Origin of the sequence: Paenibacillus sp. NEAU-GSW1 (genome assembly GCF_009737085.1) — a bacterium.
Taxonomy (GTDB): domain Bacteria; phylum Bacillota; class Bacilli; order Paenibacillales; family Paenibacillaceae; genus Pristimantibacillus.
In genome coordinates, this window is record NZ_WOVL01000031.1 from 1 (window position 1) to 57,671 (window position 57,671).

Consider the following 57,671-nt stretch of genomic DNA (forward strand, 5'->3'; position numbering starts at 1 on the left):
TAAGCAATTAATTGACAGGTTAATGGCAAACGGAACATTTAAATGATTCTGGAGAAGCGTCAGCGTTCGTTTTTGTGAAGGGATTCCCACTTTACTTCGTTGATTCAAAGGAATCCCTGAGCAATGGCGATCGGAAGAACATTTAAATGTGCAGTTTGCTGTTTTACCCAAATAAAACAGGGGGGTATCCCATCGTCATTTTAATGACTTATGGGACACTCCCTTTTCAAACCTGAATCATTACAAGCTGAACAGCAATACGATAACAAGCAGAACGAACAATACGAGCGCCAGCAGCGCAGGCGAAGTTCTGCGAACCGGACGATAATAACTTAAGCTCATGCGTGTTCCCTCCCATGCGGCCTACTGCAATCAGCATATGCGGATAAGACCGGTGCGGAGTTTGTCCCGCCCATAAATAAACAACTAATATCGAATAAGCAGATTCCTTATATTTCCAAAATCGCGACGCCTTAACCGCCAATTCAATGAGCCGAACAGCCGGACGCATTAGCCATTTGCGGACGGACATATAGCTGTCTTAAAGCCATATGACCAGAGCAAACACAGCGGCTAAAGCAAAGCGGTAAAAAGCAAACCATTCCAGGCGCAGTCTCTTAATCAAGCGCATAAAAGTCGAGACTGCAACTAGCCCCGTAACAAATGCCGTAATCAGCCCGACGAGCATTAACAGCAGATCGTCCTTAGACAGCAGCTCCCAGCTGTCATATAGATCCAGAAGAGAAGCGCCAAGCATGACAGGCACCGATATAATAAACGTAAAATCCGCCGCCGCTTTTTGGCTTACGCCAGACAGCATCCCGCCGGATATTGTCGAGCCGGATCTCGAAAATCCCGGCCACAACGCCAAGCACTGGAACAAACCGATAAATAGCGCTTGTCTGTACGAAATCCCGTCCGTTTCTGCAGCTGTAATGACGCGCTTCGCTCCCACCCTGGCGGCTATTATCATCAATAACCCTCCCGCGACAAGTCCGATTAACACCGGTACAGAGCCAAACAATTTGCTTTTTATTTCGTCATTGAACAGCAAATAAACAATGAGGGCAGGAAACATGGCAAGCGCCATATGTATCGCATTCAGCTTGTCTTTTGCCGCAACTTTCAGTCGAATCAAATCGCCTGCAATGGACATGTACCGTTTCCAGTAAAGCGCTAAAAGAGCGAGAACAGCGCCTAACTGAATAACGATTTTGAAAGTGACGGAGCCTTCGCCATCAAAGCCGAGCATCTCTCCGGCCAAAATCAAATGTCCGGTTGACGATACCGGGAGAAATTCGGTCAAACCTTCCACAATGCCTAATATAATCGCGCTAATCAAGTCTTGCATTCGTAATGATCCCTCTTCCCTCTACACAGTAGTGGTACCGCAATCTAACGCGGTTCTTAGCAAGTGTAGTCCAAACGGAAATGGCGCTGCCATCGAATTCCATTACATTCACGTACTACTTCCTTACAAATTTGTAACGGAAGGGTTTGATGATGCTGCCGCTCCCACTGCGTGGACGCATGTTCAAGGTTATTCTCACAAGAAATCGGATAACCTTCGAAAAAAAGAAGCCTCTCCTGTGTAGACTGGAGGATCACATTTCCATTCTACAAGGATTGGCTTCTTAAATAATTTAAAGCATTACATGCGCAGGCTGCGGTTTAACCTGCCAAAGTTTAGGATGCGAATGGAAGAACCGGCGACAGGAAGCTGAAACGATCGCTGGCGACTTCATGATGGCTCTGCCCGCCCGTATTCTGCGCGAACGAAGCGACGATCATATCAGTCGGCTGCGTCAGAAGCGCGTACAATACAGACGCCATTTCCTGACGTTTCAACACGTCGCGGGAGTGATAATCCGATTGTCCTTCCGCATTCGCTTGAACCTCTGGCCCATGAATGCCAAATGCAACCATCATTTGAACTGCAGGTACGGCCCATTTATCGGTCTTGCCTGCCAGTTTCACATCTGCAAACAGCTCTGCCGGATATTGCATGCTGTAAAGGCGCCACATCATAACAGCCGCTTCCTGACGCGTGATCGGACGATTCGGCTGGAATGCTCCGGCACCGTCACCTTTCACCATCCCGATTTCATATGCAATTTGAATATTGGCTGCTGCTGGATGACCCGCCAAATCGTTGAATGCATACGATTTCGTTTCGCTGCCTTCAATTCCGGTCGATTCCAAAATAAACTTAATAAATTCTCCGCGTGTTACTTGCGCTTCAGGCTTAAATGCTTTGCTTGCATCGTTCTCATAGTAACCTAACGACTGTAAAGCCAATATAGCCGGTGCATAAGGACTGTCTTTGCTCAGATCGTTAAAGCCGGCAGGGACTGCTCCCTTCTTTTCATAGCCAACCGGATTCAGATAAGGCTCCTTCAAATAGGCAACGTTACCGTTCTCATCCAGCTTAAACCCGGTAAATTGATTCGTAAGCTCGTCCACGAACAGATTGGTATCTACTTGGCGCAGATTGCGCGGACCAATATACGAATCTGTAATGGACAAAACAGCTTCTTGGGATGTCAAGTTTGAAATAATCATGTTCAGGCGAAGGTCGGAATAGTACCCGACAAACTTCTCCAGTTCTTCACTTGTCGATTTGTATTCGCTGAACTGCGCCGGAGCCGCATATTGCGGGAAGAACGTTTGAATAAATTGCGGATAAAACAAGGCGCGCAAAGGACCTACCTGGTTATAAGTTAAGAACACGCCGGTATTCTGCTCTGGAATTAGGAATAAATAAGAGCTGAAGTCGAGCAGGTCGCCGCCTTTCGTAATAATTTTGGAGCTGCTTCCCGCACCCGGAATTTGGAACGGCGCTTCAAAACCATAAGTTGTGTCAGGCAAAAGCGCATGAATGGACGAACGGTATACTTCCATTTCTTCTACCGTTTTTTCCGAAAGAATTTTGCCGGAATCATTCGAGCCGCCATTAAGGAAGGCGATCATAAATTTGCCTACATCCTCAGCAGTCGTCAGCATGCCGCCTTGCGGCATAATGGTCGGCGTCACCGCGTATGTTTCTACCTTCTGACCCGCCCCATTGTAGCCGGTCGCGAGCTGCTCCTTCAATGCGCCCTCCAGCTTGAAACCGCTGTTCTTCATTCCGAGCGGCTTGAAAACATTCTCGTCCATGTAAGTCTCGAACGGCACGCCGCTTGCTTTCTCTACGACCAATCCGAGCAGCATCGAAGCGAAATTGTCGTACATGTAAGAGCTGCCCGGTTTACGCACGACCGGCGGCAAATGTTTATGTACATACTCTTCAATCGATACTTTTTTGTTGAAATCGGTATGGAGATCTTCCGACAGCGGATCGCGGATTTCGAATCCAGTTGTATGAGTCAAAAGATGTTCGATTGTAACCGGCGTATCATAAGGATTAACCAGCTTCAAATCCGGCACATGCTTCCGAACATCGTCCGTTAATTTAATTTTGCCTTGCTCGACAAGCTGCATAGCTGCTGTTGCGGTAAACGTTTTGGATACTGAAGCGACCCGGAATACCGTTGAAGCGGGATCTACCGCTTTCCCCGTCGTTTTATCCGTCACGCCATACCCTTTTTGCGCGATCACTTTGCCGTCCTTGACGACGACGACTGATGCGCCCGCATACAGCGGCTTGGCCGCCGGCGATGCAAAGAACGTATCCAGAAAAGCGGCTGCGTTCTCCTCATTCAGCGTTTTCCCTGCTTGTCCCGCGCTGCCTGATTCAGGCGTTGCGGCAAAAGCGGTCGTGGCCGTCAAGCAGACGACCAGCAGAGCTGCTGCTAATGATTTGATCCATCGAGCGGATCCAGACATGTACGAAACTGTTTTCACTAATCCACTACCTCTCCCTATTATTTGTCATAGACAACCTATTACTACGAAGCAAATAATTGGAAGGTTTCGTTTTATTGCAATATATTGCATAAAAACGCCAATATTAGAAAACTCGTTCAGCTTAACGCCGCCGAACACCATGCAGCCCATACGGCCGTTGCCGATCGGCAGCGCTTCCTCCCAGCGCGCGGCGTGTTGTTTAAGTCATATGAAAATTAGCCAAACACAATCGGCAAGAGCCGTTATTATGCCTCGGCGGCAGCAGCAATCGTGTTTGCATAAAAAACGAGACATGCCTAATCCGTCTGCGACGGTCTTATTGGCATGTCTCGTCATTATTCGTTGCGATTATTGCTCCTTTCGAAGCTTGGCTTCCAGCCAAAAAGTGGCGAACGGCACGAATGCCGCGATGAATGCGAGCAATACTTTGCCAAACGACCAGCGTTTGACAATCCATGACGCTAACAGCAGGATCAAGTAAAGCGTGAACAACACGCCGTGCGCCATTCCGACGATCGTAACATAGATTGGCTCGTCCGCCCAATATTTAAGCGGCATCGCAATGAAAAGAAGCAGTAAATATGAGATGCCCTCAAGCATCGCTATGCCGCGGAACCAGCCTACAGTCGATTTCCACATATGAATGATTAACCTCCTTAGCGCCTCTCGTTACTATGTTAACAACACTATTACTCCATTGTGTAAGCAGTCGTCCATGATGTCAACCGCAGTGCCGCAAACTGGTTTATTTCAATTATTAGGTATAATATATAACGTAAAAAGATGAAAGGCGGTAAACGATATGTCCATTGCAAAATACTCCAGACCCCATTTGGCGGACTGCATTCCAGACCTCGTCGCATTCGCAAGAGGAGAACGCAAAGCTTCGTTGTTCATTAAAGGCGGCAGTCTCGTCAATGTCGTTTCCGGCGAAATCTTGTACGATACCTCCGTCGCTGTCGTCGGCACCCGAATCGCATATGTTGGTCCGTTCGTGGAAGGCATGACCGGCCCCGAAACGATCGTTGTCGATGCGCAAGGCAAATACATAGCGCCGGGCTTGCTTGACGGCCATTGCCACATCGAGAGCAGCATGCTCTCCGTTACCCAATTTGCTAACGCGGTGCTGCCGCTCGGAACGACAGGCGGCTTCTTCGATCCGCATGAAATATCCAATGTGCTTGGCCTTCCCGGGTTGCGCATCATGTTAGACGAAGCTCGGCAAACGCCAATGGCTGCGTACATGCAAGTCGCTTCTTGCGTACCGGCCACGTCATCGGAGTTCGAAACATCGGGCGCCGAATTCGGTCCTGAGGAAGTTGCCGAAGCGCTTAGCTGGGGCCCAGATATGATTGCGCTCGGCGAGGTTATGAATTTTCCGGGCGTCGTATTCGGCGATCCGAAAATGATCGGTGAAATTCAAGCGACGCTGCGCGCCGGCAAGCTGGTCGACGGCCATTACACTTGGCCGTCCAACGATCCGCGGCTTTCCGCATATGCCGCAGCAGGCGTTACCGGCTGTCACGAAAGCATTACGAAAGAGGATGCCGCAGCGCGCGTTAGACTTGGCATTTATGCGAAGCTGCGCCGAGGCTCGGCGTGGCATGACGTCGAGGCAACGATTAAAGCGCATACCGAAATGGGTCTCGACACCCGCCGGATGATGCTCGTATCCGACGACCGAATATGCGATTCGATCAAAGAAGAAGGCCATATGAATTTCATCGTCCGCCATGCCATCCAGCAAGGCGTCAAGCCGGTAACCGCGTTCCAAATGGCAACGCTCAATACGGCAGAACGATTCGGCGTTGCCCGGGATGTCGGCTCCGTCACGCCAGGCTCGATTGCGGACATTATTTTGCTCGATGGACATCTTGCAGACGTTAATGTCGTTATGACGATCGCTGCTGGTCAGGTCGTCGCCGAGAACGGCAAAATGACGATCGGGCTGGAGCCGTTCCAATACCCGGAATATGCAGTCAATTCCGTCAAACTGGCGAAACCGTTGACCGCTTCCGATTTCGCCATCGAGGCGCCGGTTTCTTCCGGCACGGTTAAAGCGCGAGTCGTCGAAGTCATCGAGAACAACGTCGAAACAAACGAGGTCCTTCGAGACGTTCCGGTCGAAGAAGGCAAGGTGGTCCTTACGCCCGATAGCGGCCTGTCCAAAATGGCGCTGTTCGAGCGGCACGGCAAAACAGGCGGTTCCGCGATCGGACTTGCCGGCAACATCGGCTTCAACGTGCCGGCGGCAATCTCGATGACGGTCGCGCATGACAGCCATAACGTGCTCGTCATCGGCAACGACGACGAGCTTATGGCGAATGCGGCAAACGCCGTAATCGGCATGCAAGGCGGCATTGCCGTAGCGACCGCGAACGGCATCGTTCAACTCCCGCTGCGTCTGGCCGGACTCATGTCGACCGAGCCGTACGAAACCGTGGTTGAGCAAATGAAACAGATTAGCAGCGCGCTCATTCAAGCAGGCTGTACGATGAACTACGCGTTTATGACGCTGTCGCTTATCGCGTTAGTCGTCATTCCGACGCTCCACATCTCGGATACGGGACTCATTCGCGTCACCGAAAGCGGGTTCGAGCGCGTACCGCTATTTGTCCAATAAGTGGAGTTGAGGGCTGAAATGGGATAGATCATCACATTTCAGCCCTATTCCTTTATTCTCTAGCAGGACCAGCTTCGCAGCCGCGCATTAAAATAACAAAAAAACAAACCAAACGACAAATAAACTCTATTCTTTATTTGATGTAAGCGCTTTAGAATATAGCTATATCCACTCCAGGGAGGGCTATATATGAAGCTGCGCATTCGACAATTTCAATCCATTCGCCATAAGCTGACCGTCGCTTTTGTGACGGTTATTATTTTGATTGTTGGTCTGGGCGGAGCTCTCTCGGCTACTTTCTACAGCTATTTGAACGAGTACAGTTCACTTCTGCAAAGTACAGATCAGGCCAATCAATTGAGCGGCGTGCTCAAGCCCGCGCTGGATGACGACATACGCGATATCGTTAATGGGTATAAAGCGTTTGAAGAAGGCAGGCAATATGAATTGCTGGAGGAAATGAACCGGAGAATATCGACGCTGGAGAAGGCGGAGCCTTCAAATGACGTACTCTCGAAGATTGAAGAAATTCGCAATACAATGGCTTCGCTCGAAGGGCAACTCGCTGTTTTGAAACAGCAAATTACCGACGGCGCATCGGTTGACGAACAGAGCGAAACGCTAGCATTGACAATTGACATTACTTCGCTCATCGAGCAAAACATACAGGCGCTCGTCAGAGAAAAACTGATCCACACTGCCGCGAAAGCGAATTCTATTCAACAATCGTTTAAAGACAATCTCTATTTATTCATTGCCGCTGCATCCTTAATCCTATTGCTTTCCTTCTATATCGCTTGGTTCATTGCTCGGGCGATAGCGCAGCCAATTGCTCGGCTTCAAAAGAGTTTTGCGCAGCTCGCGGACGGCAATCTAAGCATCAGTCCGGTTGAATCGGCTACGCGAGATGAAATCGGAATGCTTTGCGAGTCGTATAATTCCATGCTTTCAAGCTTGAAACGCGTTATCATAAGCGTAAGAGAGACAAGCCTGCATGTTTCTGCCTCGTCCGAACATATTTATGAAGGGGTAAGCGAAAATGATAAAGCCGGGGAGCAAATCTCTGTCTCTACCCAGTCCATTACCGAAGCGATAAGCGAGCAAGAGATTTTGGTTCAACATTCGGCTGTCCAGTTCGGATTACTGACCGATTCCTTTCAGCCGCTTCTTGCTAAAGCAAAAGCAATTAATGGTCATGCGGAACAATCCGTTCGTCTCGCACGGCAAGGCGAAACCGATATGACAGCTTTTCTGGATTCATTCGAGCAATTAAAACATAGCGTTTCACAAGTCGGGGACGATACCTGCCTTCTAGATGAACGAATCGGCGATATGGCCGCATTGCTGAAAAAAATCCGCGGTCTTGCTGCAGAGACGAACATTCTATCGTTAAACGCAGCGATTGAAGCTGGAAGAGAGTCGCAATCGAGGAAAAGCTTTTCGGTTATCGCTGAACGAGTTAAGCACCTGGCGGGCGAGACAGGCGCGCTTGCTTCTGCAGCGGATCAGCATATGGCTGCGGTTAGAGAGCATCTTCATTCGATTCGCGCGCAAATGCGAATTAGTACTGAACGAATCGTCGCTGGGGAGAGCAAAGCGGAGTCTGCAAACTGCATTCTCCAATCGATTCGTTCGGCAAACACCGAAGTTCAAGATCAAATATTAGCTGTGAATAAGGACATGCAAAGCGCCGCTGATCGGATCAGCCATGTACAAGAGTTAGTCGAAAGTGTCCAACTGCAAAGCTCCAATATACGGATCCAAGTTGGCGACATCGCAGCGATGGGAGAAGAACAGGCTGCGTCATTACAGCAGGTTTCAGCGATTTCCGATATGCTTATGGAGCATGTACGGGAGTTGGACCGGTCAATATCCAAATTTCATTAGAATTGCGACAAATAGAATGTATGCGTCGGCAGCTTTGGAGACGCTTAACAAGCAACGACAAAAAAACTCTCCGATTGCTTTTGCTTGGAGAGTTTTTCGCTTGCACCATCTCGGCTGTATAAACTGCCGCCTTACAGCTGCAACATAAACTGCATCGTTATATCGTCGAAGCCTGGCAGATGCTCATGTCCGAAATCAGGATAAATCACGGTCTTTTTCGGCGATTTGATTTTATTATACGCTGCAAATTGCGTGGAAGGCGGGCAAATCGTATCGCTTAAGCCTACAGCCATCAGCACTTCACCCTCAATCCGCTCCGCCAAATATTGAATGTCGATATAGCCCAGCTTCGTAAAAATTTCGTCCTCCCGTTCATGTTGCGGATCGAAATAACGGAAAAACGACTTCAGCTCGGCATATGCATCCTTTGCCAAATCCATTTCCCATACGCGACGGTAATCGCTCAAAAACGGAAATACAGGAGCGAGCCGTTTGATTCGAGGCTCAAGCGCGGCACAAGCAATCGTCAGCGCTCCCCCTTGCGAGCCGCCCATCGCTCCGACGCGGTTCGGGTCAACCTCCGGCATGCTCATTGCAATTCCAGCCAGCTGTGCCGTATCGAGAAACATGTGACGGAAGAGCAGATTATCCGGATTATCGTCCAATCCGCGGACGATATGGCCGTTAAGCGTCGTTCCCTTCACGCCGCCCGTATCCTCGGACAGTCCGCATTGACCTCGGCAATCCATCGCAAAGACGGAATACCCTAGCGCGGCGTATCCGAGCTTACCGTGCCAGTCTCCGGCATTGCCCGAATAGCCGTGGAATTGAACGACCGCAGGATGCGGCTCATTCACCTGTTTTGGCCGAATATATTTAGCATGAATTCTTGCGCCGCGCACGCCGGTAAAATAAAGATCGAAGCAGTCAGCGTACGGCACTTGAAATTCGCTTGGAATGAGTTCGATTTGCGGATCAACCGCCTTCATTTCTGCAATTGCGCGCTCCCAATATTCAGCATGGTCTGCCGGCTTCGGATTGCGTCCCTCATATTGATAAAGCTCGTTTAATGGCATGTCGACTAAAGGCATTGGTTGCTCCTCTTTTCATCAATGATAAATTATAAATTCAGTTTCTATGAAAATTAGCCATCCCCATTTGAATGTAACATAAAAAAGACTGCTCTTGAAAGGGCAGCCTACATTTAAATTAATTGCGGCTGCCCCCATAATTCCCTCCGCGCTGCTCGTTACATCCATTCGAATTGGAAAGCTAGCTCGAATTTGGAAGCCAAGCGCAATAGATGGAAGTCGACGGCATAGATCGTCGTCTTCTCGCCTGAATGCGTAAGATGCGGCAATTCAACAAAACGTGCTTGAAGCAATGTTTGGTCGTAGCGAATGGCGATTGCCGCCTCCTCCGACTTTAACAGCACATATTGATCTTCGAATTGCGGAGGCGTGCCAGCAATAAACCGTTCGACAATCGACGCAGGAGCACTTTCGAACTGAAAGCGATCATTCAGCTGAAGCACGGGCTTGTCGCTTTTCACCCACACAAACTCCCGTTCAAGCTTTTGAAGACATGTCTCTTCGCCGTAGGCGGAGGAGAGCTCCAGTTGAAATAAGTCTTTTAACGAATCCGTCTGCGCTCGAACACAGTGGGCTCGATGCCGCTTGCCCGGCAATTGAAAATTGCCGTTAATAATCGGCACCGAGTGGCCCTCGCTGCTGTTGCACAAAATATCATATCTGCCGGAACCAAAATAATCGGCCGAATATTGTCCCGCTCCAATGTCGGCTAGCAGACTCTTTCCGTTTGCATAAACAATAAAATGGCCAGCATCGTTATGGTTGTGAGGCTCGTCATTATGACCGCCCTTGGCGGCAAATGCAAATCGGGCGCTGCCCGCAGCGTGGCGAGATATAAACCATTGCGCATTGTCTAAATAGTAGGACGCGGCGTCCCATTGTGCGCCCCTTTTCCCCTTTTCCTCCCGATACCAGATCAGATTGCGGAGCGCCGGCGCCCATCTAAAGCAATGATCAGTGGAAAAGGACGCCTGCAGCTCCAATGACGGGAGCGAGACTTCCGCATATTGTTCATGCAAAAAATGAGTAAAGCCAAGCGAGATTCCCGAGTAGGCGGCAGCGTCGGAAAAGTTGACGGCATGCTTGCCGTCCAGAAACGCTTTTTGTTGAAATAGCGCGATCTGCTTTACTTTCTCATTCGCAAAAAGGTCGATCCCTCCTGCTGTTCTTGTCTTGAGCAAATCAGCGGCATATACAAAAAAGCCGAAGCCGTATTGCCAATACCCGTAGCCTTCCTCGCAAGCGCCGTCCTCTTTATAACCCGAAAGGAAGCAATCCAGCGCTGGCAGCGCCTTCGACCATACGGCAGCCAATTCATCCCCGCTCTCCAGCAAATATATGGCCGCCGCTCCGATGGAGCCGGCACAAACCGATGACCAATTGTGCTTGGCGCTCTCCCAGAAATACGGCTCACCGCCAAAAACAAATGGTCGCAGAACGCGGCGGTAAACCTCTTCACGGATCCGCTTATGAATTAAAGGCGGCAGCGAACTGCCGTGGAGATAAGCGATTTCGGCAAGCGCCATCGCAGTTTCCGCGGCAAATAGATCAATCGTCGCTGATGGATGCGGCCCCGAATGTTCATCCAACCGTACGTTGACTGAGCTGTTCATCTCCGGCCCTCCGTTCAGATGGGCGGTCAAACACCATGTATACTCATCGCAAACCGACCAAATGATATCGTTTAGTTCAACCTTGTAAGATGGGTGATCGGGCTCCAGCCAGGCCAACAGCCCTAATGCAGTTAAGCGCTTTCTTCTCGAAAAGTAACGAGCTTCATATTCCTTTCTGGAGCCTGTGTCGCTGTACATTTTGAACAAGGAATAATCCAGCCCGAGAATAGGCTCTTGGAGCGCTTGCTTCGCTTCAATTCGGATTTCCTCCATAAACGGCTGCAGTGCCGCAGCCGCCATGACCCGTTCTCTCAATCGTTTCGGTTCATCGCCAAGCAGCTGCTGTACGGAATCGCCCGAAGCAAAAATGCGTTTTAGCTGTTCGATATGCATATTACCCTCCGCCGTTTGTCATCTCGATCCTTTAACGTCATAGGGTCACTATATCGCATTTTTTGCCATTCGTTAATGCCGGATCATGCCCACGCGCGCCATAATCGAGCCGATGACGACTTTTGGTGCAGTCAATTGAGGCAAATGTCCGCTGCTATTTTCGGCTATAACCTGTACTCGAAAAGCGTTTCATACATAGGCTCGCGATGCATATGCGTCGCCATCAGGACGAATCGATCCGCTTCCCATATCACGTTAGCGGGCATCGACTCCATTGATTCAACAGAAAACGGTACTCTTTCGGCGCCGGCGAACTTCCTTGCCAGTGTGACGTGAGGGGTAAACGGGCGATCTTCAGCTATAAATCCGAGCGGCTTCGTCGCCTGAACAATATTCGAATGCAGCGCCGTCAGTCCCTCTCGATCGCCGCTTATTACGGCATGCAATATGCGAGGCGCCTTTGGCAAACCAAAAATTCCTCCACCGTTCAATGCAAGCGTAACCGGTTTGTATTGAACCTTCGTCAAAGCATCATGCAGTTCGGCTATCCGCTCCTTCGGAGTCTCTCCCAAAAATTGCAGTGTTATATGATAATCCAGCGGATGCGTCCATTTGCGAAACGACAGCTTTTCCCGCTGTGCTTGAACCCATTGATTCAATTGTTCGGCAGCTGGACCGGTTACAGGCAGAGCAATAAAAACTCGTGACGAGAGCATTGCGTTTCCTCCGTTCTTCCTCTTTTGCTGTAAATAATTAATTCATCAGTCGTTGGCTTTAATATTCATCATTTGTTGAATAAAGCCGTAATCGCAGCGAAACGTCGGTTCGACATAAAGGTGTTCACCAGTTGACCCAAAGAGCTGCTATAGAAGCTCGATGCGATTCCCATGCTCCGTTTACCATTTTTTCCTTTTCGGGTTTCATATTATGTACGGCTTCTTCCTTTCAGCTGGTATGTTTCAATGATGTCACTTGCTACTAGCATAACCCAACTTGTTTAGAAACAAAGTCGAATTAATGACCAGATTTTCATCTGGAGAAGTGCGCGCAACAATTCGCCATCCCTCGTTTTTCAGCAGCGATTCGTCAATCGCTTCATACATAATTTGCTTCATCCCCTCCGCCGTGCGAACAGCTACTAGCGGATCCAGTGAGGTTCGACGAATTCGTTCTAATACAGCCTGCTTGTTCCGTACAAGACTAGCCACAAAAATCCGGTTATAAGAGCGGTAATCGAATTCTGAACCATTGGTCATGACGACCGTAACCTTATTCCCCAAGCCCAGATGCTCGAGTAACGACACTGAGGCATCATAAGCATCAGCATCCATTTCCAGGCAGACAACCTCCATATTACTGAACAGGTGCAAAATAATAGGACTTAGCGGCATCGGCCCGCTCCCTACAAAAACAATCGGATCGGTGCTGCGATCCTGACGAACAATCTGGCGCAGCATGGATAGTTCCTCACTTACAAGCGCGGTGTAGATATTCCAGTAAGGCAGCGTTGATAAAATATCCGTCACCGAACCGTCAGATTTGCGAATTTGCCAGGAATCGCTTAGCTCTGCGAGAAATTCGGCTTCCGACAAGCTATCGCGCAACTTCTGTTGGTTCTTTCGAACGTACTCATTGCTGAGAACGGCTTGTACTTCCTCCGGCATATAGCGGGAGCGAAGCTGAAGTGAAAGGCGGCTAATGATATTCGTGACCGTTCGATTGGCAGGCGAAAGATCCGACTCCTTCTGAAGAAGCTCATTTGCATCACGGATAAAAGCGATAAATTGGTCAACCGACTGTATTTTTGACGCATTGCCTGTCTGTATAATAGAGCCCGCGGAATAAGCTTCCATTTTCCTATTTCCTCCCTTGCCCCGCTTCCGATTTACTACTACGAAATATATTCATAAGGTCAAGGATGTAGACGGAAATTGGGATGCGGCTTGCCGCTTCAGCGAAGCGACGATGTTTCTCTTGCTTTTATATGCAGCGCGCTAAAAAACCCGGATGCGGCCGCCTCCGGGTTCGTTGAGGACAGAAAAGCTTAATTTTGAACCAACAGCTTCCGAATGTCTTCTATGCCGAGCACCGTTTCAGGTTGGAAGACGGCGGAAGCCGCATAACTGTAAATGCTGGCCAGAAACTGCTTCCCTTCAGCCGTTTCCGCAATGCGTTCGTCATCCACCGCGCATACGAGCAGCTTGCCTTGCAAGACTTGGCATTCCCAGAGCAAGCCAAGCTTATGGTTGCGCTCGAAGTTGTCGATGGTTTGTACAATCGGCGACAATCCCCGAGGAGCATCATCCAAAATGACGGACCGCGAATTAGACACGATCGACCACCAGGGATAGGTGGAATAGGATTCGGAAGGGAACAGCCGAAGCGCCGGATGCTTGTTGTCGATCAAAAGTCCCATCGTGCCGACCGGAACAGGCTTGTTCATGCTCTCCGAAATCGAACGGAACATAGGGTAGCACCAGAAATCTGTGGCGTAGAATCCTTCAATGGAATGTGCCAGACGCTCCAAATTCGGAATCAGCACAACGCTCTCTCCTCTCGCCAGCCTTTCTTCCGTATCGTCACTCCAATCCCGAGCGGTATGTAACCCGGCTGGCTCCGCAGCTGGGATGCTGCGGGGATACATCCACAAATCATAACCCTTCTTGATGTCGGTCTGCGCGATCTGCAGAGAGAGAGTCATCTTCGTCATAGCTGTCGCTTCAGGAAGCGCTGCTTCAATATCAGCAATGTGGAACACGCCTGCTCCTTCAGCTGAAATGGATACGCTGCCATATGCATGCACTTGCCGCTCGTCGGAAAGCTCCCAGCGAAGAACGCGGGAAATTAGCGGCTTGCTGCGATAATAGGCTAGCTCGATGCGCGCCTGGAAACACTCGCCTGCGATGTATTGATACTTCGGGAAGCGTGCCAGCAGGACTGCGTCAGAGCAGTAGGCCTGCCATTCCTCCGAAGAGATGAAGCCCTTCGAATCCATGAAGGCATCCAAAATACCGACGAGAGCAGTGCCTTGCCCGCTGAAATCCTGCAGGTCCAAAAGCTGAAATCCGGCCAAGCGCTTGGTACGGAAGGCCGCTTCCAGTTCCTCCTTATAGCAAGCGACAGCAAGCTGCCCCGAACTGTGGAAGAAGGATTCGGCCAAATGAGCCATCCCCTTCTCCTCCAGCCGCTGTTGAAAGACCTCAAAGTTTCTCGCTTTCAACGAGCCTGTATACTTTGCTGTCTCCTTGAAATTCGGGTAAAAAGCAAATTGGCCGATCTCGTGAGAAACGATCGGTATTTGCGAGACCAGCTCCAGGCTTGCATTGTCCGCCAGCACCGTCCGCGCTTCCGTTCGGTACTGAATCTGAATCTCCCCGCCCTTCCGCGGTTCTTCGCCATCCAGTTCTTCCCGCGCAGAGGAAGGATGGATTGCTTCATCGTAGTCCTTCATCGTGTCAGGCGTATCCGTCTGAATATGTCCGAGCGGGGCGTCGCACATCGCATACGAGCCGCGGAAGAGACGTTCTCGCGCAAATCGGACGCCGCAGAAGAAGTCATCCTCCTCCAGAATTACCGGGACAAACTGAAAATTGTTCGAGCCTTGCGTATACAAGCGGCGGTTGTCGTACGACTTGTATTCTCGTAAAATGTCTTTCAGCTTGGCTTTGCTGCCCCAAAGCTCATTCCCGAGCGACATCATAACGAAGGACGGATGGTTGCCATACGCGTCCAGCATCGCATATCCTTCGCGGATTAAATACTGCTGCTCCTGCTCGTTATGTCTCTCATCGCTTTCGTCCGTAACTGTCCCCCAGAAAGGCAGCTCCGGCTCCATATACATGCCTAGCATATCTGCGGCAGTAAACGCCGCTTCCGGCGGGCAGCACGTATGAAAGCGATAATGGTTAATGCCGTACGATTGGGCAATACCGAGAATGCTAAGCCATTCCTCCACCGTCGTCGGAGCGAACCCGGTCAGCGGGAACAATAGACCGTCATGCTTGCCGCGCAGAAACGTAACTCGCCCGTTAATCGTAAACTTATCCCCGGCTGATAAAAAGTCCCGCAGGCCAAACGTCGCAAGGTGAACGTCGAGCACATTCCCTTCCCTATCGCATAAACTCAAACTTATTCGATAAAGCGCCGGGCTCTCTTCGTCCCAAAGAAACGCTTCTTCGCCCAATGGATAATCAATGCTCAGCTCCTCCGAGCTGACGGAATATTGCTTCTGCGGAACGATATGCCGGTGTTTCACGTTCAGGCTTTCTGCCGCAACAGTAAGCGTCATGCCGTCCAATGATCCAGCTGCCTCCGTGCGAATCGTTACGGACCTGTCCGCTGCATTCGGGTAAAGCTTGACGTTGCGCAAATGCGTTTCGTTATAAAACTGAAGCTCGATCCTTCCTGTAATCCCGTTCCAGTTGGTCTGCGTGTCGGGAGAGGTAAGATGCCCCCCTTTAGTTGGGTAATCGGTATTGTCGACGCGAATGGTGATCAGATGTCTGCCGCTGCCGACATACGGAGTTATATCGTATACGTGCGGGGCCGACAGGCTGTTTTGAGTGCCAACCTCTTGACCGTCAATCCAAACGGCAGTCACTCTTGTACGCTCAAGGAATAGATTGCAGCATTTCCCTAGAAGCTCTTTCGGAATGTCGATTTCCCGAGAAAACCAGGCATAGCCTTCATAAGCATACTCATCCGTCAAATGTCCGAGATGGACGGTTTCATTTCTCGTCCCTTTTTTCGCATATGACGTCGTACCGGGAAGCTGTATCGTATCGCTGAAGGGCAGTTGAAGTCCGCTTTTCCCTTCATCCAGTTGAAAGTTCCACATTCCTTCCAAATTTAAATTCGCTAGCATTCCGCACGTCCTCTCCCATTAACGAATTGAACTATTTTCCTATGCAGCAATAATAAACACAGTTCGCCCGACATGGTTTAAAGCTTGAACCTATCAGTCGGCTATAGAGAAATAATATATTATATTCGGATTCACCGTACATGGCATCGTACTCACTAATTATGTTATAATGCTAGAAATTCTGAACAAAGGAGATTGGCCATGATTGAATATTTCCCGCGCAGCAAACAGCATACTGAGCTGCATTTGACTCAATTTGGCGTGGAGGAATGTGCTCCCAGGCATCATTTGGGCCCGGCCATTCGAAATCACTATCTGCTTCATTATATTTTGGACGGGGAAGGCATCTTCGAGGCAGGAGGCAACAGCTATAAATTGGGGAAGGGACAAGGGTTTCTCATCGTTCCCGAAGTCATCTCTTATTATGAAGCCGACCCTTTAAACCCGTGGACTTACTGTTGGTTTGGTTTTAACGGGAATCTGGCGGAATCGCTGCTCAAGCAAGCAGGCCTAACGATGACGTCGCCAATTCTGCACTTTGACAGAGACGATATTATATACGAGTATATGCAGCTGATGATTGAATCGAAGGATTACCGCAAAGGATGGGAAACCCGGCTGACTGGGGTGCTCTATATGACGCTGTCGGAGCTTATCGCCCATGGTCCGATAACGCCGCAAAGCAATAAGGAGAGCCGTGCGGAAAGATACGTTGAGAAAGTGAAGGATTTTATCGAGGTCAATTATACGCAGCACATTTCCGTTGAGGAAATTGCTCATTTCATCGGACTCAATCGAAGCTATCTGTGCTCGTTATTCAAACAGCGCATGAATATGAGCATTCAAGAATATTTAATCCGCTATCGGATCAATAAAGCATGCGAAATGATGGGCACCGCGGAGCTTTCGATCGGTGATATTTCCCGCTCCGTCGGTTACAGCGATCCCCTGCTCTTCTCTAAAATTTTCAAAAAGATAAAAGGGATCTCCCCTAAACATTACCGAACCGATGCAGCTGAGCAGGAATTAGAGTCATGAAAGGCAGGTTGAAAATAATCAGATTGCTTTTATACGCTCAACAAGTTATGGCTTTTGTTTACCTGTTCAAGTCACCAAGCCGCAGTTCATAGAAATACTGCACAATTGGATGCTTCAATTTTATCTTCTCACTCATGTTTAAAAGCCGCTTTTTCCCAACTCGTCTGTCCACCAATGCTAAAATATTGAATAAGATATCACTGCTCTCTAAGCTCTCCTCTATAGAAACGGATAAAAACTTAGTAGCAACAACAACAAAGTTTGATTTGCTTAATGATGACTGTGCTGACAAAAGCTCCTTTGCATGTTCAGATATTTTTCTGCCTCTTGCAATTACTTTTAGACGTTCCTCCGGAACTAGCCCTTTGGTATCTTTTCTGACCGCTTCAATTTCTTCATTGCTGATAGGAATATCGATATCCGAATCATTCTTAATTTCAAGCTCCGTCTGGTACCATCTGATTAATGTTGTTGCATCACTCATATTGAATATTTTCTTTTTATCAACCGCAATGTAACAAAGCCCTGCTTTATCAGGTAAATAACGGTAGCTTGTTGCAATATATTCGACTCTCCCCAACAATGCAGGACAGAGGAAACTTTCCAATTGTTGCTTCAATTTGCTCCAGGACATGCAATCCTCCGATGTTCTAAATAATTTCGAGCTGTTCCCTAATAATACGGGCAATCGTATCTTCGTACCCTCTATGGCAACGACTGGATAATGATTTTTGGAAATTTGTTGCAGATTCAAAAATGACAGTTGCACGATTAATCATCGCTTCTGTAGTTCTATCTTTTATAGTAATATTCTAAAATTCCCTTTTCCCTGAAAGTTCAATGAAAGTTTGATTCAGTCATTTTGTTAAACCTCCTACTTTTTAAACAAATTCTTAAAATTGTTGCATAAGCGACACATCCTCAGATCTATTGGTGTTGATGATTTTTATTATGATTTAAAATTTAGTTGCAAGCAAATAAAAGTCGATTGGCAGCTAGCTTGGTCTGAAAAAATTAGCCACTTGCTTTCCTCGCATTTCTTTACCGATCTTATTTGTTCGCATTGCTGGGCGCTTGAACCTGTGCTTCGTCGTTTTGTATTGTATTTTACTTGCTGCTAAATAAGCGAAGGAAATTAAAGTAAAATGGCTCCGCCCTCCTGATTACAAAGGGCGAAGCCATTAGATTATGAGCTAACGGATAACTTATTCGAGAATCTTGGTTGCAATGTACGCAAGATCCACGATATCGATCATATTATCGCCGTTCATATCCGCAATCTTGTAGGTTGCCCACTCTGCGCTAGTGGAATCTTTACCGAAGTAGTAAGCGACAATCGCAAGGTCACCTACGTTGATGCTTCCATCCGTATTGATGTCGGCAGACGCTTCTTTAACAACCGCTTCTCTAAAGGCGTCTACTGCGCTGATAAGTGCGGCAAGAGCATTTTCAACTTCAGACTGTGTCACGCTTTCGTTGTCTCTAACAGCTTTTGCCGCATGGATTGCAGCACCGAGTGCATCTTTGGCTGCCTGCGGATATTGTCCCGGCAGTGTGCCAACTGCTGCTGCGTCGTAGAGGCTCTCAGCATTCGCGATAGCAGCTATCAATGCTGTTTTATCAACAACGACTACAATTTGGCCAATTGCTATGTTCACACTGTCAAGTTCCGCCTCAATTACGCTTCCCTCAGGAGCCACGCCGAGACTTGCCTTGGTCAGAGCAATTGTACCGGTTGTATTGTGAACCCCCGCCTTTGCTTTAAAGGTTAGATTCAGAACCGATGTGCTGGCCCCGGTTACACCTCCAATATTGGCGGCAATAAGCCTAACTTCTCCACTTGTTGCTTTATCCTCTGTTACGATTTGAATGTCGGTCGTAGCACCTGCCGCACTTACATAATCAAATTTGCTGGAGTCGTAGGTCAGCGTGAGGTCCTCGGCATAAACGTTTTGTTCGATATTGTCCAAGCTAACTGCCACTGAGAAGCTGCTGCCTGGATTTACGCTGCTGCTTGCTGAAAGCGCTGCAGTAGGCAATAGCGGCACAACGGATGGAGTTACCGTTACATTGCTTACCGCTGTTTTATTACCATCTGCTGTTGTCACAGTAATAACTGCATCTCCTGCTGCAATTGCGTTAACAGTTACACTTGTTGTGCCTGTTGCAGAATCATAAGCTGCGCCACTTACTGTTGCAACACCCGTATCGCTTGAAGCAAAAGTTACTGCTTTGTTTGTTGCATCGGCAGGGTTAATAGTTGCAGTAAGTATTTCGTTTGAACCAGCTGTTAAGCTTAGTGTACTCTTGTCAAGCGTTACTCCTGTAACTGCAACACTGTTTGAAGGCCAGACAGGATCAGTGGCGGCATTGCTTGTGGTTAATAAAATTCGGTCTATAGCAAGACCGTCTTCTCTGCCCCAGAAGTTCAATTCATGTTCGCCGGCTGTAACATTCAACGTAGCGCCGCCAAACATACCGCCGCCGTTGCCGCTAATATTAGCCCATTTGAATTGACCGAGGCTTACCGCTTCAATGCCGTTTGTAGTAAATCTATACTGATTATCTAATCCAACGTGGACGGAGTCCGAATCATAACCGGTACTCTTGACAAGAATCCAAACATTGTACGTTCCGGCAGTCGGAAAATTAATCTTATAACCAAGTTTGGAATTGGCAGCGAGTGAAGCTGCATCCGTAGCTGATGCAGCAAAGCCAGTATTAGGCCCGAACAGCATCGCTTTCGTGGACTGTCCATCGACTAGAGTCCAAGTATGGTCGCTTATCGTACCGGAGACATAAGCATCGGCTGTGTTTTCAGCCGCTGTTTCCGCCTCAATTGCCACGATTGTTGGCGTATTAACGGTTACCGTTATTTGCGCTGTTACAGCGTCTCCTACTGTTCCCTGATAGCTTACAGCAACAGTGGTTGTACCGCTAGCTTTTGCCGTTATTGTGCCGTTGGAAACTGCTGCGATTTCAGGACTTGGATTGCTGTACGTGGCTTTGCGTGTTACATCTTCGGTGTGTCCGTCAACAAATTCCGCGGTTACTTTAAATGTGGCTGTTGTTCCAGAATCCAGTGTAACTGCACTATTATCAACTGTAATCTTGTTCACTGTCAGCTCACTGTTCAAATCTTTCACAAGCAAATGAAGTGAATCTGTTTGACCGCCGTAACTTACATCGATGCTTGTTGTGCCATAACCGACTCCGGTTATGACTCCGTTATCGATACTTGCAATATCGCTTTCCGCCGGTACGGCATCTGCATCAGCAGTAACATCCGCGCTGGTTCCATCAGCGTAAATGGCTGTAACCAGCATGGTTGCCTCGTTGGCGCCTGATACAATATCGATCTTATGTTTATCGATTGTTGCGTTAATTGCAACAAGGTCATGGTTCTCGCTCTTTTGGTCGAACTGCCAATAATCTACCTTGACGAGATTGCCAGTCGATGCTCCTCTGAATACCATATACAGATCATGGACGCCAGCAGCGCCGGAGATGGTTGTTGCTTCTGTCTGCCAGCTATTTTCTCCGCCGGTGTTGGAAATAGGAACCGTCCCGATCAACGGGCCATCTGCACTGTCAATATGCAGCTCAATGGTTCCGCCGCTGGAACCGCTTGCAATATTGGCCTTAAATACGCCGGCACCTGCATCCCCAAAATCAACTTGTGACACAGCTGTCCAATCCCCGTCATTAATGTTGCTGACAGCCAGATTAATGCTGCTTACCATAGCTCCGGGCTCGGTAATCTTTTCAGTCGATATACCTCCGTTCCAGCCTATGGTTTCAGCCTCAACTCTCGTATATGGATCAACATTTTTAATCTGTGGAACGCCTGCATAATCGGCAGTAATGTTCTGAATGACTCCATCTTCATCAAAACTTACTTTATTGATATGTGTGTTGCGATACCCGTGCGGTTGCCCGCCCATTTGCGGCACTGTGCCGCTTTCAGCCATTGCTTTCGCTAGTGTTTGAGCATGGTATGTAATATACCATTCGCCGTTGAATTCAAAAATAGAATGATGGTTGTTGCCGCCAACACCAAAGAAAGCAGCGGGGTTAGGCAAAAATGTTTTAACATAAGTAAACGGGCCCATCGGGTTGTCACTGACCATATAGGCAATAGCTCCCGTAGGAATGTCAGCCGGATGGCCGCTAGAGAAATTTGTGCAATAGGAATAATAGTATTTTCCGTTGTATTTGTGTATGCCTGAATCCTCAAACAGCCATGGCGGATTGATCGGTTTAACGGTTCCCTCGCTAGCAGAAAGATCTAAGCTAATCATATCTGCCCCAAGCTTCGCTACACGAGCTGTGCCCGGGTCAGCTTCTTTCCCCGTCGGAACACCCCCGCCAAAATATAAATATCCGCTTCCATCATCATCTACAAGCACCGCAGGGTCAAATAGCCAAGTAACATTGCTAGCCCCTGGCGTGCTTCGATTAACTAAAGCCTTTCCAATCGGATCCGTAAACGGTCCAATCGGACTATCCGCGGAAAGTACGCCAATGCCGTTCGCGCTATCTGCGAAATAAAGAAAAAATTTCTCTTTGCCGTCTATCGTTTTGTGAGCAGCTGACGGTGCCCAGGAGTTATTTGCCCATTTTGCCGCACCTTGTGAACCGGCAGCAAGTATTTCTCCATGGTCCGTCCAGTTCACCATATCGTCGGACGAAACAACTGTAATCTTATTAATCTGGCTATAGCCGTTGTCCTTAATGGTTCCGTCAGCATTGTACTCAAATACGTCATTGGTCATGTACACATAAACTCTGCCGTCATACACCATTGCGAACGGATCGGCACCAAACTTTTGCGTAAATAACGGATTGGCGTTTCCAGGCGTTTTAGCCAAGGCTGGCGTAAGTGCGGCAGCTGCGTTTGCTGCTCTTTCCATCCCCGGGATTAACGTGAACGCAAGGGCTAAAATCATTGTCATCGCTATCCATTTTGTCCAAATTCTCACTTCAAATCTCCTCCTCTACGAATGGATTCATTGTGGCATTTGACTCTTATTTGACGGGCTGCTTTCAGCCTCTGGCAACGTAAACACCTCCTTTCATTATTCGTTTGGCAATTAACTACTGTGCTATTTATAGCACAGTTAATACTAATACAGCTGCAATGTCCAAGCGGTTCTGATTTGAATCCATCTTATAGCGAAAAGGTCATCTACTTATTCATTAGCCTGTAAATGACCACAGCTGCCTCTGCTCGATTTGCGGTGCCATTTGGCTTAATCAAGCCATTTTCACCCTTGATAATTCCCGACTTGACCAGTTGCGATAAAGGGCTGACTGCATAAGCGGCTACTTCGCTAGCGTCACTGAAGCTGCTTAAATCTGCAGCGGATTCGTCCAGCGGATTTCCTGCAATTTTCATTGCCCGTGCGGCCAACACCATCATATCCTGTCTGGATATGCTTGTTCTTGGCTCAAACCGGTTATTGCCCGCTCCTTGAGCAATTCCTAATTTTTTAGCAATTGCTACTTCTTTGTAGTAATAGTCGGATTGTGCTACATCAATAAAATTGCTGTCGATTTCTGCATTTAGTTTTAATGCTCTTACCAGCAAGCTAATGAAATCTGCCCTTGTGATATTAGCTCCTGGGCTGAAAGCAGTCGCTGACGTTCCCTTAATTACTCCCGAGGCTGCAAGCGTTTCTATTTCCTTTTTCGCCCAATCATAGCCCGCCAGATCCTCGAATGCGCTTCCATAAATATAGACGGTTGCGGCCAAATTCGAATCTACTGTCTTTACTGCTATCAGCTTAAATTTAGGATTTCCTTGAGCCTTCCCTTTGAAGACAAGGGTACTCAATGATGTGCTTCCTTGCTCCCCGCTCTTCTTTCCAATTTTTGTGAAGGCTATTGTCATTTTTCCGTTATCTATTTTTGGCGGAACCATAAAACCTTCCAGCTTTGAATCCGCCTTTACAAACTCGACAACATCAGAATCGAAGGTAATCCATGCTTCATAAGCATAGAGGTCCTTTAAGTCGTTTCCATTCACCGTAACTTCAATCGTTTCATCGGGCAGCGCATTTTCTGAACTTTTGTTCAGAGTGAAAACCGTATCCCCTTGCGCGTATCCGACGCTAGGAATACAAGCAACAATCATGGCTGCAATAAGGAAGCAGGTTAGGATAGAGATTTTTCCTTTTCTCATCGTTCTTATCTCCTTTTTGTAATAACCAATATTTTTACATTAAAGTAATTGATAGCGATTACAAAAATATTAGAGCTTACTTTACAAAGAGAAGTAACTGCCCCTCCTATTCACTTTGCTATTTTTAGTATATCTACGTTACCTAAACTTCACGATGTAAATTCTCCTTAAAAAGGTTTGAATTTTTAAGCAATTTATTTTCTCGAATGGACAATTTAAACATTTTTACCATAAAAGTTAAGTTTTTTGGGCGCATATCAAACTGTTCGTAATGGAAGGTCAAAAAAGACGTAAAATGGGCACTTTGGAAAAAGTGCCCTGTTACGCTCCATGACTGTTTTCGAACGACATTCGATATTCTTGCGGCGTTATTCCGGTCAGTTTTTTGAATAGACGAGTAAACGATTGCGGCGATTCGTATCCGATACGCGCACCGACCTCGGCAACCTTAATTTCTTCCATTCCGAGCAATTCTTTCGCTTTGCGGATACGGGTCTCCTCTATATACTCCGACAGATTGACACCCTGTTCCTGTTTAAACAACCGCGACAGATACGAAGGATTAAAGCTTATGACATCTGCCAATCGAACAAGTGAAAGATCCTCGGCTATATGCTCTTCAATATAAGAGCATATTTTCTGGATGACATGGGCTGCCCGATTACGCTCCCCGCTTCTCCTCGCAGAGAAAAGCAATTCTGCTGAATCACGCAATAAAATAAAAGACTCCGCCCATGAACGGTAGACTTTCGACTGCAAAAGGCTGAAGATACCCACTTTATCTTGCATTTCCCATCGATTGATATAGGAGATTATAGGAAGAGACAGGGCATAATAGAGCTCGGTCAGGTATGCCTCTCCGTTCCGTTCTTCTACAGCTGCCTGCACAGTCAACTCATCAAATAACCGAAGAAACTCTTCCCGTCTGCCCGCTTCCAAATGAATAGCCAACGCTTCAGATTTGGTATGCAGCGAACGATCCCGGGCCGAGGATACAGATGAGTAAGCTGCTGCTTCGTTCAACTGCACCTTCTGAACCATTAGATTGCCGTCTCCAACCCTAAAGTGCTGTTGTCGTCTCATCTTGTCATACGAGACAGGAAGCGACTCCCAAGTGATTGCTTGGCTGCATAACGTGACAGCCATCGTTACATCCAATGAATCCAGACAAGCTTGCTGAATCAGCTCGAATGTCCCTTCCAAAAACATGACCGTCTGCTCGTAGTCCCATCCGCCCTCTTCACTCGGCTGATCAGGCTGAATCAGCCATATCATATCTCCATACCGATCGATCATGCCCATGCTGACCGTTCTCTCCGCCAGAAACGTCTCCGCCAAAAACTTCACAGCTAAAGCGGATTCCTGGCGATCGGAATAAGAATGGGAGGACTGATTGAAATACGTTAAATTTCCAAGCACGAGCAGTACTGGTAAGAATGGATTTAACGGTATATGCAATCGCTCGAAATCTTCCTCTAAATCTTGCATTTTCCCATTTTGAAATAAAAATCGAAAATAATCCCCTTGTGCAAGCGTCTCCAAAATGTTGAGCTTTTCTCGGGATTGGCGGATCAAATCTTTGACATGCATCGCTTCTTCTATATCCTTTAACGCGCGCTTTACAGCTTCAATCAATTTCGGATAACCTTCATTTTTAAGCACATATTGAACGCCTGGTGCTTGAATAGCCTGATAAACATAGTCAAAATCATTATGACCTGTCAGAAATATGATCTTGCACTGCGGCCAGCTCTGACGAATATTGCCCATCAGTTCAAGCCCGTCTATACCAGGCATGCATATGTCCGATAAAACGATATCCACTCTCGTACGGTTGAGCAAACTTAGCGCCTCTTGGCCGGAATACGCTTTGTATAGATCCAGATTTAGATCCAAGCTGCTAAATATGTCCATTAATCCGTCCGTAATGATTTCTTCATCGTCAACGATTAGCATCCTGTACATTTTCATGCTCACCTCCAACGGAAAGTACGATGGTCACTTTCAAGCCGCCAAGCTCACTAGGCTCCGTTATCAGCCCGCATCCATCACCTGATGTGATCCGGATTCGACGATGGATGTTCACCATTCCCGTCGTTTCAGACCGGTCATCCTCATGTTGCAAAGCTTCCGCTATTCGCTCCATCGCCTCATCGGTCAATCTTCCTCCGTTGTCCTCTACAATGACGCCAACCATACCCTCATTCGATAGAAAACGAACAACAATGACTCCATCCTTCATTTTTTTTTCAAGGCTATGCTCAAATGCATTCTCAATGATTGGCTGAATAATGAGGCGAGGCACCTGCAGCTTCCTAAGTTCCTCGGGCAGCGCATCGAATCGAACGCTCACTCGTCTTGAAAAGCGCATTTCCTGAATTTCTGTATACATTCTCGCGTGATGAATTTCCTGTTCCAATGACACCATATCCGAGGCATTCCTCGTTACAAATTGGAAATATTCGCCAAGCAGCGTTGTGAACTGCTCAATTCGTTCTACGTCCCCGGTCCTCGCCATCGTATTCAGAATAAAAAAGCTGTTATATAAAAAATGTGGATTGATCTGCGCCTGCAGCTGCTTCAATTCCGCTCTTTGCGCCAATATTTTCTGTTTGTAGGCTTGATCGATTGAGGAGCGTAAATTCGCTACCATCTGATTAAACCTTCCGTACAAGTAACGGAACTCGTCTTTGGATTCATGCGCAATGTGGATATCCAAATCGCCATTTTCCATTTTTCTAAAGCTCTTCACCAGTGTCAGCATCGGTTTGTGTATGAACCGATAGGTAGCCATCGCAAAAGCTGCTGTAATCGCTAATGCAGCTGCAGCAAATACCCATGCCAGATTGTAAAACTTGCGAAGCGGCTGCTGGACAACCTGTTCGGGAATAAACCGGTAAATCGACAACTCCAGTTTCGATGAATGAGCCATTAAGGAATAGTACTCTTTCCCCTCTATCGTCACGGGCTGCGCTTCAAGAGGGTCGTCTGATTGCATTTGCATTTGCAGAATGTACTGCGGCATATTAGCTTCAGCCAATTCTCCCGTCCCGCTAGTCAATGCGACCTTGGCATTCTCCGAAAGCAGCACCGTGCCGCTTCCGGAATACGTGTTGAATTGGGCGAGCGCATCTCGCAGTCTTTGAACATCCAGCTCAATCTCAACGGTGAAAAAAGGCTCCGCCCCTTTTATTCCTCTTAGCTTGGCAAACCCAAGAAACAATCGGCCGTTCCACTCCATAATCTGCGAATCTTTACCGCCATATACCGAACGGATGTCCTTAAACCGCTGTACATCCAAGTCGCGCACACCGTCCTCAGCCGACATCGTCCTGCCGATCGATGCAATGTGTACACTTACATCTTTAATATACATGCTGCTGTTCTGGACAGTGAACAGACGTTTCATGATGAGATTCATGCTCTCCGTCCGCTCTATCGTATCCATCCGTTCCCACGTTAAAGCCAATTCATTCAAATTCTCATCTTCCAGCAGACTATATTGGAGTAGTTTGATACGCTCAATCTCGTTCTCCAGATCGCTGAGATAAAAGTTAATTTGTGAAGTTGCTGATTTGGTAATGTCACTGCTTGCACTTTGCATAATCGAATGGTACTGATAAACCCCAAACAGAATAATAGGCAGCAAAATGAGCAAAAAGGTGATAATCAATCTAAGAAAAATCGTATTCCGCAGCGAAAACTCCGGTCGATACAAGAAATGATACCCCCAACAATTTTTACTCATTATAACCTGTTTTCCAACAGTCTTCTATATGAAAACTAAACGAAGTAGCAGCGGAATTATCCCTTCACACTGCCTAACACGATGCCCTTCACAAAATACTTCTGCAGGAACGGATAAGCCAAAATGATTGGCAGCGAACCGAGAAAGATCTGAGATGCTTTCAAGGTGCGGTCTGAAATAAGGGCCATATTAAGCATCGCATCGCGTGACATATTCGACAGGTTCTGTTGGATGACAATCGTTTGAATATAGCTTTGAAGAGGATAATTGGACGGGTTGCCCATAAGCAGCAGTCCATCGAACCAATTGTTCCAATGCTCAACGAGCGAGAATAATGCCAGCGTTGCCAGTGCCGGCTTGGAGATCGGAACAAAAATGGTCCACATAATCCTCCAATGACTTGCGCCATCCATTACAGCCGCCTCCTCAAGCTCCTTCGGAATTTCCCGAAAGAAATTAAGCAGCAATACAATGCTGAACACGGGCACTGCTCCAGGCAAAACTAACGCCCAAATCGAATCGAGCAATCCGTATTCCTTAATCGTAATGTACCAAGGAATCAATCCCCCGTTGAAAAGCATCGTAATGAAGAAAATCCAAGCATAGATGGATCTGAATCGAAAAGCATTTGTCTCTTTCGAAAGCGGATAAGCGACCAATATGGTCAGCAGTAAACTTAGCGGAGTTCCCATGCCGATTCTCTGCAAGGAAACAAGCATCGATTCCCAAAATTCATTGCGGCTTGCCGTGTATTTATAAGAAGCAAGCGTAAAATCAACAGGCCACAGCTTTACATATCCCGCAGAAGCCGCCGCGCTTGAACTAAATGAAACCGCAATAATATGAATTAACGGAAGCACGCAAAGGAGTGATATTAATATGAGAAAAATTGTATTCACGAATGGAAACCATTCGTAACGTTTGCTTTTCACTGCATTTGTGTCTGTAACCACTGTTCGCCCTCCTCTAGAAAATCCGATATTTCGCAAACCGGTAAGCTAGCAAATAGGAAGTAGAAATTAAAGTGAGCGATATGACCGATTTGAAAAAGCCTACCGCAGTAGCTACTCCATATTGTGCGTCTAACAAACCGATTCTGTAGACGAACGTATCCAGAATATCGCCGCTTTCATATACCTGCGGACTATATAAATTAAATACCTGGTCAAATCCGGCATTCAATAATTGACCGAGGCTCAGTACAGTCAGAAGTACGATAACCATTCGCATACCCGGAATCGTAATATGCCATATTTTGTGCCAACGATTGGCGCCATCCATCGTTGCAGCCTCGTATAAGCCAGGATCGATGCTAGTAATTGCTGCCAGATAAACAATCGTTCCATACCCGAAGTTTTTCCATACATCCGATGTAATCAGCGAAAAAGGAAACCAGCTGTTATCGCCAAGGAAAAAGATTTTCGGCAGGCCAAGCATTCCGAGAAATGAGTTTACAATGCCGCCTGACGGGGAAAGAATATCGATTAATATGCCGCCAAGTACAACCCAGGAAAGAAAATAGGGTAAATAAATCGCGGTTTGAACGGAACGTTTAATGACCCTGTTTTTGAGCTCGTTTAGTAAAACGGCGAAGATGATCGGAACGATCAAACCTAGCAGCAGCTTTAAACTAGCAATAAACAGCGTATTCCAAAGAACGGTTGAAAAGTTCGGCAAGCTCATAACATATTCAAAGTTGCCCCAGCCAACCCATTTTTGATCTCCGAATAACCCTTTTGCCGGAATAAACTTTTGAAACGCAATTACGATGCCTGCCATCGGTATATACGAAAACAGAACAATCAGGAGCAATCCCGGTAAAATCATCATATGCAGCGGCATTTCTTTAATAAATTTCGCTCTCATCTTTATCCTCCACATTTGTGAGCAAAATGAGGCAGAGGAAGAAAACTGCTTACTCTTTTCTTCCTCTAGCCCAAACGATTATTTCGTTGATTCGTACCACTCGTTCACTTCTTGCGTAATTTGATCTCCGCCAAGCTTCTTCCAGTTCTCTACAAATTGATCGAACGTATCGATCGACTCGCCTAAAATGATTTTGACGAATACTTCCGTTTGCAGCTTATCGAGTGTCGCTTTGCGTTCAACCATCGTCGGCGTCGGCGCTCCGACGAATTTTTCCATCAGAAATTGATTGTTTTTCTCATATTGATCGGCAATGCCCATAGAGCCTTGTTCGCCATAAATCCGTTCCCAGCCCCATAATGCGAAGCCTTCTTTTGTTCCCGACGCAAAGGATTCCAATTTCTCTTGAATCGTCTTTGCTTCACCCTTCAAGGTCGATGTATCGCCGGCTTTACGGGCGGCGTCAATGGCTCTAAATGCGTCCACATTTTTCATAGCTGGATACGGGGTAACCGGGGACAACTGCCACACGCTTTCCGCTTCAGGCGGCGCGTAGTATTTGTCGAACTCCGCACTCTCACCCCAGTTTTTCTCTAGATGCAAGTTGAACATTTTGATAACGGCTTCCGGATTAGCTGCCCCTTTCTTGACTGCAAAGAACCGGGTCGTGCTGAATTTGAGAGGCACCTTTGGCGCATCTCCCGATTCTGATACAATCGGGAACGCTTGCCACTGCGCATTCGGATCATTATTGCGGTTGAGCTGAAGAGGCCAGATCGAGTTCCATTGCTCGCCGTACTCCATCCCGATTTTTCCTGCGGAAATTTGCTCCGACACCTTGCCGCCGTCTTTAATTCCGAACTCTTGGTCGATCTGTCCGTTTTTGGACATATCCTGGAGTACTTGAAGCACCTTTTTCACTTCCGGTTGAATGCTGCCGAATACCAGCTTGCCGGAAGCATCTTCAACCCACATATTCGGATAAGCGTTGTATGCGGCCATGAATCCTTCCAGCCCCATCGCGCCTCCCCATAAGTCTTTTGTAAGCCCGAGACCAAACGTATCCTTTTGGCCATTTCCGTCAGGATCATTTTCTGTAAACGCTTTCGAAATTGCCAGGACATCAGCGACCGTTTTTGGCGGCTGCAATTTTAATTTTTCCAGCCAGTCCGTGCGGATCCAAATATACATCGACCGTTCAATCGATGATTCGAGCTGTGGAATCGCCATCAGCTTGCCATCGTAAGTAACCGCATCAAACGGGCTCGTGCCTTCCTGGGAGAGCACTTTTTTCGTTAGCGGAGAAGCGTACTGTTCATACAGCTTCGTCAAATCTTCAATCTGGTCAGAATCGGCCAATTGCTTCAACTGTGTTGCGTTAACAGGAATGACATCTGGAAGATCTCCGGAAGCAAGTGTAACATTGATTTTTTGCAAATACTGGTCGGAAGTGGATGCACCTTTGACAATCCAATCATATTTGATCTTAATGCCCAGTTGTTCCTCGTACAGTCGAGACCAGCGGTTATCCTCGATCGTTTCGCCCTGCAATACGCTGAGTACATTATTTTCCACGACATCGTTCAAATCTCGAACAAATGATACTTCGATAGGCGGATCATATTTAGTGAGCGGCCCCTCGTTGACGTTTGTCGTCTCGTTTTGCTCCTGCTGATTGGTCGGAGCCGTATCAGGCTCTTTATTGCTCGTGGTGTTGTCTCCTGAACAGGCAGAGAGGATTAATGAAGTCAGCAATAATAAAGATACCCCTTTTGCCCCTATTAATGATTTTTTGCTCATTTGCATCCCCCAATTTCAATAGTTTAGCTGTTGATTGACTACAAATTAATTATGCGATGGTCGATATGCTAAAACAACATTCAACTCTTTACTTCACTTCTCATCCGTTTACCAATTTGTAAGCGCTGTTATTTTGTTGCGAGTAGAACATAGCTATCAACAAGCCGAGGCAACGCTTAGCGACAATGATGCCCGCTTATCCTTTCCGGACTGCAAAAAAAAAGACCGCAGCGCTCTCCCGCCGCGATCCTCTTCACCATACTATGCTTATTGGACGAACTGCCAGCTATGCAGCTTAAATAGCTTACTGTCAGGCTGTCCCTTGAACACCAGGTATAAGTCATGTACATTTTCAGCACCGCTTACCTCCGTTTGGAATTCCGCCCCTTCGGCACCTGTTTCCTGGATCTGCAAGGTTCCGATCAGCTTTCCATCAGCTGCATCCAGCCGCATCTCTATTACAGCAGCTGAGCCTGCTTCCGATACAGACGCAGCAAACCTGGAAGCGCCGTTACTTCCGAAATCTACCTTGGATAAGGCGATCCAATCACCATTGTCAATATCGGTTACGGCTAAGCTGCCGTCAGAAGAAGCTTCCGTTGCAATTCCCGCATTCCATCCGATTGTTGCCGCTTCTGCACGCTCATAGGGATTAAAAGACTGAATTTGCGGCACCCCTTCGTAAGTTGCCGTAATCTCTTGAATGGATTGATCGGCATCCTGGAACTTAACCTCATTCAGTTGGGTAGAACGATACCCCATCGGAACTCCCATCGCTTTCGACAATGTTTGAGCATGATAGGCAATATACCAGATATTCTTATACTCGAAGATAACATGATGGTTGTTGCCGCCTACTCCGAAGAAATGACCTGGATTTTTCAGAATCGTCCCCCGGTATGTCCATGGTCCCATCGGACTTTCACTGGTCATATAGGCGATCTCACCTGCAGGAGGGCTTCCCTCCGGACGGACACCGGTATAGAAATTCGAGCAATACGTAAAGTAATAAGTACCGTTATATTTATTAATACCTGCATCCTCAAACATATATGGGGCCGGGATAACCTGTGCTTCGCCTACTACGCTGGTCATATCATCTCCAAGCTGCATAACCCTTGCTGTATCCGGTCTTTCATCCTTGCCATCCGGCACCCCGCCGCCGAAGTAAATATAAGCCTTGCCGTCATCGTCTACGAGCACAGCCGGATCGAATAACCAGGTAACCTTCTCGACTCCAGGAGTCGATCTTAAGATCAGCGCTTTTCCGATTGGATCCTTCCAAGGGCCAGTTGGGCTGTCGCCTTCCAGCACGCCAATTCCGCTCGCATTGTTTGCAAAATAAAGGAAGAACTTATCTTGTCCATTAATTACTTTATGGGCAATAGCAGGCGCCCATGATTGAGTCGCCCATTTGGCCGCTCCTTCAGCACCTGCAACATTTATAACTCCATGATCCGTCCAGTTCACCAGATCCGCAGAGGAAATAACGCCGATCTTGTTAATGTTGCTGTACGTATTTTCCTTGACGCTTCCATCCTCGCTATATTCCAGTACGTCATTTGTCATATACAGATAGACGCGGTCATCATATACAAGAGCGTATGGGTCTGCTCCAAACTTGTGCGAGACAAGCGGATTTCCTTGCGGCGGCACTTTACCTACCGCGCTAGCCAATTTCACCTGTAAATCTTCCATTGCTAATTCCTCCTGATTCGGTTTCAAATGATGGGATGTGATCAGCCCCTCTAGTTTGGTGAGAGCTTTTCCGTTGTGAAAGGCGATGCAGGAAGCCCTTCACTATTATATAAGTTGGCACCTTCGGGATTATCAGCCCAGGCATACCTCACATAGACAGGATTGGAAATTTGCTCGTGCCACACCGCCACACCGTTATTCTCAATTCTAGCATTCGCCCATACAAACGCTCGGTCTGCTCCCGCAATAGCGAAATGCCGAAGCATTCCTCCATCCTTAACGATTAATCCGCTGCCAGTGTCGCTAAAGCTTAGTACAATCCGGTTTCCCTCCTGCTTCGCCGATTGATACACAGGCCCGGAACCGACAACCGAATCATCGCCATAAGCGACTTTGCGTGCAGCAAGAGCTAGTCGGTATCCAACGTCTCTTTTGTTAACAGGATGAATATCGTTCCATTCACCAATATCAATGGCAACAGCCATGCCAGTACCCGGTACGGCTAGCGTCCTTCGCTGCGCATCTCTCAATTCTGCCCAACTGCTCTCGGCAGGTCTGTCCGAAGCCTCCTGAAAGTTTGGCAGCTGCACATATAAGAACGGGAACCCCTCTGAGCCCCATTTGCCTCTCCAATCCGAAATCAATGTTTTAAGCAAATCTTCATACTCATCAGGCTGCCTTACATTGGATTCTCCCTGATACCAGAGAACGCCTTTAATTGCGTAACGGACAACCGGAGCAATCATTCCGTTATACAAGCCTGCCGGTCCCCACTGGACAAAGTTAGGGGCAGGCAACGGATCGCACTTGGCACCGACCCAATACTGCCAATCGCCGCTTAAATCGATAAGTTGGTCTCCGATCTCCAAATGATAGGGCTTACCTTTATAAAAACCGCCTTTACCGGAATAATTGACTACTCGAACCAATATTGTATTTTTCCCTATATTCAGCAGCCCTTCGGGAATTACATAATTTCTCGGCACATACTGGTTCGGTACGGTTCCAATCATAGTACCGTTGATATAAACGGTATCCTCATCCACGATATGTCCCAGAATAAGTTTAGTCGGGCCTCCAGTTAATGAAGAGGGTACTTCAACTTCTTTTCGGAACCATACAGCGCCATTGAAGGAGCCAACTCCTTCCTCTTCCCAATAGGACGGGACTTTAATGTGCGGCCAGAATGAAACGTCGCTGTCTGTTTCGTTTAACGTTTGACCGTCATCGGAAATGGCTTCGTCATCCTGATTGAGCTTATTACGCCATGCTTCCAATGAATCTTGATCCTCTTTAATCAAAGCTTCCAGATAGGCTCTATCCTTCATCTTCTGCAATTTTGTCATATATTCCGGGAATAGGGACAGAGCATCCTCGCTCATAAAGGCTTCGGCAGGAGCCCCTCCCAGACTCGCGCTGATTAGACCTATGGGAACCCGATATTGTTCAAAAAGCTTCACCGCACAAAAATACCCTGCTGCAGTGAAATTTAAGACGCTCTGTTGATCCGCCGACTCCCAAAATCCGGATTCAATATCCGCTTTCGGTTGTATAAAGTCATACGTCATTGGAACTTGAAACTGCCGTATGCAATCATTACGGGAGTGCTTAATCTCATCCGGATATATGTCCTTCAGAGAGACCATTCTCATTTCCATGTTGGATTGTCCGGAACAAAGCCATACATCGCCTAACAGAATATTAGTAATCTTAATTTGTGCTGTGCCGTCAATGGTCTCGATTACCATGTCGTAAGGGCCGCCCGCGTCCCCTGTTCCCAACGTTACCTGCCATTCCCCATCCTCATTCACCGCAGTGCTGCAGTTTTGATCTAAGAATCGAATCGAAATGACTTGATCCGCCGGCGCCCAGCCCCATATTTTCACTTGTGTATTACGTTGCAAGACCATGCCGTCGCTGATCAGACGAGGCAGTCTGATTGTGTTTGGTATCATGCTCATGTTAATGTGCCTCTACATTCCTGAAGGACATACGGGTAAATTGATATGCCCCATGATTCCACACTTGAAAATCATGGACCCCATCCTTAATTAGGACGTGGCAATACGCATCGATATAATCCCCCCCATTATCCGTGAGCTGGTCGATCGATTTATTGTAGCAATCAATCGATACACCGTCGGCATCTCCGCATGTCATATACAACAGTCGAAGCCTATGGCCGTTTAATGCGATGCTCGCACCCAATTGCTTGCCGTTGCTCGAGGAGGGCGCGTTAGAGAAGGCGCCTGCATAAGCGAACAGATCAGTCATACCGCGCGCGGGAACAGTGGTGACAAGACCGTTCCCCCATTCGCTGACCATTCCCGTAATAGCCGCAGAATCGCATCGAAAGCCCCCAAGGATAAGATTCAATACCTGCATCCCCCCCATGGATAGACCTGCGATTGCCCTGTGCATCCGATTGTATTCGACTGCTTCAGGAGACGTCTCACTAATATTCGCGTACGTCTTGAAAGTTGATTCTATGAAAGGGATCAAATCATATCTCAGCTCATAATCAAAATAATAGAACCCGAGCATATTAGTCCCTTCGGAATTAAAGGTACGATCCGTCCAATCATGTGTGCTTCTTCCATTTGGCATCACCATGATGATCGGATCGATATCACCGTTCGCAATAAGATTATCTATTATATTGCATAGGATAGGACGACCGCTCTCACTCCCGCTGCCGCGCAACCACTCATATTGATCTCCTCCTACTCCATGCAGCAGATACAACACATGATAACGGGTGTCAACATCTCGATCGTCGTAGCCGGCAGGGAAATAGACGTTGCAGTTTTTCATGATCGTCTCACCGCTAACCGTAGGTCTTCCCGCTTCCCTAGTATCAATCAGGCGATCCGTTACGAGTTGGCGCTCCTTGTTAATATAGTTATTAACAGGATAAGAAAACTCCCGCACTATTCCTTGTTTGCCGCTCGCAGCCGCTTTCATGTACGCATCGGGAATTCCTTTGTTATCTAAGTTCTTCATCTTTCATCCTCGCTTCCTATGACAGGATTTCATCTTGCCGATTACTATTAAACAATTAAGTAGTATATGATATTCTCTTAGGTGAACAACGAAGTTGGAATACGATGCTGTTGAAGGGGCGATTCAAACGGATGAACCATATCCACTATGTAGGAAGCGATGCTGTGCATGACAGCAATTTCGTATATGATATTCCTCAAGGCCATCATTGCTGGCTCCTTGTGATTACAAAAACCCCCGCTCAATTCTGGGTGAATGGGGCGCTCAGAACTTATCCATCTCATAGCGCTGTCCTGTACCGGGCACATCAGAAAATATATTATAAGGCCTGCGGCGAAAAATATGTAAATGACTGGATTCGTTTCGAGTCGGATGAACCCTACGTATCAAAGACTTCCCTGCCATTTGGCATTCCATTTTCGTTAGACGATCCTGACTATTGCAACAAGCTGTTCGAATTGCTCGTTATTGAGCACAATTTCAGTAGAGCTTACAAAAAATCTACCATCGATTACTTGCTTCGAACTTTATTCAACAAATTATTGGAATCCTATTCCTTCGATGGCTCGGATACGCAATATTACGAGATGTTAAGACTTCGTGCAGCCATTCAAAACAACCCGGGCGATCATTGGACGGTACCGAAAATGGCAGGATTTATCGGAATCAGCCCGGGCTATCTGCAAACCATCTACAAAAAGACCTTCGGTATTTCATGCATAGAAGATGTTATCAGCAGCCGGATTCGGCTTGCCAAGGAATATTTGTTTTATAGCTCCCCAAGCATTGCCGAGGTTGCATTTAAATGCGGCTATCAAAATGTGGAGCACTTCTGCCGGCAGTTCAAACAAGTGACTGGTTATTCACCGAGAAAATTCCAATTACATGTTAGCCGTTCCGACGACGTACAGAACGTACCGGTTATCCCGTTGGATTGATCCGCTTTTGCTCGAAAAACACTCTAACAACAAACTTCATCACATCGTCAGGCTGTCTGCTTACAATTCTGCTTGCCCGGCTAACTTCATGCCAAATGGGGCTTCCAGGGTAAACGCTCCCAAAAGAGGCATAGTTACTTTTACATATAAAAGACCAAAGGGCAGATGATGAGTCATCCGTTTTTTTGGAAGCGTTTTCACGATTCTTGTTGAAGTTAGTATAAAATATGTACAATTTCGAAACAATGACCTATTCTCATTGATTATTGATCTATTCTAAGATGACACAATCCCCTTCATAGATGTGAATTGTTTTTTTAATTCTATTAGCGACGGTTCGTCGGCTCATGGATCAATATCCAGTTGCTTTCTCGCATCATTAGCTTGCAGTGACGAGCCTTTGCCTTCTCTCCGCCGATGCCGCTTGATCTGGACTCCTCAACGTTAAAGATCGGCTTAGCCGGCCGTCTCGCAATGGAAAGATCATTATTGATCATAAGAGATAACGAGAATGTTGAACATTCAAATAAAAAAGAGAGACCGTGCAGCAGCACGATCCCTCATTACCTTTCTCCTCTATCAAAAACCCTGGCAGCATCTGACTCCCAATTTCTTTAGTTTATCCATTCTGTTTTCAGTAGAAGTCTAAGAATGACAGTCGCTGCTTCCGCCCGGGTTGCAGATTGCTCCGGCTGGAATTGCCCGTCTGGAGTCCCTATGAGCAAGCCCGCTTGAACAGCCTTGCTTACATCTTGCTTCGCCCAATCTGCAATCTCATCCGAGTCCTTGAACTCAGCAGTTGCCGTCTCCGATACTGGCTGTTTGCCTGAAAGAGCAATTGCTTTGTTCAAAATAATTGCCATTTCTTGACGCGTTATCGTATCATTCGGCCGGAAATTACCGTCCGTTCCTCCTTGCACCAATCCCAACTCAACGGCTGTACCGATAGAGCCTGCATACCATGCGTCAGTTGAGATATCCTTGAACGACGCTGTTCCTGATCCTGATGCGTAACCTAATGCTCGAACAATCATTGCCGCAAATTCAGCGCGAGATGTCGTTTTGTTCGGAGCGAATTCCGATTCTCCTACTCCGTTTACAATCCATTTGGAAGCCAGTTTTTCAACAGCATCCTTTGCCCAATGCCCCTTCATATCCTCAAAAGTCTTGTTGGTTGTGGTCATTATAAATATTCCTGTTTTAGGACTGAAGAATGTGACTTCTGTGCCATTGAATACAGCTGGAACGAATGAGAATGTGCCGTCCTTCTCTATTCTTACAACAGTCGTATACCGACTATCCACAGAAGTAACAAGCTGTAATGTAGGCCGAGCATACAACCTATTAAAGTTCGTAATTTCCACGGTTTTTCCATTCGCTTCTGCCCATACTTTATACTCGATTGCTTTTCCAATAGCTTCTCCGTTGGAGGACTGGATGGACTTTGATATCACAAGCTGTTCATTATCCGGCAGCACGGTTAAGCTAACAAAAAGCTTCCAGTCATCGCTTCCCAATTGTTGTCCTAAAGCCTCAAGATCAATTGCCGCAGCAGGAAGCTGGAACATACCAAATGGGGAAGCGACGGTAATTTGATCCACCATCCTTACATTCTTCGCTTCAATGGTCGCAGTCGCTGTATTGCCCGATTGCTGCGCATCAACTGTAATCACTCCATCGCTTATATTTACTGAATCAGGGTCGATTGGATCAACCGGAGGAATGCCTCCATTGTTGCCCCCGCCATTATCACCTCCGCTGTTATCGTTAGCGACAGCTAGCTGCGGATAAAGATCAAATCGGTCGAAAGCTGGCGTATACTGATTTGGTACGGCCGTATAGGGAGTAAAGCTTGGAGTCCCACTTCCGCCATAAGGATTAGAGCCGCCGTCATACGTATTATTATTGGAGAATCGTATCGTATTTCTTCCTGCTTTTAGTTCAACATCAATGGTCTGAGTGTTGAATTGCTGCCATGAGACCGTATTTTTAAAGTATACGGTTTGCGGTTCAGCACCATTTACGCTGATTTGCGCGTATCGCTCCACAACATCATTGTTATAGGCGTGTGTACCTGCGCTTTCTCCATTCGCATAGGTGACAACCAGCTTGTAAGTTCCAGCCTTCGGCACGACGATATCTTTAATTTCAAGATTCCGCTCCGCTCCGTCGTAGGAAGTAATTCCATTCACATACTTGCCTCCTGAAGCATACTTCGCAAAGGCATCATTCCGGATGAGCGGCAGCTCAGATCCGGCAGGCGTCCCATTGATCACTGCATTTTCAGCTTCTATCGAGAAGATTGGCGTTTTATCAACAAAGGTTGCATGAATGTAATCCAGACTAATATCTGCATTGGATTGGATATCAATCAGATTAATACCCTTGCGTAAAAACATCCGCGACGTTGTTTCTTTCCATTGATTATTGGTATTTCTAACCGAAATAGTGGCAACAGACTTGCGATCATGATCCACTTTAATGGTGCCGCTATTGGATGATGCATATCGAAGCATCACATCGTACATGCCGTCGTGAAGCACACTCACAACGAAACGAGTATTCGCGTCGGAATCATGGCCATAACCGGTTACATAACCTGCGCCTTCGAAGCCGTCAAGACTGCTTTCTCTGGACAAGCCCTTTACGGTATCATACTCGGCAAATTCCGCCTGAACACGATAATTCGGGAGTTCCCCCAGCTCGCCGTTATAGGTCAATTCAATCGCATCAAGCGTGGATTCACCTTGACCTTCCTCTCCCGTATCCAAATTAAATTTACTAATACTAATGGAATGCGTCCCTTGCTCCAGATTGATAAAACGGGTGTTTCCTCCCAATAACTGCATGCTGTAATCCGCACGAAGAACAACCTTGAAGGATGGCTGATCATCAATCTTGACGAACCATTCCGAATTGATCCGTTGATTGGCATTCCCTGTATTTGCTTGATTACGCATGCTTGTTGCAGCGCCGCTTCCCCCGATCATATCCAATCGGTAGTTTCCGTCTGCCGGAACAGTAATATCGGTCCACTTAACGACACTGTCTACCTGTCTAATTCCTTCCACATACTGTCCATTGGACGCCGAGCGGCCCGTGCTTTTACGCGGATAATGGTCCGTCGTACTGACATTCGACTGTACTTCCGCATTCTCTGCTTCGAAACGCTCGAACCAAGTCTCATTCGAATTGCTATTGACTGCCGGTGTAATGACAGCAAAATAAGCTGAAGTGTAATCGTCCAAATTTACATCCAACGTTATTGTACCGTTCTCTACCGGGTAGTTGCGGTCAATGATTTGCGTTGGCTCTACGAGGAAGCCAGTCAAGCCTGTATACCCTGCGTGCCATACTGTAACATGAGCCTGCTCTGCCCCTTCAAGGAATGCCGGGCTATTCGCATCGCCTGACACATTGTTGAATGCAATGGTGCTATCTCCTTGTGTGCCGCCAAATGCTAAGCTTACTTGCTGCTTATCATCTTGAATGGAAGATAAACCGTACAAGCCCGGGCCGTGCATGTCTTGATCGTTTCGAGCATGAATGACGTCGACCTTGGCCATATCCCCGCCTATCATATCTGCATACCACTTATACAACCACCATGCGCCATTCGGTTCATTCTGGCCAGCAAGCAAGGAACCATACGAATTGGCAGTGTTCCAATAAGGCAGCATACTATGCATCTTTAATTCGTCGTAACGCGCAATGTAATGAACGAGCGAGCCGCCTACTGCAATCTCTGACGTCGCGGCATATTCATTGATATCAACTTTGATTGGAAACGGAACTACACGGTCTGGATACAGCTCTCTGTACCTTTGTTCATTGCTTGCTTCCACATTTCTGAAGGTCGCAACGTTTGATGGCGCTGCATCATAAGCTTTGTCCCACAGCATATGCCAGCTGATGATATCAGGCAAACAATCATTTTCAACACAATATGGAATGAAATCTTCAAATACTTTAGCCCCGTACTGTGTTAAGTTCACCCCTGAAATGACCGCGCCAGGGTCGATTTCTTTAATCTTGTTCGTAACGGCTAACCAATCGCTATTAAAAACCGCTCTTGAATTTTCGCCTGTCTGACTGTCAGCTAGTAACTGAGGATAACGGGTTCCATTCTGCTCAGGCTCATTAAATGGAATATAAATGAATTTCTGATCCGGATCCTCGCCTGGATTCTCGGCAGCCCATTTGTTCTTATACGATTTGACTGCAGTTGCAATCGGGATGATCGCTTCGTTAATATATTCCTCGGCCGTTCTAGAAGGGTAGTACCAGCGCTGATAATAATCCTGCATAACGATGTTTACAGCTTCCCCGCCTGCTTCAAAGAAATAGTCTGCAACTCTCAGAGCATCTCCTGTCGGGTGCTGAATGCCGTTTGGGGGCTTTTGCGAAATATGTGAGGGTTTAATCGGAATCAGTGTATTGATATCCGGTACGTTTGGTTCGCTGACTGCATACAGAGCACCGGCAGCGCCATGGAACACTTCTCCCAATGAGCGATCCGCCAAATCAACAGAGATTACTGCAGGATTCACCACATCGGCTCCGTCATGCTTCGTCTCCTCATACAACTCGTTTACTTGCTCTGCATTCAAATTAGCATTGTATATCCGAATATCATCAAATTTTCCGTTGATATCTCCATCTGAAGTATAAAGAGATCTGCCGAAGTCATTATACTTCAAGGCATCCAGATAAGAACGAGTGAAGAAATGCTGCATAACCGTAAGCATTGTCGCATCGGCCGAGCTGCTACCTGCAACTAAACTGCTCTCCCCGATGGAATCGCCGTCCAGATATACTTCATAAGTGCCGTCATTTTTCATCGTAAGGACAATATGCTGCCACTTGCCCCTCGCGAGATTTGCATTCCAATCCATATCCCCTTTGTATTCAGCAATCGCATTCGGATCTGTACCGGTATAAATGCGGTTATTAAATGCTCCGCCGCCGGCAACAACGATAAATTCGGAGTCTTGCCACCAACTCACTCCGCTTGTTGTCAGCCCTTTTTCGGCAATGGTGGAGGATAATAAACGGTTATAGGAATTCGATGACTGGTCGATATTCGCCCAAAACGAAATGGACAGCTCATCCTCAATATCACGATATAAATGATCCGGCAGCTCTAACCAACCGGTTCCATTTGCGCCTCCAGACAGAGAAAGCACATTCCCGCGTTGCTCATCATTTACAATAGCCGCCGTCCCTTGAAGTACTGCATGATCTTCGACCGATTCAGTATTAACGCTATTTACAACCGATCGATCCTCCACTTGACCCTCTTGAAATGCCCACTCAAATATAGGGAGCTTTTCTTCTGGCGTTTCTGACGAAGCTTTCGTCTCCTCATACAAATTGCTTACTTGCTCTGCACTCAAGTTCGCATTGTATATTTGAATATCATCAAACTTGCCCTTTATATCTCCATCCGATTTATAAAGGGATCTGCCAAAGTCATTGAACGTTAATGCATCCAGATAGGAACGACTGAAGAAATGCTGCAGAACAGTGAGCATGGTCGCATCGGCTGAGCTTTTGTCTGCAACCAAGCTGCTGGCTCCAATCGAATTGCCGTCCATATAAACTTCATAAGCACCGTCATTCTTCATCGTAATGACAATATGCTGCCACTTGCTCCTCGCAGGATTTGCATTCCAAGCAAGGTCTCCTTTGTACTCGGCAATCGCATTCGGATCTGTACCGGTATAAATGCGATTATTAAATGTTCCTCCGCCGGCAACAACGATAAATTCCGAGTCTTGCCACCCGCTCACTCCGCTTGACGAAAGTCCCTTTTCGGCAATGGTAGAAGACAATAAACGAGTATAGGCGTTCGAGGATTGGTCAATATTGGCCCAAAACGATATGGACAGCTCATCTTCAATGTCGCGATATAGATGATCCGGCAGCTCTAGCCAACCGGTACCATTTGCACCGCCCGACAATGAAAGCACTTCCCCTCGCTGCTCATCATTTACAATAGCCGCCGTTCCTTGAAGTACAGCATGGTCTTCGTCCGATTCAGCATTAACGCTGTTCACAACAAATCGTTCTTCACTCTGTCCATCAAAGGACCAGTCGAATATAGGCATTACATCCGACGTTACTTGCTGAATCGTCTCGGCAGGTTCATCGCTGATTGTGGAAGCGCTTACGAATGATTGCGGCAGCATGATCAATAAAGCAAGCATAGTTGCAATTGATTGCTTTAGATTGCGTCTCAAAATAGCTCACCTCTTCTTTTTTTTATAAAGCCTGAATCTCGCCTATGCCCTCTACTATCTCCTTTCACTAAAAATCTATCCTGCTAAACAAATGTTAAAACAATGAATATAGTTATGAAATCAAGATTTTTTACTTTATTTGTTCCTTTCTTTACTATCTTCCAGATTACAAGTAAGTTTGCGAATAAGCATGACATTACTGAGAAAACGAAGAGATTTGAATCCTCGTACGAGACTAAATCATGTTGTAAAGAAAAATATAAAAAACGCAAAAAAAACCATAATATTGAATATTATAGTTTTTTTGCGCTTTACGTTATTTCCTGGAGCTGTCTATCGCCTGCTGAATTTCATCCAATATCAATTCCAGGCTTTCGCCTGCCAAATATTTATTTACACATTCTTGAATTTTTACCTGCAATGATTCCGTGGATACCGTATGCGGCCAATATAACGTGGCGTCTTCTCGAGTTACGAGCTCTGCGATATTGGCCACGACCGGATTGGTAATATCAGCAGAAATAATAGAAGGCACCGCTAGCGCGCCGTCCGCAAGCTTTTGTTGAGTCGCTTTGCTGTTCATGAAAGCTATGAATTTTTTAGCTTCCTCCGGATGCTCGGTTTTTGCATTGATTACCCGGTACGTGCCTACATTAATGTTAGGAACAGTCCGTTCTTCACCCGGCACCATCATGAACTCGATTTCGATATTCGGATTGCGCTCCATAACACTTGGTATATCCCATGTTCCCGTAATCATCATAGCCGCTTTACCTTGGCCTAACAAATCCTTCGACTGTTCATGCTTCATGCTCATCCAGCCGGTCGGAACGAATCCGCGGTCAATGATTTCTTTATGTTTTTGGATTGCATCGACGAATATCGGATCACTAATGGGAATTTCGCCTTGTTCCAGTTTCCTGGTCCATTCTTCGTCCGCCCCGTTATTGGACATAATCGAGCCCCAAAAAAATTGAGGCGTCGACCAGTCCGAATCCATCGCGACCGGTATAATTCCCTTTCGTTTTATCTCTTCGCATAACGCAAGAAATTCATCCCAGGTTTGCGGAACTGTTAAGCCCAGTTCTTTAAACATTGTTTTATTGTACAGCAGACCGTCGCTATGCATGACCTCAGGCGCCCCGTACACTTTCCCGCCAATCGTTACAGGCTTTAGTGAATTCGGCACAAAATCATTTAAAATGGTCGAGTCAGACAGATCCAAATAAATATGATTATTGAGCTTGCGGAACTCTTCAAAAAGACTGGGCGACCAAGTATCAAATACATCCATCTGTACTCCGCCTAATAATCGTATTTTCACCCCGGCCATATAACCAGCATTTTGAATAAAATCGGCTTCTATTTTAATATTCGGATTTTGCGCTTCAAATTCTCTAATGGCATCATAATATACTTTGCTTGCCTGAGCCGTATCAAGCAAATAACTCGAATAACGAAGCGTCACCTGTTCCGCTTGATTTTCGGCTTTCCCGCTTTCCGTTTTCGATCGGTCCATTTCACTGCAAGATGTTATAGATATCAACAGTAATACAGCCATAGCTGCTATTGAAGACGCCTTCGCTATCATGACCGGATTTCCTCCCGACCTTGAATTGTTCCCACTTTCTTAATATTACGGGAAAGCAAGCCGCCGTACAATCAGCACACTTAATTAAACTTCATTCAAATAAAAGAGTATCGAAGCAAAATCGGCATCGCTTGCGCAAAGCTTGCGATGGTCGATGACAAGTCCGGCATTCATTAATTCATCTCCGTAATGGATTCTATCCTGATCTCCATTCACGCAATAACGCTTTTGTTCGTCCAAGCCTGCCAGCTTTAGACGTCTCCATTCCAGATTCACGCCGTTAAGCACCTGATAATAACCCGCAAGCGCCTCGCTCTTATTCTCACTTACAACGATCCATGCTGCGACATTTCCCTTGAATGGGTCCATCAGCCGGTAAAACACGCCTTGCTGAATGAATTCACGGTGCTTTTTCGCGAATTGGACCTGTCGCTTCACGACTTCTCTTTCATCCATATGCAGTACATTCAAATCCAGTTCATAGCCGAAAGCGCCGAAATAGGCCACATTCGCCCTCGTCTGGAGCGAAGTGATCCTCCCGATCTGTTGATTGGGCACCTCAGACACATGAGCGCCCATACTGCTCACAGGATATACGTAAGATGTTCCGTATTGAATTTTAATGCGTTCTATTGCATCCGTATTGTCGCTCGTCCACGTCTGCGGTGCATAATAAAGAATTCCCGGATCGAACCTCGCCCCTCCGCTAGAGCAGGATTCAAACAGCACATTCGGAAATTCGCTCGTCAATCGCTCGTATAAATCATATACGCCCAATATATAACGATGAAATACTTTACCTTGTTCGGAAGCTTCCATCGCAGTCGAGTAGCACTCCGTAATATAACGATTCATATCCCATTTCACATAGGAGATCGACGATTCCCGCAATAGATTGGACATTAAGCCGTAAATATAATCAACAACTTCCTTACGTGAGTAATCGAGCACATATTGGTTGCGCGACGGCGAAGCCGCCCTGCCAGGCGTATGGATGATCCAATCCGGATGAGCACGGTACAAGTCGCTGTCTTTATTCACCATTTCCGGCTCGAACCATAGTCCGAATTTCATGCCGAGCGCTTCGATTTTTTTCGCCAATCCTTCGATGCCGTCGGGCAGCTTTTCCCGGTTGACGTACCAATCGCCAAGCCCTGCCCGATCGTTGTTGCGCGCGCCAAACCAGCCGTCATCGAGCACGAACATCTCGATTCCAAGCTCCTTCGCGGTACTCGCAATGCTTAACACTTTCGACTCGTCGAAATCGAATGATGTTGCTTCCCAGTTGTTGATCAGTATCGGACGTACCTGATCGCGCCATTTTCCACGCGCCAATCGGGTACGGTATAGCCTATGGAACGCTTGACTCATCCCGTTTAAGCCGGTATTCGAATAAACGAGCACCGCTTCCGGCGTTTGAAACGTTTCACCTGCTTGTAACGGCCACTCGAAATGATCGGGATGAATGCCGAGCGTCACTCTCGTCATATGATGCGTATCCACTTCAACCTGCGCGAGGAAGTTCCCGCTGTACACCAAACTGAATCCGTACACTTCACCCGCAAACTCGTCTGCTTGAGGTCTTTTCAATGCAAGGAACGGATTGAACTCCGCACTGCTTGCCCCCCTTAAGCTATGGATGCTTTGTACGCCTTGCTCCAGTTTGCGGTATTTGACATGGCGCTCCCGGCTCCAGGCCCCGGCTAAATGAACCGACTCAAAATCGTAATCCGGCAAATCGACGGCCGCACTCAAAGCACGGGTCAAACGAATTTGCTGCTCGCCATGATTAATAAACTTCGCGTTTCGCGTAATGACCGGAAGCTCTTCGTATATCGTATAGCTGAGAACGAGTCTCGAATGGAGCACGGAATCATAAAGGATTATTTCTAAAGACACCGCTTCGCTGTCCTGCTCTACATAAGTAGCCGGCAACCCCTTAAGCTTCTTTTTTCCTTTATAAATAACATGCGATTCATATTGAAAATGCGAAATGGCACTGCCGTTCTCTTGTTTAATTTCGAATGCCGGATATCGAAAATCAGTTGTGCCGTAGGACGGATATTCCTGTTTCGTATGCTGAAGCGAGAAGTAATAGTCGTTCTCGAACACGTAAGCCGCCAGCGACTTCAATCCTCCTTCTAGCAAATGCCCGAAGGTATCACGATCGCGGAGTCGTTTGCCGTAATACAAATTGCCAAGCTGCCCATTGTCCAGTATCTTGATCATATAGCTGAGATGTTCATTGTACAGATGAAATTCGCCGGTGTTTTCATGAAACACGATTGCCATTTAGCTTGCCCCCTGATTTGCTGAATTTCACATCATTCGATCGACTACAGTTTTCCGCCCGAAGTCGCAATCCCCTCGATAAACTGCTTCTGGAACACCATATAAACCAGCAGCATCGGGAAAATAGCAATAACAGACGCCGCCATCAATTCCGGGTAATTGACCGAATAAGCGCTTTGGATTTTAGCCAGAGCGGAAGACAGTGTAGCGGCTTTAGAGCTTGTATTGACAATCATCGGCCACATCAAATCCTTGAATGCAAACAACGCGGTAAATATACCAAGCGCAACGAGGCCCGATTTGGCAAGCGGCAGCATAACCTTGACGAACGTTTGCCCGATGTTACAGCCGTCTAATCTCGCCGCCTCTTCCAATTCCTTTGGCAATCCCATGAAAAACTGTCTCAGCAAAAATGTTCCGAAAGCACTGACCAGCCCCGGAAACAGCAAGGCAAAAATCGTATTCCTCATGCCAAGCGCATCCACCATCAAATACTGCGGAATGATGAAAATTTGCGTCGGCACCATCATTTGAAAAAGAACGAGACCAAATAATAGGTTTCTGCCTGGGAAGTTAAGTCGGGCGAACGCATAGGCAGCCATCGCGCTGAACAAGATGGAGCATAGAACGCGCAGCGCCATCATGGCGAATGTATTGAAGTACAGATTAAAGAAATCGTTCTGACGGAACACCTCGCCATAATTCGTCCATTTCCATTCGGAAGGGAAGAACACGAACGGATTGAGAGAGGTCGATTCCGCCACGGTTTTAAACGAAGTCAGAATCATCCATATAAAAGGAAGAATCATTAGGCATGCGCCCGCGAGCAAGACGATCTGGACAGTAAAGGTTGTTATTCGATTATTGGTCTTCATCATTCTAACGCTCCTATCCTTACATATAATTGACCCATTTTTTCTGAGCTTTCATTTGAACGTACGTAATGACCATAATGATGGCCAGCAGCAATATAACGATCGCCGATCCATACCCTTTATTCGAGTATTTAAACGAATTGTTGTAAAACAAATAAACGAGCGATACCGTTTTCTCGTATGCCGGATTTTGAATGTCAATCAGCATGTAAATGACGTCGAAAACCTGCATGCCTTGTATAATGGCTGTAACAAGCACGAAAAACAACGTAGGTGTTACAAGCGGCAGCGTCACGACGAAAAACTGCCTCAGCTTGCTTGCGCCGTCAATATCGGACGCCTCGTAATAATCTTTCGGAATTTCCTGCAACCCGGCAAGCAAAAGTACCATGTTGTAGCCGATGACGCTCCAGATGCCGATAATCGCTATGGAGACAAGCGCGAATTTCGGATTGGAGGTCCAATCAATAGGGGCCAGACCCACTTTGGAAAGCAAATAATTGAACAAACCAAATTGATTATTATAAAGCCATCTCCATACCATCGTTACTGCAGCAGGGGCGGCTATCATCGGAATGAAATAAATCGTTCTATATAGCGATTTGCCCTTTAGTTTCCCGTTCATCAAAACAGCGGCCACCAAGCCGAAGATTACGCTTAATGGCACAACCAATACGGTGTAAATCAGCGTATTCGCCGTTGCATGCCATACTTGAGGATCGCGAATTAGCTCTTTATAATTATCGAAGCCGACAAATATATTGCCTTTTCCGAAATCTCCGCTCGTAAAAAAGCTTAAATACATCGTTTGAATAATTGGTATAATGTTCAAAATAATGAGACCTATAACAGTAGGAGCAATTAAAAACCAGCCCCAGTACCATTCGTTCAGCGTCCGTTTGGAAATTTTGCGCGTAAACCTATTTTTGCTCATGTCCATTCACTCCTACCTTTGCACAAAGGTGAATCGCGACAGCCTTGGCTGCCGCGATGGTATGCTTCTATTTCTTCTGCGCTTTTTTTCAAGCACTGCCACTTTGCCTATTTTTCCGTTGCAAGGCTTTCATTCATAATTTTCGCTGCATTTTTAGCCGCTTCTTCAACCGATTGCTTTCCGGTGAAGGCAGGCTTCAAAGCTTCATATGCTTTGTCTTCCCAAACTGCAGTCGTATTCGAGTAAGGACGAATGACGGCATATTTCACCATGTCTACAAATGCTTGAACATTAAACGTCGTATTCGACGAAACCCACAGGTCCGCTGCGCCTTCATAGGCGGAAATCGCAATGCCGAGCTCGGCTTGTCGATCTTGTCCTTCTTTGGAGCTCAAGTACTCGACAAACTTCCAAGCTTCTTCCGGGTGCTTGGTATTAAATGCGATTGCGTTGCCCAGACCGTTAAAGATTGAAGCTTGCTTCTCTTTCTTCGGAAGCGGAGCTACGTCGAAGTTTTTAGCCATAAACTCATTTGCCGTAAAGCCCGACAGGTTCCACGAACCGAAGAAGCCCATTGCGGCAACGCCGTTTTGTATGGCTTCTCCGCGCGCGGCATCGTCGTAAATTTCCGGCGACAAGCCGTCGCGGATGAATTTAATATAATACTCCAGTGCTTCAATCGTTTTCGGATCGTCATAACCGGACTTTTTGTCTGCTGAAATGATCGTTCCGCCGTTCTGGTATACAAAGTTGTAGTAGCCCTCTTGGTTATGGAACGGAGTCAGAATACCGTATTTGCCATCCTTCGTGAGCGCTTTCGCCGCCTTGTACAAATCGTCCCAAGTCCAGTTCTCGTTCGGATATTCAAGCTTCGCTTCATCGAACATCGTTTTGTTGTACCAAAGGCCGATGGTGTCGAAATCTTTCGGTACAGCATATTGCTTGCCTTCGAAGTTATAGATTTGGTTTAGGCCTTCCGGAAATTTGCTCAAGTCAGCCTTCGTGCTGTTTTTCAAACGGTCCGTCAAATCGAGCAGCATGTTGTTCGAAGCGTAACGGTAAATTTCATTCGAGTGCATCCAGAATACGTCCGGCAGCGATCCGCCCGTTGCGCCTGCCTCGAGCATCGTCCAATATTCCGACCAGCCCGTTACCTCGATATCGATTTTAATGCCGGGGTTTGCTTTTTCAAACTCGTCCGCCATCGTCCGAATTCCCTTAGCCTGATTTGCATCCCACATCGCGTACGTCAAAGTAACAGGTTCCCCGCTCGTTTCAGGTGCCTTGGTCTCTTCCGCGGTTGCTTCAGGCGCTTTGGTTGCTTCTTCCGTGCTTTTCGGCGTATTGTTGCCTTGTCCGCAAGCGGAAAGCACTGCCATGATGATCATCACCATGAGAAGAATCGGTAATCTTCTTTTCATTCCCCGTAACCTCCAAATTCATATTGTAAATGGCATTCTGCTTACTTTTTAATCATATAGGCACCCTTCATTTTGATAAATTAACGTTCTTTACTGCACTCCGTCGTTTCTTTACACCTTTTGAAAAGCAGAAAAAAAGCGCACAGCGAGCTATGCACTTTTTTTACTACATTGATTCTATTTTTGACTTTCGCTTTTTGTTGCCCGTGCCCGGTACTCCTCCGGAGTAGCTCCGGTAACCTTTTTAAATAGCTTACTGAAATAAGCGGTATTGGGGTAGCCGACCATTTCCGCCACCTCATATACCTTCATATTTTTCCCTTTTAGAAAATGTTGCGCCCTATCCATTCTTACCCGGGTCAAGAAGCTTACAAAGTTCGAGCCTGTCTCCTGCTTGAAGATCCGGCTCAAATACGACGGATTCACATTAATCTGGTTTGCCACCGATTGCAGCGACAAATCTTCTGCATAATGATTCATGATGATCTCACTCGCCTGCTCCGCATAGCTTTGGTTCCTATCGTCTGTTGACTGATTATGGGTCAAGCATTGCTGTAAATAATGAATCAGCAGCTCATGAAGACCATAAAGCCGTTCCTCTTGAAGCAATAGCTCATATGGGGTATAACCTCTTGCTCCCGTTTCGGGTATGCTGGGAAAACAAGAGTTCATCAGAGTTAGCAGGCGGAAATAAAGCTTGCGAACTTCATTTTCCGTCACGCCTTCCGCGTCTGCCTTCTTCCAAAGCTGCTCCAAGTAAGCTTGCGCTCCAGCTTCATCCTCCTCGACCAATCTGCGAAAACGGCTTTCCTCCTCGCGGCTTAGAACAAAGCTGTCATTGTTCCGCAAACGTTTGGTCCCGTCTTCGAAGTAGATGGCATTCCCTTCACGCTCGAAAAAAAGAAGACGAAGCGCCATATCCGCTTCCTGATAGGCTTTTCTCAATCCGTTATAGCCCGAAGCGACACCGCTAATGCCGATCGACAATGAAATGTTTAAATAGTCTTTCATCGCACCGGATATGCTGGCAAAAAGCCTGTCCAACCGATCCTTCGGCATGACTTCCTCATAGCCAAGCAACGATCGATTTTCAGGCTCGCCCTCCATCTCCGGCATGTTCATAATGAGTAAATATTCGGAAGAGCTTTCCACGATCACTTCTCTACGCCACTTGCGGGGAATGAGCTCCTCCATCATATTGATGACCGCGTAGCGCAGCAGCTTTTCATCCTGTTCGACATATTTCTGCCGTATTCTCTCGAATCGGTCAATTCTTAGCTTAATCAGCACCATGCTGCCCTGAACCAGGGATATGCCAAGCGCCTTGCTGCGGCTTACAATTTCCTCTTCATTGCGGAAACCGCTGAACAGCTCTTTAAACAACGATTCCTTCAAATATCCAATACCTTCTTTATAATGCTGCTTGAACACTTCGCCTCCGCTGTTATGCAGGAGCCGCTCGTTTTTTTTCTTAACCATGCTCAGTACATCAAGCAGCTGCTGCTGCTTCATATCGCTCTTGATTAAATAATCGACCGCGCCAAGCCGAAGGGCTTCCTTCGCATATTGAAACTCGTCCAAGCAGCTGAGAATGACGTATTGGCAATTAGAAAAATGCTGAGAAGCTTGTCGGATTAACTCCAGACCGTCCATAACCGGCATTTTGATATCGGTAATAATTAAATCCGGTGAATGCTGTAATGCCAGTTCCAGCGCTTCCTTTCCGTTTGCCGCCTCGCCTATCATATAAAATCCATGCTCTTCCCAGTTGATCATCGATTTTAAACCAATGCGCATGAGCAGCTCGTCATCGACAATAATGACATTCAGCATAGTCGTTCACCTCCAGTCTTTTTTGGAATCGTAATCGTAAATAGGGTGCCGCTGCCCGGCTTGCTCGTAAATTGCAGGCCGTATCTATAGCCAAATACACGCTCAAGTCGACTATGCACATTGCGGACGCCAATGTTTTCGGATGCGGGTTCTTGGCCATTCATCTTTTGACGCAACTTTTTGGACGTATCATCATCCATTCCTTTCCCGTTATCCTCAATCTTTATCTCAATGTCGTTTATCCCGGCCGCCTGAACGGAGATGGTGATGAGCCCCTCTTCCTCCGTATCGGCAATGCCATGGAAAATCGCATTCTCGACTAGAGGCTGTATGCTGAGCTTCAACATCTGGCAATCAAGCAGCGTGTCATCCAAATCATATTGAACGTTGATGCGATTAAAATATCGTACCTTCTGAATCGTAATATAATGGCGAATATTATCCAGCTCCTCCCGAATGGTCACGAGCCGATTTTCCGTTCTCGCAGAATAACGAAGCAAGGAAATGAGCGCTTCCGTCATCTCGACAATTTTCTCGGAACGCTGCATGGATGCGATCCATTTTACGGAGTTCAACGTGTTATACAGGAAGTGAGGATTGATTTGCGCTTGCAGCGCGCGAATTTCCGCATCTGTTTTTTCCTGCTGCTCCTGATAAATCCGATCGACGAGCTGTTTCAGCTCGGTAGACATGTGTTCGAACCGGATGGCCAGCAAACCGATCTCGTCATTCGACTTGACCTCAGGCAAGTTCTCGAATTTCCCTTGCTCGACCAGCGTCATATTGCTCATAAGCCGTTTAATCGGTCTCGTAATGAGATTGGAAAAGTAGAATGAACTGATAAAGGCGAAAATGACAAGCACAACAACAATGAACATTAAATTTCGTTTCAATATATCACCTTCGACGGCAAGCTCATCAACCGGCATATATAAATAAGTTGTCCAATCATGCTTCTCAAACGAGGACCGGATGAGAATATAATCTTTGCCATCTGCACGAACGATCTGCCTATCGTCCCGAAGCGTTTCCGTGTTAATGGGGAACACTTCGCTGAACGGCCTGCCGAGCAGCTCATAGTTGCTATTAAAAATAACGTTGTCGCTTGCGTCAACGACTGTAAAGGCCGACCGGCTGCTTTCCTGTAAACGTTTATTCAATTTATTGATGAAATTAATGTCTATGCTAATAACCATAATGCCAAGCAGCTTGCCGTCATCCATATCAAAAATTTTACGGGCGTTGTATATCGACCAATTGTTCTCGCCTTTCGTCTGCTGATCTAGCAGCGTCGGAACATCTATGGTTATCGCGTCGGATAAAAGAAATTGTCTGAACCATTCCTCATCGCCTGGGTAAAATGTATAATCAATGGGCTTATTGGAGCTGACGTACAGATCTTTCCCGCCGTTCAAATTATAAATATAAATTGAAAAGGCTCTGTCTTTCATCGTGATGTAGTTCATTAACAATTGCGTCGCCTGATCTTCATTGTTTTTCGAAGGGTTGTGCAGATAGTTCTGCATCGGATAGTTTTCTTGCGAAATGGCCGACACATAGCTGTTGATTCCATAGCTTGATATAAGTGAGATTTGCTGCGTATCGGCTAAAAACTCCTCGATGCGAATATTCGCTTGACGAGAGACATCCATGAGAAGATCGGTATACTTTCGTTCAAGAAGCTGCTGCGAGGATAAATACGAGTTGATAAACATGGTACATATCGGAACGAGAATAAGAATCAGAAAAAAAACGATCATTTTCACTTTAATTGGAATCATTCGATACGGTTTCATTCGTCACCGCCGCTCATAAGATCTCGTCGAACACTGAAATGCAACTCTCATTATAGCAGTATGCTACTTTGTTTGTAAGATTAGCATCTCGGAAAATCGGCGGCGATGTATAGTTTTTCAGGACGTGCTGGGACTATACCTGTTTCGAGCGGTTCATTTGATTATAGATAATTTCACGGTAGGCGCCGGGAGTCGTGCCCGCGTACTTTTTGAACACCTTCGCAAAGTAGTGCTTGGAGTCAAAGCCGACCTGCCGGCTGATTGCGCAAACGGTCAGATGAGGCTGCGTTTTCAATCGTTTTTGCGCCTCCCGGATCCGCAGCGAATTCAAGTAATTGACGAAGGTATCCCCCGTCTCCTTCTTGAACAGACTGCTGATATAATTCGGATGCAGGCTCATATGTTCCGCGAGATGATCAAGGGACAAATCATTCATGTAGTTCATCTGCAAATAGGCCAGAATCCGTTCGGCGTGCCGGCTGTATTCTGAATCCGATGCGGAGGGAAGCTCCTCCTTGACGCGGCTAAGCAGACCCGCAATTTCCTTTTTGTCCAGAGGCTTCAGCAAATAATCCACAACACCCGAGCGAAGGGCCTGGCGGACATATTCGAACTCATCATAGCCCGTCAGGATAATGAATCGATCGCATAGCCCTTCAATTCTGGCATCATGAATCAATTCGAAACCGTTCTTCTCAGGCATATGGATATCCGTTATCGTCACATCGGGCATAAAGCGCTTCATTGTCTCCAACGCCTCCAGAGCGTTAGAGGCCGAACAAATGTCAGAACCGACTGGCGCGACTTCTTCTACGATTTTAACTAACCCTTTCAGAATCAAAGGCTCGTCGTCTACGATCAAAATCTTCAAAGTTCGCCACCGTCCCTTTCACGATGATAATACGCAAGCAGGTTCCTTTACCCGGCTCGCTAATGATTTCCAGTCGGGATTCGCCCCCGTAAAAACGTTTGACTCTTTCGTTGACGTTCTTCAAACCTACGCCAACCGGCTCCTCCGCTTTTCTGAGCTCATCATGCCTGGACAGACGTTCGCGCAACTCGAGAAGCTTCTCTGTCGGAATCCCGTTCCCGTTATCGGAGACGTCGATCGTAACCTCCCTTTCCGTTTCTCTCGCTTGCAGCAAAATATGAACGGGTCGCAGAACGGCAGAAGCTCCATGCACGATGCTGTTCTCGATAAGCGGCTGCAGGAGGAAACGCGGACAGACCAGCCGTTCGGCATCGAGCACGATATCGATTTCGTAAGTCAGCCTGCTTTGAAGCCTCATTTTGTGAATGTTCATGTAAAAGGAAACCATCTCGATTTCCTTGGCGAGAACCGTATCCTGCTGAGCGGACGATAAGCTGTACCTCATCAATTTGCCGAACCAGAAGGAAATATCAGCGACTTCCTTGTCGTTGTTGGCTTCCGCGACCATTCGGATCGTTTCAAGCGTATTGTAGAGAAAGTGAGGTTTAATCTGAGCCTGCAGTACCTGGTAAGCCGCTTCTTTGTTACGCAACTCGGCGCGATGGACATTGTTAATGAGTTCGTCCATTCGTCCAACCATGGAATTATAGGTGCCAATCAGAAATCCGATTTCGTCCTTTTCGAACTTGCTGCTTTTGATCGTCAGCTGCCTTAAATTATTGTCGTTCAGCGTGCGCATATGCCGGGCCAACCGGAGAATTCGCTTAGTGATCGTCGAAGCCAGCAAATAATAGGCGATGGACAAGGCGATCAACAGCAGCGCGATGATCGTCACCAAGACGGCTTCTTTCTGCTTCACGGAACGGAATACGTCTCCCACCTGACCGGTGATGATGACGCGTACGTCCAACGGCTCAAGCTTCAGTTGATTGACGATCGTTTTTCGGTTGATGAAAAAATCCCTTTCCTCCGATTGCAGAAGACTCAACGTCTTATTGTCCAATCCTGACGCTTCGTTCGTCAGCAAATTGCCTTGCTCGGACAGCAAGAAAGCTCTCCAGTTCGCTTCGACACCAGCGGCGGCATAGAAGTTGCGGATTAAGCTATTATGAACCCGAATTTCAAGGAGGCCGATTCGTTCCGTAATTTGCGTATTGTAGATGTACTGGTAATAAATCAGATCCGGATCCGACACTTTAGGATCCGCCCGCAGCCATATCCCCTGCCCGGCTTTCAGAGACGAGACGCTATCTTCTGTTCGCTGGTCCAGCATGGACTTATCCCGAAACAGATTCGTTATGGGAAGCACCCGATCTTTCATTTTATAAATGACAATAGATTCGATCTCCGGATTGGAAAACATCGATTGCGTGTACAGAGGGAGAATATATCGAGTCAGCGTGTAGACGCTGTCCGCGTCGGAGTCATATACGCCATCCAGATAATCGGTAAGATAAGGATTGTATTGAAGCACCCGGTGGACCGATTGAATCCGGGTGAAGTCCGTTTTCATGTTGGCATATGCCTGCTCCAGAATCTTTTGCCTGCTCTCTACGAATTGTTGGGACAGGTTGCCGTTGATTTGCGAGTAATAGTGATAACCGAAGGCGATAACCGGAATAAAGATCATAATGATGTAACCAAGCACGATCTTGCGCATGATGCTCACGGCAGCACTTCCCTTCGATGCGGAATCCATCTATCGTTAACGTATCATTTACAAAGGAATTCCGCTAGAGGCGCATTGCCTCCTGAACGACCGGTCGCAAGCTGCTGATTATGCAAATACCGGCGGGAACGCTCTAGGCGCTCCTGCCGGTATTTATTTTATTTATTAAATAAATCCTTTTTCTTCTGATACGTTTGGTTTGCCCAATCCATTAAGCGGTCCAAACCGATCTTCTCCGCATTCTTCACCATGGTCTCGTAGTTTGCCGCGGCTTCTTCTTCCGACTTCGCCAAGTAAATTTTAATCTTCTCGTTTTTGATCATTTCATCGATCTTCGTTTTAATCGTCTTCTCGTCCGAATCCGGCTGCAATTGGATCAAGCCGAGCTCCGGTTTATAAACCGTAAACGCTTTTCTCTCCATCAAAGCTTTCGTCTTCTGCGCCCCCGGCACATAGCTCAGCATTCCTTCCATGACTCCGTCATTGTACAGGTACCACCATTTGATACCGTTGCTGTTGACGAAATCAGCATCGGACGGATCATATTTCAAATTCGGGTGACCTTCGTCATTCCAAGTCCAATGCTCGCCCTCGACGCCGAACATGGTCAATTTCTTTCCTTCGTCGCTCGCGAGAAATTGAAGAAATTTGATCGACGCCTCGGGATCCTTATTCTTCTTTGTGATAAACGTACCTGCGAAGCCCAGTCCTGAGCTGACCGCTTTCGTATTATTCGAAATTGCGCTAGGCAGCATTTGAAACGTATACGATCCGCCTGCATTTTTGACCTTGATATTGTCCGAGTCCGCAATGCTGACCGTATGGCTATGCGCGAACGCTTTCCCGCTGGTCGCATACTGGTCGTCAATCTGATCGTTCGTATAGGCGAAGTTCTCCGCCAGAATGTATCCTTCGCGGTAAAGACGATTCATAAATTTGAAATATTCCAGCATTTCCGGCTGCCTTATGGCATAGTCTACTTTTCCGTCACGCTCGTACCAGCCGTCCAGAAGTCCTTCTACTCCGAACTGCTGCAGGAAGTATTGCTCGATCCAGTCCTTATCCATGATTAGCGGAATCATGTCCGGGTATTTTTGCTTGACCATGCCCAAAACCTTAATAAAGTTATCGATGGTGTCAATCGGCGGATTCCCGAGCTCTTTCAGAATATCCTCGCGCACCGCAATTCCCGGGTTGCCGTCACTTCCGACCGAGTATTTGTTCTGCGCCATTTCCTCCTGGGTTGCGAAGGAATTGCGCACCGTATAGAAATTGCCGTCATCCATCGTGTGTATCGCAATTCTTATCGGGTCGATCTTAAAGTCCGGCGCGTAATTCTCGATCAGTTCATTCAAGGGATAAGAAAGCTTCGAATCGGACATCCGGTCGATGTTGGCATACGTAAAGACCAGATCCGGAAGGTCTCCGGAAGCGATCATCAAGGGAAGCTGCTTGTCGTCCGTCGCGACTGTGACGTTCAGCTTAATTCCTGTCT

Annotated in this window: 35 protein-coding genes and 3 pseudogenes (1 of these 38 running past the window's edge); 4 read left to right on the forward strand and 34 right to left on the reverse strand. The window is 46.9% G+C overall.

From position 1 onward, the window contains the following. Positions 1–541: 541 nt before the first annotated feature. From GOM71_RS20210 to GOM71_RS20225, 4 genes and pseudogenes are all read right to left on the reverse strand, one after another. Positions 542–1,351, reverse strand: a complete 810-nt coding sequence (locus GOM71_RS20210) for an undecaprenyl-diphosphate phosphatase (protein ID WP_156284332.1) — start codon at positions 1,349–1,351, stop codon at positions 542–544. A gap of 335 nt (positions 1,352–1,686) precedes the next feature. Next, positions 1,687–3,825 carry a serine hydrolase domain-containing protein gene (locus tag GOM71_RS20215; protein WP_156284398.1) on the reverse strand — a complete coding sequence of 713 codons (2,139 nt, stop codon included), beginning with the start codon at positions 3,823–3,825 and terminating at the stop codon, positions 1,687–1,689. Positions 3,826–3,870: 45 nt separating this feature from the next. Further along, positions 3,871–4,035, reverse strand: a pseudogene (locus GOM71_RS25045) (glycoside hydrolase N-terminal domain-containing protein); the annotation flags it as partial. A 159-nt stretch (positions 4,036–4,194) separates the two neighbouring features. Next, positions 4,195–4,485: a DUF3817 domain-containing protein gene (locus GOM71_RS20225; RefSeq protein WP_156284334.1), complete on the reverse strand. Its 291-nt coding sequence runs from the start codon at positions 4,483–4,485 to the stop codon at positions 4,195–4,197. A gap of 163 nt (positions 4,486–4,648) precedes the next feature. Between GOM71_RS20225 and GOM71_RS20230 the strand changes: the two genes are divergently transcribed. Together GOM71_RS20230 and GOM71_RS20235 are read left to right on the forward strand one after the other, a co-directional pair. Continuing rightward, a complete protein-coding gene (locus GOM71_RS20230) occupies positions 4,649–6,469 on the forward strand; it encodes an adenine deaminase (protein ID WP_156284336.1) in 1,821 nt (606 codons plus the stop codon). Between the two features lie 189 nt (positions 6,470–6,658). Continuing rightward, a complete protein-coding gene (locus GOM71_RS20235) occupies positions 6,659–8,356 on the forward strand; it encodes a methyl-accepting chemotaxis protein (protein ID WP_156284338.1) in 1,698 nt (565 codons plus the stop codon). 131 nt (positions 8,357–8,487) lie between these two features. Here GOM71_RS20235 and GOM71_RS20240 read toward each other — a convergent pair whose 3' ends face one another. The 5 genes from GOM71_RS20240 to GOM71_RS20260 form a co-directional block, all read right to left on the reverse strand. Then, positions 8,488–9,447: an acetylxylan esterase gene (locus GOM71_RS20240; RefSeq protein WP_156284340.1), complete on the reverse strand. Its 960-nt coding sequence runs from the start codon at positions 9,445–9,447 to the stop codon at positions 8,488–8,490. Positions 9,448–9,605: 158 nt separating this feature from the next. Continuing rightward, positions 9,606–11,453 (reverse strand): heparinase II/III domain-containing protein, encoded by a 1,848-nt coding sequence (locus tag GOM71_RS20245; RefSeq protein ID WP_156284342.1) that lies wholly within the window; start codon positions 11,451–11,453, stop codon positions 9,606–9,608. A gap of 164 nt (positions 11,454–11,617) precedes the next feature. Next, entirely contained in the window at positions 11,618–12,169 is a 552-nt protein-coding gene (gene thpR, locus GOM71_RS20250) for an RNA 2',3'-cyclic phosphodiesterase (RefSeq protein ID WP_156284344.1), read from the reverse strand. 252 nt (positions 12,170–12,421) lie between these two features. After that, entirely contained in the window at positions 12,422–13,306 is an 885-nt protein-coding gene (locus tag GOM71_RS20255; RefSeq protein WP_156284346.1) for a nicotianamine synthase family protein, read from the reverse strand. A 191-nt stretch (positions 13,307–13,497) separates the two neighbouring features. Then, complete coding sequence (locus tag GOM71_RS20260) at positions 13,498–16,317, reverse strand: sugar-binding domain-containing protein (RefSeq protein WP_156284348.1); 2,820 nt, start codon at positions 16,315–16,317, stop codon at positions 13,498–13,500. A gap of 201 nt (positions 16,318–16,518) precedes the next feature. Here GOM71_RS20260 and GOM71_RS20265 point away from each other — a divergent pair, with 201 nt between their 5' ends. Continuing rightward, positions 16,519–17,355, forward strand: a complete 837-nt coding sequence (locus GOM71_RS20265; RefSeq protein WP_156284350.1) for an AraC family transcriptional regulator — start codon at positions 16,519–16,521, stop codon at positions 17,353–17,355. Between the two features lie 58 nt (positions 17,356–17,413). On the opposite strand, the gene GOM71_RS20270 is transcribed toward GOM71_RS20265, so the two are convergent. The 13 genes and pseudogenes from GOM71_RS20270 to GOM71_RS20320 form a co-directional block, all read right to left on the reverse strand. Then, entirely contained in the window at positions 17,414–17,989 is a 576-nt protein-coding gene (locus tag GOM71_RS20270) for an SF0329 family protein (RefSeq protein WP_156284352.1), read from the reverse strand. 19 nt (positions 17,990–18,008) lie between these two features. Then, positions 18,009–18,212, reverse strand: a pseudogene (locus tag GOM71_RS24535) (TetR/AcrR family transcriptional regulator); the annotation flags it as partial. A 348-nt stretch (positions 18,213–18,560) separates the two neighbouring features. Continuing rightward, positions 18,561–20,681 carry an Ig-like domain-containing protein gene (locus GOM71_RS25195; protein WP_253944951.1) on the reverse strand — a complete coding sequence of 707 codons (2,121 nt, stop codon included), beginning with the start codon at positions 20,679–20,681 and terminating at the stop codon, positions 18,561–18,563. 84 nt (positions 20,682–20,765) lie between these two features. Beyond that, positions 20,766–22,310: pseudogene (locus GOM71_RS25200) on the reverse strand (glycoside hydrolase family 43 protein); the annotation flags it as partial. A 233-nt stretch (positions 22,311–22,543) separates the two neighbouring features. Next, a complete protein-coding gene (locus GOM71_RS20280) occupies positions 22,544–23,539 on the reverse strand; it encodes an S-layer homology domain-containing protein (protein WP_156284356.1) in 996 nt (331 codons plus the stop codon). Positions 23,540–23,860: 321 nt separating this feature from the next. After that, complete coding sequence (locus GOM71_RS20285; RefSeq protein ID WP_253944945.1) at positions 23,861–25,510, reverse strand: response regulator; 1,650 nt, start codon at positions 25,508–25,510, stop codon at positions 23,861–23,863. Further along, complete coding sequence (locus GOM71_RS20290; RefSeq protein WP_253944946.1) at positions 25,482–27,257, reverse strand: sensor histidine kinase; 1,776 nt, start codon at positions 27,255–27,257, stop codon at positions 25,482–25,484. Before GOM71_RS20290 ends, GOM71_RS20285 begins: the two co-directional genes overlap by 29 nt. A gap of 86 nt (positions 27,258–27,343) precedes the next feature. After that, complete coding sequence (locus tag GOM71_RS20295) at positions 27,344–28,240, reverse strand: carbohydrate ABC transporter permease (protein ID WP_367649724.1); 897 nt, start codon at positions 28,238–28,240, stop codon at positions 27,344–27,346. Between the two features lie 13 nt (positions 28,241–28,253). Beyond that, complete coding sequence (locus GOM71_RS20300; protein WP_156284362.1) at positions 28,254–29,153, reverse strand: ABC transporter permease; 900 nt, start codon at positions 29,151–29,153, stop codon at positions 28,254–28,256. 78 nt (positions 29,154–29,231) lie between these two features. Further along, a complete protein-coding gene (locus tag GOM71_RS20305; RefSeq protein ID WP_156284364.1) occupies positions 29,232–30,953 on the reverse strand; it encodes an extracellular solute-binding protein in 1,722 nt (573 codons plus the stop codon). 267 nt (positions 30,954–31,220) lie between these two features. Beyond that, positions 31,221–32,651, reverse strand: a complete 1,431-nt coding sequence (locus GOM71_RS20310; protein ID WP_156284366.1) for a glycoside hydrolase family 43 protein — start codon at positions 32,649–32,651, stop codon at positions 31,221–31,223. A 50-nt stretch (positions 32,652–32,701) separates the two neighbouring features. Beyond that, positions 32,702–34,612, reverse strand: a complete 1,911-nt coding sequence (locus tag GOM71_RS20315; protein ID WP_156284368.1) for a sialate O-acetylesterase — start codon at positions 34,610–34,612, stop codon at positions 32,702–32,704. Between the two features lies 1 nt (position 34,613). Beyond that, positions 34,614–35,654, reverse strand: coding sequence for an alpha/beta hydrolase (locus tag GOM71_RS20320; protein WP_156284370.1), 1,041 nt, complete (start codon positions 35,652–35,654; stop codon positions 34,614–34,616). Between the two features lie 131 nt (positions 35,655–35,785). On the opposite strand from GOM71_RS20320, the gene GOM71_RS20325 reads away from it, so the two are divergent. Continuing rightward, the gene (locus GOM71_RS20325; protein WP_156284372.1) at positions 35,786–36,592 is read left to right on the forward strand and encodes a helix-turn-helix transcriptional regulator; all 807 of its coding nucleotides are present in this window, start codon (positions 35,786–35,788) and stop codon (positions 36,590–36,592) included. Between the two features lie 326 nt (positions 36,593–36,918). On the opposite strand, the gene GOM71_RS20330 is transcribed toward GOM71_RS20325, so the two are convergent. The 12 genes from GOM71_RS20330 to GOM71_RS20385 all read right to left on the reverse strand — a co-directional run. Beyond that, a complete protein-coding gene (locus GOM71_RS20330; RefSeq protein ID WP_173275849.1) occupies positions 36,919–37,089 on the reverse strand; it encodes a hypothetical protein in 171 nt (56 codons plus the stop codon). A 117-nt stretch (positions 37,090–37,206) separates the two neighbouring features. Beyond that, a complete protein-coding gene (locus GOM71_RS20335; RefSeq protein WP_156284376.1) occupies positions 37,207–42,834 on the reverse strand; it encodes an S-layer homology domain-containing protein in 5,628 nt (1,875 codons plus the stop codon). A gap of 316 nt (positions 42,835–43,150) precedes the next feature. Then, a complete protein-coding gene (locus GOM71_RS20340; protein WP_253944947.1) occupies positions 43,151–44,353 on the reverse strand; it encodes an ABC transporter substrate-binding protein in 1,203 nt (400 codons plus the stop codon). Positions 44,354–44,509: 156 nt separating this feature from the next. Next, complete coding sequence (locus GOM71_RS20345; protein ID WP_156284378.1) at positions 44,510–46,717, reverse strand: alpha-galactosidase; 2,208 nt, start codon at positions 46,715–46,717, stop codon at positions 44,510–44,512. Positions 46,718–46,761: 44 nt separating this feature from the next. Next, on the reverse strand, positions 46,762–47,592 hold the full coding sequence (locus tag GOM71_RS20350; RefSeq protein ID WP_156284404.1) for a carbohydrate ABC transporter permease: 831 nt from the start codon (positions 47,590–47,592) through the stop codon (positions 46,762–46,764). A gap of 19 nt (positions 47,593–47,611) precedes the next feature. Next, positions 47,612–48,526 carry a carbohydrate ABC transporter permease gene (locus tag GOM71_RS20355; RefSeq protein ID WP_216651788.1) on the reverse strand — a complete coding sequence of 305 codons (915 nt, stop codon included), beginning with the start codon at positions 48,524–48,526 and terminating at the stop codon, positions 47,612–47,614. A gap of 107 nt (positions 48,527–48,633) precedes the next feature. After that, positions 48,634–49,947 (reverse strand): ABC transporter substrate-binding protein, encoded by a 1,314-nt coding sequence (locus GOM71_RS20360; RefSeq protein WP_156284382.1) that lies wholly within the window; start codon positions 49,945–49,947, stop codon positions 48,634–48,636. A 177-nt stretch (positions 49,948–50,124) separates the two neighbouring features. Further along, complete coding sequence (locus GOM71_RS20365) at positions 50,125–51,780, reverse strand: response regulator (protein ID WP_156284384.1); 1,656 nt, start codon at positions 51,778–51,780, stop codon at positions 50,125–50,127. Next, the gene (locus GOM71_RS20370; protein WP_156284386.1) at positions 51,774–53,576 is read right to left on the reverse strand and encodes a cache domain-containing sensor histidine kinase; all 1,803 of its coding nucleotides are present in this window, start codon (positions 53,574–53,576) and stop codon (positions 51,774–51,776) included. The genes GOM71_RS20365 and GOM71_RS20370 overlap by 7 nt, the downstream gene beginning before the upstream one ends. A gap of 133 nt (positions 53,577–53,709) precedes the next feature. After that, the gene (locus GOM71_RS20375; protein ID WP_156284388.1) at positions 53,710–54,447 is read right to left on the reverse strand and encodes a response regulator transcription factor; all 738 of its coding nucleotides are present in this window, start codon (positions 54,445–54,447) and stop codon (positions 53,710–53,712) included. After that, entirely contained in the window at positions 54,395–56,167 is a 1,773-nt protein-coding gene (locus GOM71_RS20380) for a cache domain-containing sensor histidine kinase (RefSeq protein ID WP_253944948.1), read from the reverse strand. The genes GOM71_RS20375 and GOM71_RS20380 overlap by 53 nt, the downstream gene beginning before the upstream one ends. 167 nt (positions 56,168–56,334) lie before the next feature. Beyond that, positions 56,335–57,671 carry the 3' portion of an extracellular solute-binding protein gene (locus GOM71_RS20385; protein WP_253944949.1) on the reverse strand. 202 nt of this gene lie beyond the right edge of the window, so only the last 1,337 of its 1,539 coding nucleotides appear in the window; the start codon falls outside the window, past its right edge; it ends in the stop codon at positions 56,335–56,337.

Excerpts from the sequence above, each read along its gene's own strand:
- GOM71_RS20210 (WP_156284332.1), bottom strand. The coding sequence starts at position 1,351 with ATGCAAGACTTGATTAGCGCGATTATATTAGGCATTGTGGAAGGTTTG.
- GOM71_RS20215 (WP_156284398.1), bottom strand. The coding sequence starts at position 3,825 with ATGTCTGGATCCGCTCGATGGATCAAATCATTAGCAGCAGCTCTGCTG.
- GOM71_RS20225 (WP_156284334.1), bottom strand. The coding sequence starts at position 4,485 with ATGTGGAAATCGACTGTAGGCTGGTTCCGCGGCATAGCGATGCTTGAG.
- GOM71_RS20230 (WP_156284336.1), top strand. The coding sequence starts at position 4,649 with ATGTCCATTGCAAAATACTCCAGACCCCATTTGGCGGACTGCATTCCA.
- GOM71_RS20235 (WP_156284338.1), top strand. The coding sequence starts at position 6,659 with ATGAAGCTGCGCATTCGACAATTTCAATCCATTCGCCATAAGCTGACC.
- GOM71_RS20240 (WP_156284340.1), bottom strand. The coding sequence starts at position 9,447 with ATGCCTTTAGTCGACATGCCATTAAACGAGCTTTATCAATATGAGGGA.
- GOM71_RS20245 (WP_156284342.1), bottom strand. The coding sequence starts at position 11,453 with ATGCATATCGAACAGCTAAAACGCATTTTTGCTTCGGGCGATTCCGTA.
- thpR (WP_156284344.1), bottom strand. The coding sequence starts at position 12,169 with ATGCTCTCGTCACGAGTTTTTATTGCTCTGCCTGTAACCGGTCCAGCT.
- GOM71_RS20255 (WP_156284346.1), bottom strand. The coding sequence starts at position 13,306 with ATGGAAGCTTATTCCGCGGGCTCTATTATACAGACAGGCAATGCGTCA.
- GOM71_RS20260 (WP_156284348.1), bottom strand. The coding sequence starts at position 16,317 with ATGCTAGCGAATTTAAATTTGGAAGGAATGTGGAACTTTCAACTGGAT.
- GOM71_RS20265 (WP_156284350.1), top strand. The coding sequence starts at position 16,519 with ATGATTGAATATTTCCCGCGCAGCAAACAGCATACTGAGCTGCATTTG.
- GOM71_RS20270 (WP_156284352.1), bottom strand. The coding sequence starts at position 17,989 with ATGTCCTGGAGCAAATTGAAGCAACAATTGGAAAGTTTCCTCTGTCCT.
- GOM71_RS25195 (WP_253944951.1), bottom strand. The coding sequence starts at position 20,681 with ATGCTGGTTACAGCCATTTACGCTGATGGAACCAGCGCGGATGTTACT.
- GOM71_RS20280 (WP_156284356.1), bottom strand. The coding sequence starts at position 23,539 with ATGAGAAAAGGAAAAATCTCTATCCTAACCTGCTTCCTTATTGCAGCC.
- GOM71_RS20285 (WP_253944945.1), bottom strand. The coding sequence starts at position 25,510 with ATGAAAATGTACAGGATGCTAATCGTTGACGATGAAGAAATCATTACG.
- GOM71_RS20300 (WP_156284362.1), bottom strand. The coding sequence starts at position 29,153 with ATGAGAGCGAAATTTATTAAAGAAATGCCGCTGCATATGATGATTTTA.
- GOM71_RS20305 (WP_156284364.1), bottom strand. The coding sequence starts at position 30,953 with ATGAGCAAAAAATCATTAATAGGGGCAAAAGGGGTATCTTTATTATTG.
- GOM71_RS20310 (WP_156284366.1), bottom strand. The coding sequence starts at position 32,651 with ATGGAAGATTTACAGGTGAAATTGGCTAGCGCGGTAGGTAAAGTGCCG.
- GOM71_RS20315 (WP_156284368.1), bottom strand. The coding sequence starts at position 34,612 with ATGAGCATGATACCAAACACAATCAGACTGCCTCGTCTGATCAGCGAC.
- GOM71_RS20320 (WP_156284370.1), bottom strand. The coding sequence starts at position 35,654 with ATGAAGAACTTAGATAACAAAGGAATTCCCGATGCGTACATGAAAGCG.
- GOM71_RS20325 (WP_156284372.1), top strand. The coding sequence starts at position 35,786 with ATGAACCATATCCACTATGTAGGAAGCGATGCTGTGCATGACAGCAAT.
- GOM71_RS20330 (WP_173275849.1), bottom strand. The coding sequence starts at position 37,089 with ATGATCAATAATGATCTTTCCATTGCGAGACGGCCGGCTAAGCCGATC.
- GOM71_RS20340 (WP_253944947.1), bottom strand. The coding sequence starts at position 44,353 with ATGGACCGATCGAAAACGGAAAGCGGGAAAGCCGAAAATCAAGCGGAA.
- GOM71_RS20345 (WP_156284378.1), bottom strand. The coding sequence starts at position 46,717 with ATGGCAATCGTGTTTCATGAAAACACCGGCGAATTTCATCTGTACAAT.
- GOM71_RS20350 (WP_156284404.1), bottom strand. The coding sequence starts at position 47,592 with ATGAAGACCAATAATCGAATAACAACCTTTACTGTCCAGATCGTCTTG.
- GOM71_RS20355 (WP_216651788.1), bottom strand. The coding sequence starts at position 48,526 with ATGAGCAAAAATAGGTTTACGCGCAAAATTTCCAAACGGACGCTGAAC.
- GOM71_RS20360 (WP_156284382.1), bottom strand. The coding sequence starts at position 49,947 with ATGAAAAGAAGATTACCGATTCTTCTCATGGTGATGATCATCATGGCA.
- GOM71_RS20365 (WP_156284384.1), bottom strand. The coding sequence starts at position 51,780 with ATGCTGAATGTCATTATTGTCGATGACGAGCTGCTCATGCGCATTGGT.
- GOM71_RS20370 (WP_156284386.1), bottom strand. The coding sequence starts at position 53,576 with ATGAAACCGTATCGAATGATTCCAATTAAAGTGAAAATGATCGTTTTT.
- GOM71_RS20380 (WP_253944948.1), bottom strand. The coding sequence starts at position 56,167 with ATGCGCAAGATCGTGCTTGGTTACATCATTATGATCTTTATTCCGGTT.